This window comes from Bradyrhizobium sp. TM239 (genome assembly GCF_036247985.1).
Lineage (GTDB): Bacteria > Pseudomonadota > Alphaproteobacteria > Rhizobiales > Xanthobacteraceae > Bradyrhizobium > Bradyrhizobium ottawaense.
In genome coordinates this window covers 1-57671 of record NZ_BTIR01000026.1, presented here as the reverse complement: position 1 = coordinate 57671, position 57671 = coordinate 1, and the positions used below count along the sequence as shown (strand labels likewise).

Annotated in this window: 45 protein-coding genes (1 of these 45 running past the window's edge); 35 read left to right on the top strand and 10 right to left on the bottom strand. The window is 63.0% G+C overall.

Annotated elements, in window-relative coordinates; translation table 11 throughout:
* From AABA84_RS32610 to AABA84_RS32595, 4 genes are all read left to right on the top strand, one after another.
* On the top strand, positions 1 to 1024 hold the 3' portion of the coding sequence (locus tag AABA84_RS32610; protein ID WP_212246834.1) for an alkaline phosphatase D family protein. 506 nt of this gene lie to the left of the window's left edge; the window shows 1024 of its 1530 coding nt (coding positions 507-1530); the start codon falls outside the window, past its left edge; the stop codon is at positions 1022 to 1024.
* A gap of 97 nt (positions 1025 to 1121) precedes the next feature.
* Positions 1122 to 2069, top strand: coding sequence for a sugar-binding transcriptional regulator (locus AABA84_RS32605; RefSeq protein WP_338309367.1), 948 nt, complete (start codon positions 1122 to 1124; stop codon positions 2067 to 2069).
* Between the two features lie 148 nt (positions 2070 to 2217).
* Positions 2218 to 3237, top strand: a complete 1020-nt coding sequence (locus tag AABA84_RS32600) for a zinc-dependent alcohol dehydrogenase (protein ID WP_028145350.1) — start codon at positions 2218 to 2220, stop codon at positions 3235 to 3237.
* A gap of 41 nt (positions 3238 to 3278) precedes the next feature.
* Positions 3279 to 3656: an NUDIX hydrolase gene (locus AABA84_RS32595; RefSeq protein ID WP_038946233.1), complete on the top strand. Its 378-nt coding sequence runs from the start codon at positions 3279 to 3281 to the stop codon at positions 3654 to 3656.
* 7 nt (positions 3657 to 3663) lie between these two features.
* Here the strand turns inward: AABA84_RS32595 and AABA84_RS32590 are convergent, their stop codons facing one another.
* The 7 genes from AABA84_RS32590 to lipA form a co-directional block, all read right to left on the bottom strand.
* Positions 3664 to 5283 (bottom strand): inositol monophosphatase family protein, encoded by a 1620-nt coding sequence (locus AABA84_RS32590; protein WP_338314183.1) that lies wholly within the window; start codon positions 5281 to 5283, stop codon positions 3664 to 3666.
* 70 nt (positions 5284 to 5353) lie between these two features.
* Positions 5354 to 6658: an ABC transporter substrate-binding protein gene (locus AABA84_RS32585; protein WP_338314182.1), complete on the bottom strand. Its 1305-nt coding sequence runs from the start codon at positions 6656 to 6658 to the stop codon at positions 5354 to 5356.
* A gap of 28 nt (positions 6659 to 6686) precedes the next feature.
* Entirely contained in the window at positions 6687 to 7511 is an 825-nt protein-coding gene (locus tag AABA84_RS32580) for a carbohydrate ABC transporter permease (RefSeq protein WP_212246900.1), read from the bottom strand.
* 50 nt (positions 7512 to 7561) lie between these two features.
* Complete coding sequence (locus AABA84_RS32575; protein WP_338314181.1) at positions 7562 to 8491, bottom strand: carbohydrate ABC transporter permease; 930 nt, start codon at positions 8489 to 8491, stop codon at positions 7562 to 7564.
* Entirely contained in the window at positions 8488 to 9654 is a 1167-nt protein-coding gene (locus AABA84_RS32570; protein ID WP_338314180.1) for an ABC transporter ATP-binding protein, read from the bottom strand. Before AABA84_RS32570 ends, AABA84_RS32575 begins: the two co-directional genes overlap by 4 nt.
* Positions 9655 to 9660: 6 nt before the next feature.
* Positions 9661 to 10485, bottom strand: coding sequence for a metallophosphoesterase family protein (locus AABA84_RS32565; protein ID WP_338314179.1), 825 nt, complete (start codon positions 10483 to 10485; stop codon positions 9661 to 9663).
* Positions 10486 to 11358: 873 nt separating this feature from the next.
* A complete protein-coding gene (gene lipA, locus AABA84_RS32560) occupies positions 11359 to 12327 on the bottom strand; it encodes a lipoyl synthase (RefSeq protein WP_038946239.1) in 969 nt (322 codons plus the stop codon).
* Between the two features lie 632 nt (positions 12328 to 12959).
* Here lipA and aceE point away from each other — a divergent pair.
* The 15 genes from aceE to AABA84_RS32485 all read left to right on the top strand — a co-directional run bounded on the left by aceE (position 12960) and on the right by AABA84_RS32485 (position 35350).
* Positions 12960 to 15647: a pyruvate dehydrogenase (acetyl-transferring), homodimeric type gene (gene aceE, locus AABA84_RS32555; RefSeq protein WP_445083433.1), complete on the top strand. Its 2688-nt coding sequence runs from the start codon at positions 12960 to 12962 to the stop codon at positions 15645 to 15647.
* 23 nt (positions 15648 to 15670) lie between these two features.
* Positions 15671 to 17239: a dihydrolipoyllysine-residue acetyltransferase gene (locus AABA84_RS32550; protein WP_212246823.1), complete on the top strand. Its 1569-nt coding sequence runs from the start codon at positions 15671 to 15673 to the stop codon at positions 17237 to 17239.
* A gap of 18 nt (positions 17240 to 17257) precedes the next feature.
* On the top strand, positions 17258 to 18991 hold the full coding sequence (gene lpdA / locus AABA84_RS32545) for a dihydrolipoyl dehydrogenase (protein ID WP_338314178.1): 1734 nt from the start codon (positions 17258 to 17260) through the stop codon (positions 18989 to 18991).
* Between the two features lie 42 nt (positions 18992 to 19033).
* Entirely contained in the window at positions 19034 to 20377 is a 1344-nt protein-coding gene (locus AABA84_RS32540; protein ID WP_028145339.1) for a dicarboxylate/amino acid:cation symporter, read from the top strand.
* Positions 20378 to 20423: 46 nt separating this feature from the next.
* Complete coding sequence (locus tag AABA84_RS32535; RefSeq protein WP_212246821.1) at positions 20424 to 21596, top strand: acetyl-CoA C-acetyltransferase; 1173 nt, start codon at positions 20424 to 20426, stop codon at positions 21594 to 21596.
* A 122-nt stretch (positions 21597 to 21718) separates the two neighbouring features.
* Positions 21719 to 22444: an acetoacetyl-CoA reductase gene (phbB, locus tag AABA84_RS32530; protein WP_212246819.1), complete on the top strand. Its 726-nt coding sequence runs from the start codon at positions 21719 to 21721 to the stop codon at positions 22442 to 22444.
* A 47-nt stretch (positions 22445 to 22491) separates the two neighbouring features.
* A complete protein-coding gene (locus AABA84_RS32525; protein ID WP_338314177.1) occupies positions 22492 to 24768 on the top strand; it encodes an NADP-dependent malic enzyme in 2277 nt (758 codons plus the stop codon).
* A gap of 50 nt (positions 24769 to 24818) precedes the next feature.
* The gene (locus AABA84_RS32520; RefSeq protein WP_212246815.1) at positions 24819 to 26141 is read left to right on the top strand and encodes an NAD(P)/FAD-dependent oxidoreductase; all 1323 of its coding nucleotides are present in this window, start codon (positions 24819 to 24821) and stop codon (positions 26139 to 26141) included.
* Positions 26142 to 26217: 76 nt separating this feature from the next.
* The gene (locus AABA84_RS32515; protein WP_338314176.1) at positions 26218 to 27609 is read left to right on the top strand and encodes a cytochrome ubiquinol oxidase subunit I; all 1392 of its coding nucleotides are present in this window, start codon (positions 26218 to 26220) and stop codon (positions 27607 to 27609) included.
* Entirely contained in the window at positions 27609 to 28610 is a 1002-nt protein-coding gene (locus AABA84_RS32510) for a cytochrome d ubiquinol oxidase subunit II (protein WP_445083434.1), read from the top strand. Before AABA84_RS32515 ends, AABA84_RS32510 begins: the two co-directional genes overlap by 1 nt.
* On the top strand, positions 28603 to 30501 hold the full coding sequence (locus AABA84_RS32505; RefSeq protein ID WP_338314174.1) for a sensor histidine kinase: 1899 nt from the start codon (positions 28603 to 28605) through the stop codon (positions 30499 to 30501). Before AABA84_RS32510 ends, AABA84_RS32505 begins: the two co-directional genes overlap by 8 nt.
* Entirely contained in the window at positions 30491 to 31867 is a 1377-nt protein-coding gene (locus tag AABA84_RS32500) for a sigma-54-dependent transcriptional regulator (protein ID WP_038946247.1), read from the top strand. Before AABA84_RS32505 ends, AABA84_RS32500 begins: the two co-directional genes overlap by 11 nt.
* Positions 31868 to 31901: 34 nt before the next feature.
* Positions 31902 to 33701, top strand: a complete 1800-nt coding sequence (locus AABA84_RS32495; protein ID WP_338314173.1) for a PHA/PHB synthase family protein — start codon at positions 31902 to 31904, stop codon at positions 33699 to 33701.
* Positions 33702 to 34008: 307 nt separating this feature from the next.
* Complete coding sequence (locus tag AABA84_RS32490) at positions 34009 to 34587, top strand: hypothetical protein (protein WP_338314172.1); 579 nt, start codon at positions 34009 to 34011, stop codon at positions 34585 to 34587.
* A gap of 256 nt (positions 34588 to 34843) precedes the next feature.
* Positions 34844 to 35350 (top strand): helix-turn-helix domain-containing protein, encoded by a 507-nt coding sequence (locus AABA84_RS32485; protein WP_338314171.1) that lies wholly within the window; start codon positions 34844 to 34846, stop codon positions 35348 to 35350.
* On the opposite strand, the gene ribB is transcribed toward AABA84_RS32485, so the two are convergent.
* Together ribB and AABA84_RS32475 are read right to left on the bottom strand one after the other, a co-directional pair.
* Entirely contained in the window at positions 35309 to 36385 is a 1077-nt protein-coding gene (gene ribB / locus AABA84_RS32480) for a 3,4-dihydroxy-2-butanone-4-phosphate synthase (RefSeq protein WP_212246803.1), read from the bottom strand. The two genes, AABA84_RS32485 and ribB, sit on opposite strands and share 42 nt — an antisense overlap.
* Before the next feature lie 142 nt (positions 36386 to 36527).
* Entirely contained in the window at positions 36528 to 37085 is a 558-nt protein-coding gene (locus AABA84_RS32475) for an Lrp/AsnC family transcriptional regulator (RefSeq protein WP_240536499.1), read from the bottom strand.
* Between the two features lie 676 nt (positions 37086 to 37761).
* Here AABA84_RS32475 and AABA84_RS32470 point away from each other — a divergent pair.
* The 12 genes from AABA84_RS32470 to AABA84_RS32415 all read left to right on the top strand — a co-directional run bounded on the left by AABA84_RS32470 (position 37762) and on the right by AABA84_RS32415 (position 49094).
* Entirely contained in the window at positions 37762 to 38115 is a 354-nt protein-coding gene (locus AABA84_RS32470) for a VOC family protein (protein ID WP_183233617.1), read from the top strand.
* Positions 38116 to 38205: 90 nt separating this feature from the next.
* The gene (locus AABA84_RS32465) at positions 38206 to 38730 is read left to right on the top strand and encodes a flavin reductase family protein (protein WP_338314170.1); all 525 of its coding nucleotides are present in this window, start codon (positions 38206 to 38208) and stop codon (positions 38728 to 38730) included.
* Between the two features lie 114 nt (positions 38731 to 38844).
* Complete coding sequence (locus AABA84_RS32460; RefSeq protein ID WP_338314169.1) at positions 38845 to 39714, top strand: branched-chain amino acid ABC transporter permease; 870 nt, start codon at positions 38845 to 38847, stop codon at positions 39712 to 39714.
* A complete protein-coding gene (locus AABA84_RS32455) occupies positions 39698 to 40729 on the top strand; it encodes a branched-chain amino acid ABC transporter permease (RefSeq protein ID WP_240536500.1) in 1032 nt (343 codons plus the stop codon). Before AABA84_RS32460 ends, AABA84_RS32455 begins: the two co-directional genes overlap by 17 nt.
* The gene (locus AABA84_RS32450) at positions 40726 to 41451 is read left to right on the top strand and encodes an ABC transporter ATP-binding protein (protein ID WP_338314168.1); all 726 of its coding nucleotides are present in this window, start codon (positions 40726 to 40728) and stop codon (positions 41449 to 41451) included. The genes AABA84_RS32455 and AABA84_RS32450 overlap by 4 nt, the downstream gene beginning before the upstream one ends.
* Complete coding sequence (locus AABA84_RS32445) at positions 41444 to 42163, top strand: ABC transporter ATP-binding protein (protein ID WP_338309388.1); 720 nt, start codon at positions 41444 to 41446, stop codon at positions 42161 to 42163. The genes AABA84_RS32450 and AABA84_RS32445 overlap by 8 nt, the downstream gene beginning before the upstream one ends.
* A 105-nt stretch (positions 42164 to 42268) precedes the next feature.
* Positions 42269 to 43033, top strand: coding sequence for an enoyl-CoA hydratase/isomerase family protein (locus AABA84_RS32440; RefSeq protein WP_028140597.1), 765 nt, complete (start codon positions 42269 to 42271; stop codon positions 43031 to 43033).
* A gap of 4 nt (positions 43034 to 43037) precedes the next feature.
* On the top strand, positions 43038 to 43829 hold the full coding sequence (locus tag AABA84_RS32435; protein ID WP_007594454.1) for a creatininase family protein: 792 nt from the start codon (positions 43038 to 43040) through the stop codon (positions 43827 to 43829).
* 167 nt (positions 43830 to 43996) lie between these two features.
* Positions 43997 to 45130, top strand: a complete 1134-nt coding sequence (locus tag AABA84_RS32430) for an LLM class flavin-dependent oxidoreductase (protein WP_338309392.1) — start codon at positions 43997 to 43999, stop codon at positions 45128 to 45130.
* A gap of 16 nt (positions 45131 to 45146) precedes the next feature.
* On the top strand, positions 45147 to 45926 hold the full coding sequence (locus tag AABA84_RS32425) for an enoyl-CoA hydratase/isomerase family protein (protein ID WP_338314167.1): 780 nt from the start codon (positions 45147 to 45149) through the stop codon (positions 45924 to 45926).
* Between the two features lies 1 nt (position 45927).
* Complete coding sequence (locus AABA84_RS32420; protein ID WP_338314166.1) at positions 45928 to 47793, top strand: AMP-dependent synthetase/ligase; 1866 nt, start codon at positions 45928 to 45930, stop codon at positions 47791 to 47793.
* Between the two features lie 77 nt (positions 47794 to 47870).
* Positions 47871 to 49094, top strand: coding sequence for an ABC transporter substrate-binding protein (locus tag AABA84_RS32415; RefSeq protein ID WP_212246798.1), 1224 nt, complete (start codon positions 47871 to 47873; stop codon positions 49092 to 49094).
* 72 nt (positions 49095 to 49166) lie between these two features.
* Here the strand turns inward: AABA84_RS32415 and AABA84_RS32410 are convergent, their stop codons facing one another.
* Complete coding sequence (locus AABA84_RS32410) at positions 49167 to 50027, bottom strand: AraC family transcriptional regulator (protein ID WP_173015766.1); 861 nt, start codon at positions 50025 to 50027, stop codon at positions 49167 to 49169.
* A gap of 371 nt (positions 50028 to 50398) precedes the next feature.
* Here AABA84_RS32410 and mdeB point away from each other — a divergent pair, with 371 nt between their 5' ends.
* From mdeB to AABA84_RS32390, 4 genes are read left to right on the top strand one after another with little or no spacing between them, the layout of a single operon-like run.
* Complete coding sequence (gene mdeB, locus AABA84_RS32405) at positions 50399 to 53077, top strand: alpha-ketoglutarate dehydrogenase (RefSeq protein ID WP_338314165.1); 2679 nt, start codon at positions 50399 to 50401, stop codon at positions 53075 to 53077.
* Between the two features lie 17 nt (positions 53078 to 53094).
* Entirely contained in the window at positions 53095 to 54363 is a 1269-nt protein-coding gene (locus AABA84_RS32400; protein WP_338314164.1) for a 2-oxo acid dehydrogenase subunit E2, read from the top strand.
* Between the two features lie 8 nt (positions 54364 to 54371).
* Positions 54372 to 56084 carry a dihydrolipoyl dehydrogenase gene (lpdA, locus tag AABA84_RS32395; RefSeq protein WP_338314163.1) on the top strand — a complete coding sequence of 571 codons (1713 nt, stop codon included), beginning with the start codon at positions 54372 to 54374 and terminating at the stop codon, positions 56082 to 56084.
* A gap of 17 nt (positions 56085 to 56101) precedes the next feature.
* Positions 56102 to 57631, top strand: a complete 1530-nt coding sequence (locus AABA84_RS32390) for an acyl-CoA carboxylase subunit beta (RefSeq protein ID WP_212246791.1) — start codon at positions 56102 to 56104, stop codon at positions 57629 to 57631.
* Positions 57632 to 57671 lie beyond the last annotated feature (40 nt).

Sequence of the window (57671 nt, the reverse complement as noted above, 5' to 3'; positions counted from 1 at the left end):
CCTGGTCGTGCATCTCGGCGACTATATCTACGAGAAATCCTGGGGATCGCGCCACGTCCGCCAGCACGGCGTCGGAATTCCGACGACGCTCGAGGAATTCCGCAACCGCTACGCGCTCTACAAGAGCGATCCCGACCTGCGAGCGGCGCACGCTGCCTTTCCCTGGCTTTCGGTCTGGGACGACCACGAGGTAATGGACGATTATGCCAATGATCGCTCCTATACGGCGCGCGATGCCGCTCAGTTCCTCAAAATCCGTACGGCAGCCTATCAGGCCTATTACGAGCACATGCCGCTGCCACCCTCGGCGCGCCCCCGCGGCGCGGATGCCACGATCTATGAACACTATCGCTTCGGCGAGACGCTCGACGTGCTGCTGCTCGACGACCGGCAATATCGCTCGGCATCGGCCTGCGTCGGTAGCGGGCGTCCGACCTGGGCGGCTGACTGTGTGAGCAGGACGGATGAAGCGCGGACGATGCTCGGCGAACAACAGGAACAGTGGCTCGATGCCCGCCTGCGCGACTGTCGCGGCCGTTGGACGATCGTCGCGCAGCAGACATTGATGGCGCAGGACAAGCGGGAAGGGGACGATGGTGCTCACTTCTGGATGGACGGCTGGGACGGCTATCCCAACGCCCGCCGCCGTCTCCTCGATTCGCTCGTGGCGCAACGCCGACGCAATCCGATCGTGATCGGCGGCGACCGTCACGCCTTCTTTGCCGCTGATCTGAAGCATGATTTCGCCCGGCCGGATCGACCGACCGTTGCGACCGAGTTCGTCGGCACGTCGATCACCTCAGACGGTCCGAGCGAAGCCAGCGTGCGCAAGGCGCTGGCGGAGAATCCGCATCTGGTCTACGCGCGTGGCGACAAGCGCGGCTATGCGACCGTGGAGCTCGACGCCCGGCATTGCACCGTGGGATTCGAGGCGCTCGACGACGTCAAGGATGCCGCGAGCGCGGTGCGCCGGCTGACGAGCTTTGTGGTCGAGGATGGCGTGCCGGGCGCGAAGGCCGCATGACGAAATCCGCATCGCAGAGATTTGACGACCAACGAAAGATCGCCTCAAATGCTCCGACGTCTGACTGTGCCTTGGGGCCGCTGCGGGGGGCTGCGCCGTGACTGATCAAACCATCCTGCGGGTCGCTTGGCTCTACTACATGGAGAACCTGACCCAGGCCGAGATCGGCGAGCGGCTCGGGCTGACCCGCGCCCGCGTCAATCGCATGCTGTCGGATGCCCGGCAGACCGGTATCGTCAGCATCCGCCTCAACTCCGCCTTTGCGAGCTGCACGGAGCTGGAGCACCGCCTGCGCCGGGAATGCGGTCTGGAGGACGCGGTCGTCATCCCGAGCCCGGAGAATCCCGAGCAGGTCGGCAGCCTGATCGGGATGGCGGCGGGCGCGTATTTATCGAAATTCCTCGAACAGAAGCGGCCGCGCATCATCGGTATCGGATGGGGCGCGACCTTGCGTGAGACCATCCGTTACGTCACGCCGGCGGACTATCCCGAGCTCTCCATCGTCTCCATGATGGGGGGCCTGTCGCGTGGACTCGAGCTCAACACCTTCGAGATTGCGGGTGAGCTCGCGCACCGGCTGCACGCCCAGTGCAGCTATCTGGCCGCCCCGATCTTTGTCAGCAGCCGGCGCTCGCGCGACACCTTCCTGGCCCAGGAGGTCTATCAGGAGGTGCTGAACAGCGTTGAGAAGATCGATCTAGCGCTGTTGAGCATGGGAGATCTGACGCCGCGCTCGCTGCTGATGCGGCATGGGCTGCCGCCGGACGTTCGTGCCGAGCACCTGCGGGCGGCAGGCGCCGTCGGCGACGTCCTGGCGCAATTTCTCGACAAGACCGGCCGGCCCATAGATCACGGCATCAACAGCCGCGCCATTGCGCTGCCGCTCGAGAAGCTGGCGCGCGTGCCGACGTCGATGCTGATCGCCGGGGGGCTCAACAAGGCGCCGATCATCGCCGCGGTGCTGCGCGGGCGGATCGGCAAGGTGCTGGTGACGGACGAGAACACCGCCGTCGCCGCGCTGAAACTGATCGACAAGCAGAAATAGCCGTTTTCTCACAACGAAGAGGGATCCACGCCTTCGACACCGAGGGCGCGAGGCCCCGTGCGCGCCGAACGGCGCGCAAAAGCATTTGTCACTTAAGGATTACATATGTAATATGAGGGAGACAACTGCTCAGAAGGATGGCGTCGACATGCGCGCTGCGGTGCTCCAGGACATTCGTGACATCCGCGTCCTCGATATCCCCGAGCCGAAGCCGCTCGCGGAGGACGAACTCATCATCCGCGTCAAGGCTGTCGGCGTTTGCGGCAGCGATTTGCATTCCTATCTCGAGGGCGGAACAACTGGCCCGACCCAAGTCAGGCCGTTCGTCCTGGGCCATGAGTTCTCGGGTGTCCTCACGCCGGACTCGGCGCGAAAAGCGGGGTTCTCGGCCGACGCGTTGGTGGCGGTCGATCCTTCCATTCCCTGCGGCCGTTGCGAATGGTGTCACCGCGGTCACACCAATCTCTGCCCCAACGTGAAATTCCTTGGCTACGCGCCTCACAATGGCGCCATGGCCGAATTCGTCTGTGTGCCCCGATCCGCCGTGCATCTGGTGCCTGACAGCATCGACCCGGCCGGCGCGGCGATCCTGGAGACGCTTGGCGTCGCGATCCATGCGATGGATCTGGCGCGCCCGCGGCTTCTGGAAAGCGTGGCGGTGCTCGGCTGCGGGCCGGTGGGATTGCTGCTCGTGCAACTGGCGCGGCTTGCAGGTAGCGGAAAGATCATCGCGATCGACCCCGTCGAGCAGCGTACTGCACTGGCCTGTGATCTCGGGGCGGACGTGGCGTGCCGCAGCTACGCCGAGGTCGGGGACGCCACCGAAGGCCGCGGCGTCGATCTGGTGATCGAGGCAACCGACTCATCGCACGGCTTCGAGCATGCGGCGCGTTGCGCCCGCATCGGTGGCCGGGTCGTCCTCGTCGGCATCCCGGAGAATAATCAGTACGTCCTCAGCGGCGCGGAGTCGCGTCGAAAGGGCCTGTCGATCAAGTTTTCACGGCGCATGCCGGAAGTTTATCCGCGCGCCATCGCGCTTGCGCAAGGCGGGCAGGTCAAGCTGGCGCCGCTGGCCACGCATCGTTTCTCGCTCGACCAGACGCCTGCCGCGTTCGAGCAGCAGGTCGCGCGGCGCGACGGCATCATCAAGGCGATCATCTGCCCGTAGATTGAGCGCTCTCTCGCAGGTGCTCGGCAGGACTGGTGCCAATGGCGAAATCGTCGAAGCTGGTCGTCGCAAGAAAGGGACGCGTCCTGATGGTCAGGCGCAGGCGCGACGGGCTCTGGATGTTTCCCGGCGGCCGAAGGCGAGCAGGCGAGAGCGACAGGAGATGCCTTCGTCGCGAGATCAAGGAGGAGCTTCCCAAGCTGAAGCTCGGGCCGTTGAAACTATGGAAGGAAGTGAAGGCGAGAAAGAGCCGAACCGGCCGGCGGATGAGTGATGCGATCTTCCTGGCCAAGAAGGTGTCGGGGCGCCTGAAGGTCGGCGACAAGAAGGAGATCGATCGAGCGGTTTGGCGCAAGCCGCGCGGCGCCAGACTGACCCCGACGTCGCGCTACATCCGCGATAAGCTGTTTCCGAGATAAAACTCCGTCATCGCAGCGCCTGGCGCAGGAGAGTCAGCAGTTCCTCATGGATCAATCCGTTGGAGGCGATCTTGTCGAGATCGTCGTTGCTGCACGGACGCCCCGTCAGTGTCGTGACCTTCCCGCCGCCGGCCCACACCATCGGCAACGCGGCAGCGTGCGAAACGATGTCGGCTTTCAATGAGACAAAGCCGTCCAGGCGACCCGAGGCCACCATCGTCGTCTCGAAGGCGCCCGAGACGACGATACGCACGCCGCGCGCCACTTTGCCGAGCAGTTCGATTACACGCGTCGTCCGCTGGACTTCGTCGGGCGAGAAATGCGAGGTCAGAATCACCGAGACGACCGCATCTGACAGCGAACGCGTCGTGGAGACGCGGGCGGGCACGCCATCGATCGTTGCGCCTTCCCCCGCGAGATAGCGCGCAGTCAGTCCGATCTTGGGAGCGTTGATCAGGCCAAGTTTCGTCTCACCGTCGACCTCGTAGGCGACCGTCACGGAAAACCACGGCAGTCCCTGCGCGTAGTTGATCGTGCCGTCGAGCGGATCGATGATCCAGCGCGCCGCATTGTCCCCTTGGCTCGCGCCGCTCTCCTCGGCCAGGATGCCGGCATCCGGCGTCAGCGCCTTCAAGCCCGCGACGACGATCGCCTCGGAGGCAAGATCCGCCTCGGTGACGATATCGAGCCCGTCCTTGCGCTCTGTGCGTAGCGGCGTGGATTGCATCGCGACCAGCCTGGCTGCAGCCTCAGCAACGACGGCCTCTGCGCGCCATAGCAGCGTCGGAAGGCTCTTGCGCTCCTCGGTTCCCGGATCGTCCCGATCGGGCGCGATGTCGAACGGACGACCAAAGTCTCCGATCGGGACGAGATGGCTGCTGATGCCCATGTCCGGCCGCCAACAGTGCAAGGCAAATCCCGGCGGCTCCTTGATGAAGCGGTTACCACGACCTGGCCGCAGGTCGAGCGCGACCTGGTGCGCCGTGCTCGGCGCCACATAGCCCACGGTCCCTGCGTAGCGCACCGTGATCGAGCGGTGATAGTGACCGCACAGCACACGTTCGGTGTCCGGATGGTCCTTGATGATTGCGTTGAGCGCTGTAGCGTCACTGATACCCAGCTCGTCCATTCCGTCGGCTCCGACGAGGAACGGCGGATGATGAATGATAATGACCGTCGGCTTGCTGGGGCCTTCCGCGAGCACTTCGCGCAGCCATTGTTGCCGCGCCGCGCAGAAGGTCCCGTGGATCTGCCCGACCTCGACGCTGTCGAGGAAAATCAGCCGGACAGGGAACTCATCCACGACAAAGTTGATGAAGCCGTCGGACGGAAGATAGCGGTGGCGTGGTCGCAGCGACCGTATGAACTGCTCGCGCCGGTCGTGGTTGCCGGGGATGACGAATACCGGCATCGGCAGCCTTGCCAGGCCGGCGGCGACAATCTCGTATTCCTCCTCGAGCCCGCAGTCGGTCAGATCGCCGCTGACCACGACGCAGTCGGGTTGCGGACCGAGGTTCAGCACGGCGTCGATCGCGTCGTGAAACATCGCGTTGGTATCGATGTCTCCGTAAGCTCTCCTGCCATGCGGACGCACATGGAAATCGCTCAGCTGGGCAATGATGAACACGGGAGTCCTGTTCCGGGGAGAAGGGCCTTTAACAGCGCTTGGTCACCTGCTGTGGCCGGCTGTCCGTTGCTTACGAACTCTTCATCAAGGCGTTGCTTTCCTTGACCATGCGATCGAGCCCGGCCTCGGCGGTCGTCTCGCCGCGCATGACGGCATGGATGATCTCGCGCTGCGTGCGCCAGATCTTCACGGACTGTCCGCCCGGATAGCCCTGCCATGGCTTCGCGCGCTCGATCTGCTGCGACACGGTGCGGAAGTTCGGGTTCTTGTCGTAAAACGGAGCCAGGAAGTCGGGCCCCGAGGCGCGCAAATTGGTCGGCATGTAGCCCGTAGTCTCCACCACGATTTTCTGCGCTTCAGGTCCGCTCACGAATTTCAGGAACTCCCAGGCGGCCCGCTGCTTCGCCGGATCTTTCGCCGTGATGATTGCCGCGTTGCCGCCGGTGGGCAGCCCACCTTTCTGCTTGTCGTCGATCGGGAAGGTGCAGGTGCGCAAGGTGAACTTGTCGCCGATCAGATCCGTGACCTGGCGCAACCGGGCCGGCGTGTCGGCGAAGATGCCGATTTTCCCGGCGATGAACTGCTGGCGCGAGGAGTCCCAATCGATCAGCGGCATCTTGGCATCGGCCACGAACCGCCGGCAGTGGACCAGAGCCTTCAGCCCGGCATCCTTGCCGAAACCGGCAGTGGTTTCCGACGCGTCGAGCATCTGCCCGCCACCTTGCAGGATCAGGGAACGGAACAGCCAGTCGTCGGGCCAGTCATGGATGTTATAGGCTATGCCGGCGACATCGGATCCCTTGCTCTTGATGTTGACGGCGAGCGCGATCATGTCCGTCCAGTTGTCGGGCATCCTGTCCGGATCGCCGCCCGCCTCCTTCACGAGCTGCGTGTTGAAATAGATGACCGGCAGCGACACATTGAATGCGAGGCCGTAGATCTTGCCGTCGACCGCCCCGAGGGCCAGGATTCCGTCGGAATAGTTGGCCTTGCGCCAGGCGGCGTCCTCCTTCTGCAGCAGCGAGGCGACCTCGGTGATCTGGTTGCGTTTCACCAGCGTGCGCACGAGCTCGGCGAGGAGGTGATAACCCGAATAGTAGACGTCGGGCAGCTGGTTGGTGACGGCCTGCCGCAGCATAGTCTGATGACCTTCGTCATAGCTCGCCGCCGGCGCCCGGAACTGGATCTTGATGCCCGACTGCCGCTTCATGAACTCCTGGGCGATCGGCTCATGGAATTTCGCGAAGGCAGGAAAGGCATAAAGGACATCCAGCGTAACGTCCTGCGCGTGGGCAGATCGCGTCAGGAGCGGGCTTGAAAGCGCGGTCGTCCCAACGGCCGCGGCGCTTTTCAGGAGGTCTCGGCGATGCAGCATGACGGTGTCTCCCTAGCGGTTGTTGAAGTCATTTGATTCCGGTCATCGTGATGCCGGCAAGGAAATGCCGCCGCGCGATCAGGAACGCGAAGACCAGCGGCGCCGTGATGATGGTGGCGCCGGCGGCGAGCGCCCCGTAATTCGAGCCCAACTCGGAATCGGCGAAATACATCATGCCGAGCGGCGGCGTCGCGAGCTTGGTGTCGGAGACGACGATGAGCGGCCAATACAGGTCGTTCCAGTGCGCCACGACAGAGAAGATCGAAAACGCCGCGATCGCCGGCCATGCGCTCGGCACGACGATGCGCCACACGATTTCGAACTCACCGACGCCGTCGAGCCGCGCGGCCTGGATGATCTCATCCGGATAGGACTTGAAGAACTGGCGGAACAGGAAAATCGCGAACACCGACAGGAAGAAGGGCATCATCATCGAGAGGTAGGTGTTGAGGATGCCGAGTTCGGCGAACGCGATGTAGAGCGGGAGCGAGGGCGCCTGGACCGGAATGCAGAGTCCGAGCAGGACCAGCGAAAACAGGATCGGCCGTCCCGGAAACTTCAGCTTGGCGAGCGCATAGGCGCAGGGAATCGCGACCAGCAGCTGGACGACGAGGATTCCGCCGCAGACGATGAGTCCGTTGAGCAGAAAACGCAGCAGTGGCGCGGTGCTCAGGGCAGATTCGAAATTCTGCCATCCGTAGAACTGGCGCGGCCAGAGCCGGAACGTCGCCTCGAAGATCTCGCCCGGCGGCTTGATCGCGCTCGTCAGCATGAAAACGAACGGCAGCAGCATGAAGACGGCGCCGCCGATCAGCACCGCATGGACGAGCGCAAGCGACACGAGGCGCCGCATCCGGATCGCCACCGGCGTCGGCGGGCGAGTGATCGTGGCCGATGTGCGCTTCAATAGTGCACCCGTTGGTCGAGGATGAAGGTCTGCAGCACCGAGAACACGAGGGTGAACGCCAGGAAGACCAGCGTGAGCGTCGCCGCATAGCTCATGTGGAAGTACTGAAACCCCTCCAGATAGATGGCATACAGCAGCACCTCGGATGCGCCTCCGGGGCCTCCACGCGTCATCACCGCAACCGTGTCGAAGATCTTGAAGGCGGTGATGAAGGTCGTCACGGTCACGAACATCGTCGTCGGACCGAGCATCGGCCACGTCACTTTCAGGAAGCGGTCAATGGGGTGGCTCGCGCCATCGATATCGACGGCTTCGTAGAGATCGCGGGGAATAGCCGAGAGGCCGGCGAGAAACAGCACCATGTTGAAGCCGACGAGCTGCCAGATGCCGATCGCGGCGAGCGTCGGGATGACGAGGCGCGGCTCGCTCAGGAAAGCTGTCTCCGCGAACCCCAGTCCCTTGAGCGCCTGATTGATGAGCCCCAGGGTCTGGTGCAGCAGGAACTGCCACATCGTGGCCATTGCGATGAGCGTCGAGGTGACGGGGAGAAAATAGATAACCTCATAGAGGCTGCGCGTGCGCTTGCGCTGGTGGATCAGGAGTGCGACCAGCAGCGAGATCAGGACGCCGCCGGGCACGACAATCGCCACGTAGAGCAGGGTATTGGTCACCGAGCGACGAATCACGGGATCCTGCAGCGCCGCGCCGAAGTTTTTGAAGCCGACGAACGAGAAGTCGAGCGCACCCAGCTCGTAGTTGGTGAAACTCAGGAAGGCGAGAGCAGCCAGCGGCGCCAGATTCGTCAGGACCAGCAGGATGAAGGCCGGCGCGGCAAAGCCCAAGCCCGCGAACCGCTCGACCCATCGCTGGCGGCCGGCTGGCGGCGCCGCGTCGAGCGGAGTGATTTGAACCGCGACCGTGGTCATCGGACCTCGCTCGCGCGGCGCAGGTCTCGACCGGCTGCATTGCGGCTTTCCACCTCGATGCGTTGACCGTTGTGGTCGAACACGTGACAATCCCTTGGCTCGAAGGCTAGCGGGACTTCGCCCTCGGGGATCGGGATGCTGTTGTCGACCCGGCAGAGCACCGCCACTTCCGGGGAGCCCGCGAGATCGAAGTGAAGGATGCTTTCCGAGCCCAGATTCTCGCGGCGACGGAGCCTGCACGTGACGGCGCACGGTCCGCCTCCGATCCGCATCGCTTCCGGACGCACGCCGACCGTCAGTTCCGGCGCCGGCGCGTTGCGAACATCGATCGGCAGCGTCCGGCCGAGCAGCTCGACCTGACCGCTGGGCCCCACATGGGCCTGAAATAGATTGATCGCCGGACTGCCAATGAACTGCGCGACCGCGGTCGTGGCGGGCCGTTCATAGACATCGGCGGGGGTGCCAAGCTGGAGTATGTCGCCGTGATCCATCACGGCAAGGCGATCAGACATCGTCATCGCCTCGATCTGGTCGTGTGTCACGTAGATCATCGTGACGCCGAGACGCGCGTGCAGCTCGGTCAGCTCGCCGCGCATGTGCACGCGCAGCTTGGCGTCGAGGTTCGACAAGGGCTCGTCCATCAGGAAGGCCTGCGGATGACGCACCATTGCGCGGCCGAGCGCGACGCGCTGCCGTTGACCGCCCGAAAGCTGTCCGGGGCGGCGGTGAAAGAAGGTGTCGATTCGAAGCTGCTCCGCGACGGCCCGCACCTCGCGCGCGATCTCGTCCATGACGCGCCTGCGGCGGAGCGACAAATGACGCATCAAGGGCAGGCGCTCGAACAGGTTGAGGCGCGTCATGGTGAGCGGCAGCGCTATGTTGTCGAACACCGACATGTGGGGATAGAGCGCGTAATTCTGGAACACCATGGCGATTCTGCGCTCGTGAGGCCGCATATGGTCGACCGAAGTCCCGCCGATCGACACCGAACCGCGGTCCTGCGATTCGAGGCCGGCGATGATGCGCAGGAGCGTCGACTTGCCACAGCCGGAGGGGCCAACCAGCGTCAGAAATTCGCCGTCCGCAATATCGAGGTCGATGTCGTTGAGGACGGATGTGTCGCCGAAAGCCTTATGGATGCCGCGCAATGTGAGGCCGGCCATCGCAGATCACGCCTCAGCATCGCGCGGTGGATAGACTTCGTGCACGACGTCGTCGATCCAGTAATCGGTGAGGCCGGGCACCGGACGAATGCTCACGTCGATATTTTCGCCGTCGATGTCGTAGACCACCGCCCCAAGCCGTGCAGCGCCGCCCATCGGCGGCGCCAGTTTCTCACCGACCAGAAAGCCGGCCGCCGGCCCCCAAATGTAGTGCGTGCCGTTCAGCCGGATTTCGTGCCAGCGATGCAGATGTCCACTGGCCACGATCTCCACCTGGTAGCGTTGTAGCAGATCGAGAAGGGCGCGGCGCGGCTCCGGCTTGACCGACCAGTAACCGGTGTCGGCCTCGGTCGGTGACTCGATGAACAGCGGCCGGTGGGTGAACCAGGCAAGGCGACGCCCCGCTGCATCGGCCATCGCGGCCTCGAGCCATTCGGTCTGCCGCGCCTCTTCGTGGCCGCCGCCGAAGATCATTGAATTGAGGCCGATCAGGCGCCAACCGTCCACATCGCGTAGCCAGCGGTCGTCGCCGAAGTGGCGGCGAAAGCGATCGAGCCGCTCGCCATTTACCGGCTGATGCGGATTGCCGACCTCGCCGACGTCATGATTTCCCGGAACCGCCACGACAGGGACGCCGAGCGAGGCCAGTTGGGTCGCGCAATATGCTGCGTCGGTTTCCTGATCGGCTGCATCGACCGTCACGTCGCCGGTATGTATGACGAGATCTGGCTTATGCTGCGCGATCCAACGGGCAAGTGGCGCCCAGTTCGCGTCGAAGTGCTGCTTGCTCGGGCTGAGATGCGTATCGGAAATCTGAATAACTCGGACCATGGCGCCTCTGCTTTGGGTCGCGTGTCATGCCGTGCGTTGGGCGCGCAGCGGTCTGTCGCTCGAATCGAATGCGCTGCCCCGCGCCGCGCGGAGTGGTCATTGTAGTCGTGAGATCTGAAGCTTCCGGCGCCCTCCCTAGCTGACGATGCCGCTTAAGCCGCTTGTGTCATCTCAATCAACTATACATATGATCTGTCATTGTGACAAATGTAATTCACACAAGACAAGCGGATCATGCGCGGATGTGAGCAATCGGGTGCGTCGTCTGACCAGGGGACGGAAACTTCGGTCTGCGCGGTCGCGATTGAATGGCGCAGCGTCTGCGCAACCTGGATTCACCTGACCGACCGACATGATCGAAGCCGATATCTCCAAGCTGAGTGCTCGAGGGCCTTTGATGCGTGTCCTATGAGTGGCGTGTGCCCTCTCGCTGAGCGTTTGCGTGACGCGTTCACCGGGACTCCGAAGACGCGATTTCCACTTCCAATTCGTGCATATGTGGTTCTAGAACAGCCAGGTTGCGGAAGCTTCGTCACACCAGATTTCTTAATCGTTCCAATCACATCAAGGGTCGGGCAGAGGCGGAATATCTCAGTAAAATTAACGGGTTAGATCGGAAGTTTTCCATGGCCCCGATGATGATTGGAGCGAGAGTTCTAGTTTTTCAATCGGTTAGGAAGCGGCGTGCGCACTACGTGTGCACCGGGAGATCAAAGAAAATCTCGAGAGCGCCAACGGACTCCATCCGTTTGAGAGCACGACGAGCGTATATTGCCTGCCAATCCGCTCAGCCTGAGCTACGGCTGTGAATCTGAGCGTCGGTTTGCGCTAGGTGTTGGTTTGTGGAGAAGCGCGATCGAGCCGCATAGATAGCTAAATGCTTCGGCGCTCGCGCAGCTTGCGGAAGTCGTCACCGGCGTGGTGTGAGGATCGCGTCAGTGGCGTGGCCGAGACCATGAGAAATCCCTTGGCATAGGCGGTCTTCCGATAGGCCTCGAATTCATCAGGGGGCACGAAGCGCATCACGGCATGGTGCTTGCGCGTCGGCTGGAGATACTGGCCGATGGTCAGGAAATCGACGTCGGCGGAACGCAGATCGTCCATCAACTGCAGCACCTCGCTGCGGTCCTCGCCGAGGCCGACCATGATTCCCGATTTGGTGAAGATGCGCGGGTCGAGCTCCTTCACGCGTTGCAGGAGTCGGACCGAATGGAAATAGCGCGCACCTGGGCGCACCGCGAGATATTTTGACGGCACCGTTTCCAGATTGTGATTGAGCACGTCTGGCCTTGCGGCAACGACCGTCTCGAGTGCGCCGTGCTTGCGCAGGAAATCAGGCGTGAGGATTTCAATTGAGGTCGCCGGGCTCATTGCGCGGATCGCCGCAATTGTGGCTGCGAAATGGGCGGCCCCGCCGTCGGCGAGGTCGTCGCGATCGACCGAGGTCACGACCACATGCTCGAGCCCAAGCTTGGCGACGGCGTCGGCGACCTTGCCGGGCTCGTCGGCATCGAGTGGGTCGGGCAGGCCGGTGCGCACGTTGCAGAACGCGCAGGCGCGCGTGCAGGTGTCACCCATAATCATGAAGGTCGCGTGCTTCTTCGCCCAGCACTCGCCGATGTTGGGACAGCCGGCTTCCTCGCAGACGGTCACGAGCTTGTTTTCGCGCACGATACGTCGCGTCTCGGTCCATTGGGCGGAGCCGGGGGCTTTCACGCGGATCCATGCGGGCTTTTTTTGTAGCGGCGTGTCCGGGCGGTTGACCTTTTCGGGATGGCGCGGCCGATCGGTCCGCAGCTTCGTTCGCGGATCGTCGTTGAGGAAATCAAGTAGCACCGTCATGCGCCCACCCCTTGCGATGTGCGAGAGCCGAACATGGCGGCGGCTCCGCTCAGATTGGGCGACACGTTCCGTCTTGCGCGAGCCGTGGCGCGACAACAACGCCGTCCCGTGCGCGGTCGCCGACATTCATCTATCACGGTGAAGCACGTCAACATGATTTGTAGTCCCGCGTTGATTCACGCGGTGACCGGGCGCGCTGCCTTGCGCGGGCACTTTCGATCCCGACGTGCAAGGCCGGCTACCGGCATTGCGCGCGGCATTCGGAACCCTCCATCTGCTGATCCGAAATTTCGGGCGATGCTCTAGCCGGTTTTCCGGAGCTTCAGACGGATCGAGCCCGGATGCATAGGCGGGGGCTTCGACCCGCCCGGTAAAACCGAGCAAGTTGAACGACATCGAGGCGAATGCCGTTCTTTTCGCTGTCTGGCATGAATGCTGCTTAAGCATCTGCCAAAAGAAGCGACAGCTTCAGAACATGCAGCGCGAGGGGACGTTCAGATGCCAGCCAACGCACAACCCATCACCTGAAACGACCGGGACATCACCCGATCGGCATTGCGCGTGTCCGCATGAATGCGGACCGCAATGAACGTTGGCACGCGACTGCGGCTTGGCATGCAATGGAGAAGGTAATGACGATCGCGGACGCTCACGATCAGGACCCGCAGGAAACCCGGGAATGGCTCGATGCCCTGTCGGCGGTCCGGGGGCACCGCGGCAACGAACGCGCGGAGTTCGTCGTCAATACGATGCTCGACGCCGCGCGACGCGGTGGCCTTCAGATCGAGCAGTCGCTGACGACACCCTATTGCAACACGATCCCGCTGGAGCAGCAGCCGGCGCTGCCGGGCGACCGCGCGATCGAGCACAAGCTTCGCTCCATCATTCGCTGGAATGCGCTGGCGATAATTCTGCGCGCCAACAAGGAGAGCTCGGAGCTCGGTGGCCACATCGCCAGCTTCCAGTCTGCCGCCACGCTCTACGACATCGGTTTCGGCCATTTCTGGCACGCACCGACCGAGACCCATGGCGGCGACCTGATCTTCGTGCAGGGGCACTGTTCCCCCGGCATCTATGCGCGCGCCTTCCTTGAGGGGCGACTGAGCGAGGAGCAGCTCCTCAGCTTCAGGCAGGAGACCAGCGGCAAGGGTTTGTCGAGCTATCCGCATCCCTGGCTGATGCCGGACTTCTGGCAGTTCCCGACGGTGTCGATGGGGCTGGGGCCGTTGATGGCGATTTATCAGGCGCGGTTCTTGAAATATCTCGAGAACCGCAAGCTGGCCGAGACGTCCAACCGGAAGGTCTGGGCGTTCATGGGCGACGGCGAAACCGACGAGCCGGAATCGCTCGGCGCGATCTCGCTCGCCGGCCGCGAGAACCTCGACAATTTGATCTTCGTCATCAACTGCAATCTCCAGCGGCTAGACGGGCCCGTCCGCGGCAACGGCAAGATCGTGCAAGAGCTCGAAAGTGTTTTCCGCGGTGCGGGCTGGAACGTCATCAAGGTGCTATGGGGCTCGGGTTGGGACCGCCTGCTGGAGAAGGACAAGAGTGGGCTGCTGCTAAGGCTCATGGAAGAATGCGTCGACGGCGAATACCAGGACTTCAAGAGCAAGAGCGGCGCCTACATTCGCGAACACTTCTTTGGCAAGTACGAGGAAACCAAGCAACTCGTCTCTGACATGAGCGACGACGAGATCTGGCAGCTTGCGCGCGGCGGCCACGATCCCGAGAAGGTTTTTGCCGCCTACACCGCGGCCGTGAACCACAAGGGCCAGCCCACGGTCATTCTGCCGAAGACCGTCAAGGGCTACGGCATGGGCGAGTCCGGCGAGGGCCAGATGATCGCCCATCAGGCGAAGAAGATGACGCAAGACGCGCTGCGCGGCTTTCGTGACCGTTTCCAGGTGCCGGTCGCCGACGCGGACCTGGCCAAGGTGCCCTTCCTCCGGCTGCCGGAAGATGGTCCGGAGATGAAGTATTTCCGGGCGCAGCGCGAAAAGCTCGGCGGCTACCTACCGCAACGCCGGCGGAAATCCGCGTTCTTGCAAATTCCGCCGCTCTCGACGTTCCAGCGGCTGCTCGAAAACACCGGCGAGCGCGAGATCTCGACGACGATGGCCTTCGTGCAGTTGCTCGGTGCGCTCGTGCGCGACAAGGTGATCGGCAAGCACATCGTGCCGATCGTACCGGACGAATCCCGCACCTTCGGCATGGAGGGCATGTTCCGGCAACTCGGCATCTACTCGTCGGTCGGCCAGCTTTACAGGCCGCAGGACGCCGATCAGCTGATGTACTACCGCGAAGACAAGAGCGGACAGGTCTTCCAGGAGGGAATCAACGAGGGCGGCGCGATGTCGAGCTGGATCGTTGCGGCGACGTCCTACTCGACGAACAACGTGCCGATGATCCCGTTCTACATCTACTACTCGATGTTCGGCTTGCAGCGCGTCGGCGATCTCGCCTGGCTTGCGGGCGACATGCGGGCCCGCGGCTTCCTGCTCGGCGGCACCGCCGGCCGGACTACGCTGAACGGCGAGGGATTGCAGCACGAGGACGGCCACAGCCACGTGCTCGCCGCGACCATCCCGAACTGCATCTCCTACGATCCGACCTTCGCCTATGAGGTCGTGACGATCGTCCGCGAAGGCATGCGCCGGATGTACGAGGCGCAGGAGGACGTCTACTACTACCTCACCCTGATGAACGAGAACTATCCGCATCCCGCGCTTGCCGATGCAGGCGAAGGGGCGGAGGAGGGGATTCTCAAGGGGCTCTATCTCCTGAAGAACGGAGGCGAGACCGCGAAGAAGGGCCTCCGCGTCCAGCTTGTCGGGTCGGGCACGATCCTGCGCGAGGTGATCGCGGCCGCCGATTTGCTCAAGGCAGACTTCGGCGTGACCGCTGACGTCTGGAGCGCAACCAGCTTCAACGAGCTACGCCGCGATGGCATGGCGGCGGAGCGCTGGAACCTGCTGCATCCGACCGAGCCGCGTTGCGAGAGCTGGGTGGAATCGCAGCTCAAGGGACATCCAGGGCCGGTCGTGGCCTCCACCGACTACATGCGCAACTACCCCGACCAGATCCGGGAATATGTCCAGGCGGCCGGGCGTCGCTACGTCGTGCTCGGCACCGACGGGTTCGGCCGCAGCGACTACCGCGTGAAGCTTAGAAAGTTCTTCGAGGTCGACCGGCACTACGTCGCGGTCGCGGCGCTCAAGGCGCTCGCCGATGAGGGGACGATCAAGCCCGCAATCGTGGCCGAGGCCATCGCCAAATATCAAATCGATGCCGGGCGCGCTGCGCCTTGGACTGTTTGAGCCAGGGAGCCGAGGGCAGAGCGATGAGTGGTCTGATCGACATCAAAGTTCCGGATATCGGCGAGTTCAAGGACGTCCCGGTGATCGAAGTATTCGTCAAGCCGGGCGACAAGGTGAAGGCGGAGGACCCGCTGGTTGCGCTGGAATCCGACAAGGCAACCATGGAAGTGCCGTCGCCGCGCGATGGCGTGGTGAAGGCCGTGGTCGTCAAGGTTGGCGACGAGGTCAGCGAAGGCGTGGTGATCGTGCAGTTCGAGGGCGCGGGCGCCGAGCAGGTCGAGACTCGCCCCGTCGTCAGCGCACCGCCGTCGCCGGTTAGCGCGCCGGCCGGTGTCGCCGAGGTGCGCGTTCCGGATATCGGCGACTTCAAGGACGTTCCGGTCATTGAAATCTTCGTCAAGCCCGGCGACAGCGTCAAGGCTGAGGATCCGCTGATCGCGCTTGAATCCGACAAGGCGACGATGGAAGTGCCGGCGCCCCTCTCGGGGACCGTGCGCGAGATCAAGGTCAAGACCGGCGACAAGGTCAGCGAGGGCGCGATCATTCTCGTGCTCGCGACCAGCGATGCGTCCACGACGGCCGCCTCTGCGGCGCCTGCGCCTGCAGCAGTGTCGTCGGCGCCCGCAGCGGCTCCCGTGGCGCAAGTCGGCGGGGTCGACGAAAGGGCCTTCGCGCTCGCCTATGCCGGACCGGCGGTGCGCAAGCTGGCACGCGAGATGGGTGTCGATCTCGGCAAGGTCAAAGGCTCCGGTAATCACGGCCGTATCGTTCGCGAAGACGTCGAGGCCGTTGCCAAGGGCGGGGCGTCCGCCGCCAAGCCGCAGGCTGCGCCCGCAAGCGGGGGCGGTGTCGGCGGCATCGATCTGCTGCCCTGGCCCAAGATCGATTTCGCAAAATTTGGCCCGGTCGAGCGCAAGGAGCTCGGTCGCATCAAGAAGATTTCGGCAGCCAATCTGCATCGCAACTGGGTCGTCATCCCGCATGTCACGACCCATGACGAGGCCGACATCACCGAGCTCGAGCAGTTCCGGGTCAAGATGAACAAGGAGCTGGAGAAGAGCGGCGTGAAGCTCTCGCTGCTGCCGTTCATGGTGAAGGCAGCCGTCGCGGCGCTGAAGAAGTTTCCGGAATTCAATGCCAGCCTCGACGGCGACACGTTGGTCTACAAGAACTACTGGCACGTCGGCTTTGCCGCCGACACGCCGAACGGCCTGATGGTGCCCGTCATCCGCGATGCCGACAAGAAATCGGTGCCTGACATCGCCAATGAGATGAACGCGCTCGCCAAGCTTGCGCGCGAAGGCAAGATCAAGCCAGACCAGATGCAGGGCGGCACCTTCTCGATCTCCTCGCTCGGCGGCATCGGCGGCATCTACTTCACGCCGATCATCAACGCGCCGGAAGTCGCGATCATGGGCGTGTGCAAGGGATACTGGAAGCAGCATTCGCCTGACGGCAAGACCTGGACGTCACGCCTGACCTTGCCGCTGTCGCTGTCGTGGGACCACCGCGTCATCGACGGTGCGGCGGCCGCACGTTTCAACGTCTATTTCGCCAGCGTGCTCGCCGATTTGCGGCGCGTGCTGTTCTGAGATCGGGAGTAGGGCAGCATGGCTCAGCAGGTCGAAGTGAAGGTGCCTGATATCGGCGACTTCAAGGACGTCGCGGTGATAGAAGTCATGGTCAAGCCCGGTGAGACCGTCGCGGTCGACACCAGCCTGATCATGGTCGAGTCCGACAAGGCGTCGATGGAGATTCCGTCCTCGCATGCCGGCGTTGTCAGGGAGGTCAGGGTCAAGGTCGGCGACAAGGTCAGCGAAGGGGCCGTCATCCTCATGCTGGAAGCCGCGGGCGCTGCGGCCACGCCGCCGCCTGCCCCCGCCGCCGCGGCACCGGCAGCGACTCCTGTCGCGGCATTCCATTCCGGCAAGGCGGATATGGAATGCGACATGCTGGTGCTCGGCGCCGGTCCCGGCGGCTACTCCGCCGCCTTCCGAGCCGCCGATCTCGGCATGAAGACCGTGTTGGTCGAGCGTTACGACACGCTCGGCGGCGTCTGCCTCAATGTTGGGTGCATTCCGAGCAAGGCGCTGCTGCATACGGCGTCCGTCATCGACGAGGTCAAACACCTCCCGGACCACGGAATCTCCTTTGGCGCGCCGCAGATCGATCTCGGCAAGCTGCGTGCGTTCAAGGACGGCGTGATCAAGAAGCTGACCGGCGGCCTTGCCGGAATGGCAAAGGCCCGCAAGGTCGAGGTCGTGACCGGCGTCGGCGCCTTCCTCGACCCGCACCATCTCGAGGTTACCTCGGCAGGCGGCAAGAAGACGATCAAGTTCGCCAAGGCCATCATCGCCGCCGGCAGCCAGGCCGTGAAGCTGCCGTTCCTGCCCGAGGATCCGCGCATCGTCGACTCGACCGGCGCCCTGCTGCTGACATCGATCCCGAAGCGCATGCTGGTGATCGGCGGCGGCATCATCGGGCTGGAGATGGCGACGGTCTATTCGACACTCGGCGCACGCATCGACGTGGTCGAGATGCTCGACGGCCTGATGCAGGGCGCTGACCGCGACCTGGTCAAGGTCTGGGACAAGATGAACGCGCGTCGCTTCGACAAGGTGATGCTGAAGACCAGGACGGTCGGTGGGAAGGCCACCGAGGCCGGGATTGAGGTCTCCTTCGAGGGCGAGCAGGCGCCGTCGGCGCCCCAACTCTATGACCTGGTTCTGGTCGCGGTCGGCCGCAGCCCGAACGGCAAGAAGATCGGCGCCGAGAAGGCGGGTGTCGCGGTGACCGATCGCGGATTCATCGACGTCGACAGGCAGATGCGGACCAACGTGGCGCATATTCTCGCGATCGGCGACATCGTCGGGCAGCCGATGCTGGCCCATAAAGCCGTGCATGAAGGTCATGTGGCCGCGGAAGTCGCCCATGGCGAAAAATCCTATTTCGACGCGCGGCAGATTCCGTCCGTGGCCTACACTGATCCCGAAGTCGCCTGGGCCGGCAAGACGGAGGATCAGTGCAAGGCCGAAGGCATCAAGTTCGGCAAGGCGGTTTTCCACTGGGCAGCCTCCGGCCGCGCCATCGCCAACGGTCGCGACGAGGGTTTCACAAAGCTTCTGTTCGACACGGCGACGCAACGCGTTATCGGCGGCGGCATCGTCGGCACACATGCGGGCGATCTGATCAGCGAGGTCTGTCTCGCGATCGAGATGGGCTGCGAGCCCGCGGATATCGGCAAGACCATTCATCCGCATCCGACGCTCGGCGAGTCCATCGGCATGGCGGCGGAGGTCTTTGAGGGCCACTGCACCGATCTGCCGCCGCAGAAGAAAAAGTAGGACTGCCCGCGCGGAACGCAGCGAAATGAGGGAGGAGACATAATGTCTGGAGCGACCAGTGCGACGGTCGATAAGAAGGCCGTGACGCAGAAGAAGCCATTTTACCGGGTGCTCTACGTTCAGGTGCTCGCAGCTATCGTGCTCGGCATTATCGTCGGTTGGGTCTCGCCCGAACTCGGCAAGAACGAGTGGATCAAGGCGATGGGCGACGGCTTCGTCAAGCTCATCAAGATGGTGATTGCGCCCATCATCTTCTGTACCGTCGTCTCCGGCATCGCCCATATCTCCGAAGTCAAGAAGGTCGGTCGGGTCGCGATCAAGGCGCTGATCTATTTCGAGATCGTGTCGACGCTTGCACTGGCACTCGGCTTGATCGTCGGCAATGTGGTGCAGCCTGGAGCAGGCTTTCAGGGTCAATCCAACGCCGCTGCTGTCGCGGGTTACGCCAAGCAGGCGAGCGAAATGAGGTCGATCGATTTCGTCCTGCACGTCATCCCGGACACGGTCGTGGGAGCGTTTGCGCAGGGAGAAATCCTGCAGGTCCTGCTGTTTGCAATCCTGTTCGGCTTTGCGCTGATGGGGCTCGGCGAGCGCGCCCATACCGTGCGGGCGTTCATCGATGACGTGGCTCACGCGATGTTCGGCGTCATCTCGATCATTGTTAAGGCGGCCCCGATCGGTGCGTTCGGTGCGATGGCCTATACGATCGGGCGGTATGGTCCGCAGGCATTGGGCAATCTCGCTGGGCTTATCGCAACCTTCTATGTCACTGCGCTCCTGTTCGTCTTTGTGGTCCTTGGTCTGATCGCCCGCTTCGCCGGATTCTCGATCTTCAAGTTCCTCCGATATCTGAAGGATGAATTGCTGATCGTGCTTGGCACGTCGTCCTCGGAGAGCGCGCTTCCGCAGATGATGGAGAAGCTCGAGCGCCTCGGCTGCTCCAAGCCGGTCGTTGGCCTCGTCGTGCCGACCGGCTACTCCTTCAATCTGGACGGCACCAACATCTACATGACGCTGGCGACGCTGTTCATCGCCCAGGCGATGAACGTGCAGCTCAGTTTCGGCGAGCAGTTGACGATTCTCGTCGTTGCCATGCTCACCTCGAAGGGCGCATCGGGGATCACGGGTGCCGGCTTCATTACGCTGGCCGGCACGCTCGCCGCCGTCAGGCCGGAGCTGCTTCCCGGCATGGCGATCGTGCTCGGTATCGACAAGTTCATGAGCGAATGCCGCGCTCTGACCAATCTCTGCGGCAACGGTGTTGCCTGCGTGGTGGTGGCCTGGTGGGAGGGCGAGCTCGATCGCGAGAAGCTGCGTGTCGGTCTCGAGCGCGACATCGATCCGACAGACTTCGAGACCGCCGTGGCAGAGGGCAGGGGCATCTAGCGATTGGATTGCGAGAGATTTAACAGACAGACAAGAGGAAATGGTCATGACTGATGTGGTGATTGTGTCCGCCGCGCGAACGCCGGTCGGCTCCTTCAACGGTGCACTTGGATCGCTGACCGCGCACGAGCTCGGAGCCGTCGCGATCAAGGGTGCCCTCGAACGCGCGAAGGTCTCGCCTGAAGATGTCGACGAGGTCATCCTGGGCCAGGTGCTGTCCGGCGGTGAGGGGCAGAATCCGGCGCGGCAGGCCGCTATGGCGGCCGGCATTCCGCAGGAGAAGACAGCGTGGGGCATGAACCAGCTCTGCGGCTCGGGTCTGCGGTCGGTGGCGCTTGGGCTGCAGCAGATCGCCAATGGCGACGCAAAGGTCATCGTTGCCGGCGGCATGGAGTCGATGTCGATGGCGCCGCATCTGTCGCATATGCGTGGCGGCACCAAGATGGGTGACGTCAAATTCGTCGATTCCATGCTGAAGGACGGCCTGATGGACGCCTTCCACGGCTACCACATGGGCGTCACGGCGGAGAACATCGCCGCCAAATGGCAGATCACCCGCGAGGAGCAGGACGCTTTCGCCACCCGCTCGCAGAACAAGGCCGAGGACGCGCAAAAGGGCGGCCGGTTCAAGGACGAGATCGTTCCCGTCACCGTCAAGACCAGGAAGGGCGACGTTGTCGTCGACCAGGACGAGTATATCCGTGCCGGCACGACGCAGGATGCTCTCGCCAAACTTAAGCCCGCCTTCAACAAGGAAGGCTCGGTGACTGCGGGCAACGCCTCGGGCCTCAACGACGGCGCGGCCGCGCTGGTGTTGATGAGCGCGGAGGAAGCCAGCAAGCGCGGCCTGACGCCGCTCGCAAAAATCGTCTCTTGGGCGACCGCCGGCGTCGACCCGGCGGTAATGGGTTCGGGGCCAATCCCGGCCTCGCGCAAGGCACTGGAAAAGGCCGGCTGGAAGGTCGGGGATCTCGATCTCGTCGAAGCCAACGAGGCCTTCGCGGCCCAGGCCATCGCCGTCAACAAGGACATGGGTTGGGATCCCTCGATCGTGAACGTGAACGGCGGTGCCATCGCCATCGGTCATCCGATCGGTGCGTCTGGCGCCCGCGTGCTGACGACGCTGCTGTTCGAGATGCAGAAGCGGGGTGCGAAGAAGGGGCTTGCAACGTTGTGCATCGGGGGTGGCATGGGCGTCGCCCTGACGGTCGAACGGTAGCAGAGAACACCGGCCATAAGCGCCGGAGCAGAATGAACGCGGACGGCACCACACCATCCGCGAACGACAGCGGCTGGCCGTGCGCCGGCAGAAGAATAACCGATCAGGATCAGGAGGAAATCATGTCCAGAGTTGCGGTGGTGACCGGCGGAACGCGCGGCATCGGCGAGGCGATCTCGGTCGCACTCAAGGCGGCCGGCTACAAGGTGGCGGCGAGTTATGCCGGTAACGACGAGGCAGCTGCGAAGTTCAAGAGTCAGACCGGCATCAACGTCTACAAATGGGACGTCTCGAACTACGAGGCCTGCGTCGCCGGCTTGAAACAGGTCGAGGCCGACCTGGGGCCGGTCGATGTGCTGGTCAACAACGCCGGCATCACCAAGGACGGCATGTTCCACAAGATGACGCCGGAGCAATGGTACGCGGTCATCAACACCAATCTGAACTCGCTGTTCAACATGACGCGGCCGGTGTGGGAAGGCATGCGCGAGCGCAAGTTCGGTCGCGTGATCTGCATCTCCTCGATTAACGGCCAGAAGGGCCAGATGGGCCAGGTCAACTACTCCGCTGCCAAGGCCGGCGACATCGGCTTCGTGAAGGCGTTGGCCCAGGAGGGCGCCCGCGCCGGCATCACCGTCAACACGATCTGCCCCGGCTATATCGCCACCGAGATGGTCAAGGCGATCAGTCCGGAGATCGTGGCCAAGAACATTCTGCCCCAGATTCCGGTCGGCCGTCTGGGTGAACCGCAGGAGATCGCGCGCGCGGTGGTGTTTCTCGCCTCCGACGATGCCGGCTTCATCACGGGATCGACGATATCGGCGAATGGCGGCCAGCACATGATCTGAGGCCGCATGCCGGCCTCCCGAACCGAAGAATCAAGTCGAGGAACACGATGGACCAGGATCTCAGGGAAGCCGCACTCGAATATCATCGCCTGCCGACGCCGGGGAAGATCTCCGTGGTGCCGACCAAGGCGATGGCCACCCAGCGCGATCTGGCGCTGGCGTATTCACCTGGTGTGGCCGAGCCCTGCCTGGTCATCGCCGAGGATCCGTTGCAAGCGGACGTGTTGACGGCCCGCAGCAACCTCGTCGCCGTCGTCACCAACGGCACCGCCGTGCTCGGACTCGGCAATATCGGCGCGCTGGCCGGAAAACCGGTCATGGAGGGCAAGGCGTGTCTGTTCAAGAAGTTCGCAGGCATCGACGTGTTCGACATCGAACTCGCCGAGGAGAATCCCGATGCGCTGATCGAGACGATCGCGCGGATGGAGCCGACCTTCGGCGGCATCAACCTCGAGGACATCAAGGCGCCGGAATGCTTCTACATCGAGAAGAAGCTCCGCGAACGGATGAAGATACCCGTCTTCCACGATGATCAGCACGGCACCGCGATCATCGCTGCAGCCGCGATCCTCAACGGGCTGAAGCTGGTCAACAAGGACATCGCCGAGGTCAAGCTGGTCTGCTCCGGCGCGGGTGCTGCGGCGCTCGCCTGCCTCGATCTCATCGTGAGCCTTGGATTGCGCCGCGATCGCATCATCGTGACCGACGCCAAGGGTGTCGTGTATGCCGGCCGTACCGAAAGCATGGACGACAACAAGGCGCGCTATGCCGTGAAGACGGATGCGCGGAAGCTGGACGATATCATCCAGGATGCGGACATCTTCCTCGGACTGTCGGCCGGCAAGGTGCTGACATCAGACCTGGTCAAGAAGATGGCCCGCGATCCCCTGATCTTCGCGATGGCCAATCCGGTTCCGGAGATCATGCCGGAAGACGCGCTGGCGGTTCGTCCCGATGCGATCATCGGCACGGGGCGTTCGGACTATCCCAACCAGATCAACAACGTCCTGTGCTTCCCGTTCATCTTCCGTGGCGCGCTCGATTGCGGTGCGACCACCATCAACGAGGAGATGAAGCTTGCGACGGTCCGCGCACTCGCAGACCTCGCCATGGCCGAGGTTCCTGAGGTGGTCGCAACCGCCTACAAGGGCGAGGACCTTCGCTTCGGGCGCAACTATCTCATTCCAAAGCCGTTCGATCCACGTCTCATCGAGATGATTGCGCCGGCGGTGGCAAAGGCGGCCGCCGATACCGGTGTTGCAAGGCGTCCGATCGCCGATATGGACGCTTATCGGCAGAGGCTGAGCCGTTTTGTCTACCAGTCCGGCAATGCGATGCAGCCGGTGTTTTCGGTGGCGAAGGGGAGCGGAAAATCCCTCGTTCTGGCCGAAGGCGAGGATGAGCGCGTGCTGCGGGCAGCACAGGTGATCGCTGACGAGCGGATCGCGAAGCCGTTGTTGCTCGGCCGGCCAGCCACCATCGAACAGCAGATCAAGGCTTTCGGTCTCCGGCTCAGGCCCGGCCAGGACTGCGAGATCATCGATCCGCACGATGCGCAGGTCTATTCCAAATGCGCTGACGTGTATCATGCGCGCAGGAGGCGCGATGGCGTATCGGCGGCCCTCGCGCTGTCGGAGACGCGGAGCAATGCGACGGTGCTGGCGTCGATCCTGCTCGAGCGCGGGATCGGCGATGCGATGCTTTGCGGAGTGATCGGGCGAACCGCCGATCACCTGGCGGCGATCAAGAACGTGATCGGAACGCGGGACGACGTGCGGACGCTCGCCGTAATGCAAATGCTCATTCTCCCGCAGCATCAGCTGTTCATCTGCGACACGCATTGCAATCTCAATCCGACTGCCGAGCAGGTTGCCGACATCGCGCTGCTGGCGGCCGCCGAAGTCAGGCGATTTGGCATCACGCCTCGAGTGGCGCTGTTGTCGCATTCAAGCTTCGGCAGCTCGGCGGTGCCGGAGGCGCACAAGATGCGGGAGGCGCGCGCGATCATCCGCGCGCGCTCGCCCGATCTGACCGTGGAAGGCGAGATGCGCGGCGACGCGGCGCTGTCGCAGTCGGTGCGTGACCACGAGTTTCCCGATTCCGGTTTCGTCGGTCCGGCGAACGTGCTGGTGATGCCCAATCTGGACGCGGCCAACATCTCGTACAATCTTTTGCGGATGGCTGCGGGGCAGGGGCTGACGGTCGGCGGCATTTTGCTCGGCGCGGCCAAGCCCGCCCACATTCTCACGCCATCCTCGACCGTCCGCCGCATCGTGAACATGGCTGCCGTCGCAGCCGCGGATGCGGTGTCCGAGAGAGCCTGATCGGAAGGACACGATTGGGCGGACTATGAACGCGATCGGGCGAGGCCATCATGAGTGAGGCGCAATCGGGAAAGCTCCGGATCGTGATCGTCGGAGGCGGGGCGGGAGGATTGGAACTCGCGACCCGCCTCGGCGACAAATATGGCCGCAAGGGCAAGCTCGACGTCACGCTGATCGAGCGCAACCGCACGCATGTCTGGAAGCCGAAGCTGCACGAGATCGCGGCCGGCAGCATGGATATCGGTGCCCACGAGGTCGACTATCTCGCGCAATCCTACTGGCACGGGTTTCGTTACCGGATCGGCGAGATGATCGGGATCGACCGGGAGCGGCGTCAAGTGCTGGTGGCGCCCTATCTCGATGGCGAAGGGCGCGAGGTGACGCCGAAGCGGAGCTTCGACTACGATATCCTCGTCATGGCTATTGGCAGCCAGAACAACGATTTTGGCACGCCGGGCGTCGTGGACCACGCGATCAAGCTCGAATCGCAGGTCGATGCCAAGCGGTTCCACGAACGCATGGTCAATGCCTGCATCCGCGCCCATGCCCAATCGTCAGCGCTCGGTGAACATCAGTTGAAGGTCGCGATCATCGGCGCCGGTGCGACCGGTGTCGAGCTTGCGGCGGAATTGCACCGGACGACGCGCGAAGTGGTGGCATACGGCCTCGATCAGGTCGATCCGCAGAAGGACATCAGGATCACGCTGATTGAAGCGGCGGATCGGGTGCTTCCCGCATTGCCGGAACGCGTCTCGAAGGAGACGGAGAAACTGCTGCTCAGGCTGGGTGTCAATCTGCTGGTCGGCGCCAAGGTGTCCGTAGTCGGGTCCGACCGCGTCAGCCTGACGGACGGGCGAACCATTCCCGCCGAACTGATCGTCTGGGCCGCGGGCGTCAAGGCGCCCGATTTCCTGAAGGACATTGCCGGGCTCGAAACCAACCGCATCAACCAGCTGGTGGTGCGGCCCACGTTGCAGACCACGCGCGACGACAACATTTTTGCCATCGGCGACTGCTCGGCCTGCTCATGGGGCGAGCGGGGCAATGTGCCGCCGCGCGCACAGGCGGCCCATCAGCAGGCCTCGCATCTCTCTTCCCAGATCCCGCGGCATCTGCGAGGCGAAGCGCTGAAGGACTACCGCTACAGGGACTTCGGATCCCTGGTCTCGCTCGGCGAGTTCAGCACGGTCGGCTCGATGATGGGGGCGCTGGTGGGCGGCAGCCTGGTCTTCGAGGGGCTGTTCGCGCGGATGATGTACCTGTCGCTCTACAAGATGCACGAATACGCCCTGCATGGTCCGGCCAAGGTGGCGCTCGACACGCTGGCTCGCCTGATCACCCGGCGGACCGAGCCGCACGTCAAGCTTCATTGATTGCGGTCGCGAAGGAGATGGATGTCGTGTCGGCCGTTGCGCACCCGGCGCCGGCTCGAGCCCGGAGGGGATGCTGATGGACGCTGTGCTCCTTGCGCGTATCCAGTTCGCCGCGAACATCACGTTTCATATTCTATTTCCATCGATCTCGATCGCCCTGGGCTGGGTGCTGCTGCTCTTCCGCGTGAAGCATATGCGCGCAACCGACCCACAGCAGAAGCTGGACTGGCTTCGCGCCTATCGGCTGTGGACCAAGGTATTCGCCCTGACATTTGCGCTCGGGGTCGTCAGTGGCGTCACCATGAGCTTCCAGTTCGGCACCAACTGGCCGGGCTATATGGAGCGGGTCGGCAATATCGCAGGCCCGTTGCTGAGCTATGAGGTGCTGACCGCTTTTTTTCTCGAGGCGGGCTTTCTTGGCGTGATGCTGTTCGGCCACCGCCGCGTCGGCGAAGCAATTCACCTTGGGGCGACCTTTCTGGTGGCGCTGGGCACTCTGATGAGTGCGTTCTGGATCCTCGCCCTCAATTCCTGGATGCAGACACCGGCGGGATACGAAATTGTCGACGGCCAGTTCCATGCACGGAATTGGCTGGAGATCGTTTTCAATCCCTCCTTTCCCTATCGTTTCGTCCACATGGTGCTTGCGTCGTCACTGACGTGCGCGTTCCTGCTGATCGGGATCAGCGCCTGGCAGCTCCTCAAGGGCGTCGCGACGGCGAGCGCCTCGCGGGTGCTGCGAACCGGGCTCGTGTTCGCGGCCCTGGCCGCGCCGGCGCAGATGGTGGCGGGCGATTTTCACGGGCTCAATACGCTCAAGTATCAGCCGCAGAAGATCGCGGCGGTTGAAGGCATCTGGGAAACCACGCGCGGCGCGCCGCTGCTTCTGTTCGCGATTCCCGACGATGCGACCCGGTCGAACTATTTCGAACTGGCCGTGCCGAAACTCGCGAGCCTTATCCTCCGTCACGATCCTGACGGGGAGCTCAAGGGGTTGAACGAGTTTCCATCGGCCCATCCGCCGGTGCTGCCGCTGTTCTGGTCGTTCCGGATCATGGTGGGAACGGGCATCCTGATGTTACTCGTCAGCTGGGTCGGCCTCTGGAGGCATTGGCGCGACGGTTGGGAGTTTTCCCTGATGCCGCGGCCATTGCTCAAGTTGTTCGCGGGAATGACCTTTGCCGGATGGGTGGCAACCATCGCCGGATGGTACGTCACGGAGATTGGACGGCAACCGTTCATCGTGTCAGGCCTGATCCGAACGAGCGAGGTCGCCTCGCGCGTTCCATCGGCGAGCATCGCGCTGACCCTGGTCATCTACGTGACCCTCTATGTGGGCTTGCTGGTGGCCTATGTCGGCGTGCTGAAATATATGTCGGAGAAGCCGGAAAAGCGTCCGGCGGCGGTCACGTCGGAGGACCTTGCACAGGATCCGCTTCGCTATCAGAGCCGCGGAGAGTTCGCATGATGTCGATGTCCTTCGACGAGCTTCTGCCACTGATCTTCATCGGACTGATGGGCGTATCGCTGCTCGTCTATGTCGTGAGCGACGGCTACGATCTCGGGGTCGGCATGCTGATGCATCGGGCGACGCCGGACGAGCGGGATACCATGGTCGCCTCGATCGGCCCGTTCTGGGATGCGAATGAGACCTGGCTCGTCCTCGGCGTCGGCCTTCTCCTCGTCGCCTTCCCAAAGGCGCATGGACTGGTCCTGTCGGAATTGTACCTGCCGACCGCGCTCATGCTGGTCGGCCTGATCCTGCGCGGTGCAGCTTTCGATTTCCGGGTCAAGGCCAAGGCCGACCGGAAGGCGATGTGGGATCGCATGTTCATCGCCGGGTCGATGCTGGCGTCGGTATGCCAGGGCTGGATGCTCGGCCGCTACATCAGCGGGTTCGGCGAAGGCTGGAATTATCCGATCTTCGCCGGCGCAATCGCAATTGCGTTGCCGATGGCCTATGCACTGCTCGGCGCGACGTGGCTTGTGATGAAGACGCATGGCGAACTGCAGGAGAAGGCGATCGAGTGGAGCAAGATCGCCTTCGCACCCATGGTTCTCGGTCTGATCCTGATCTCGATGGCAACGCCGTGGATCAGCGAGACGGTCCGCATCAGGTGGTTCACCCTGCCGGCGATGATCGCGGTGGCCTCGATCCCGATCACGTCCAGCGTCGCGCTGCTGACGGTCCGCCTTCTGCTGGGTGCACCGGCCGTGCGCGGCGCGCTTTGCTGGCTGCCTTTCGCGCTATTGGTGCTCGTGTTCCTCCTGAGCTTCCTTGGTCTCAGCTATAGCATCTACCCCTATGTCGTGATCGACCGGCTCACGGTCTGGCAGGCCGCCAGCAGTCCGGAGTCGCTCCGAGTCATACTGATCGGGGTCTGCGTGACGCCGCCGGTCATCATCGCCTACACCGGATTTTCCTATCGCGTATTCCGGGGCAAGACCATAGAGTTAGACTATGCGTGAGTGGCCTGCCGCAATTGCCGGCGCTCCCGGGTTTGTGCTGGTTCACAAGATGGCGGAGCTCTCATCCCTGGTGAACGTCAAGGAGCCTGCCAAGGTTGGTTCGGTGGCGCCTGCTTCCACGCGTTGGTTCATTCGCGGTGCATTTGCCCTTGCGTTGGTCGCCGCCGCGGCGTGGCTCGGATATGCGGTCATGTTCCGCCGGGGACTGGACCATCTGCACACCGCGGCCCAGCAGCGGCTGGCCGTCGAGGCTGCCAGACTCGACGGCCATCTTTCGAGATTTGAGTATCTCCCGTCTCTCCTGGAGACGTCCCCCGGCGTGTTCCGGCTGCTGGAGGCGCCCGGCGATCCCGCGTTGCAGCAAGCCGTCAGCCTCTATCTGAAATCGATCAACCTGCTGGCGGGGGCCGACAACCTCTACGTCCTCGGTGTCACCGGCGCGACCCTGGCCGCGGCCGATTTCGACCAGCCCGGAACACCCTTCGGCGAAAACCTGTCGTATCGTCCCTATGTGAGCGAAGCGCTTGCGAACGGTCGCGGTGCATTCTTCGGTGTCGGTATCACCACCGCGCGCGCCGGTTATTATCTGTCCTATGCCCTGAAGGACAGCGGGACGACCAAGGGGATCGCGACCGTCAAGGTCAATCTGGATTCGTTCGAGAGGGCGTGGCGCAACATCGACAACGACATTCTACTGGTCGACGAGCGCAAGGTCACGATACTCGCCTCTCGCGACGAGTGGCGCTATCGCCCGATGGAGCCGCTGTCGGTTCAAACGCGCGATGACATCGCGCGATCCAAGCCCTACGGAAACCACGATCTTGCGCCGCTCGGATGGACCTTCGTCGCCCAGTCCGAGAACGGCACAGCACGGATCACCGCGGAGAACGGCACCGCCTATACCGTCAGCGAGCTTCCGATCAACCGCGGGCTTTGGAAACTCGTGCTTCTCGACGACGAGGCGCCCATACGGCAGACTGCGCTCGTCATCGGGGTCATATCGGGATTAGCCGCCCTCGTCGCGCTGCTGGCGCTTGGACTTGTGGAGCAACGCCGCAGAGAGATCAAGCAGCGGTTGGCGAGCCAGGCCGCATTGCAGGCGGCGAACGACATGCTCGAAACCAGGGTGCAGGAGCGCACAGCCGAATTGCGCGCTACGCAGGATGAACTCGTTCATGCCGGCAAGCTGGCCGCGCTCGGCCAGATGTCGGCGGGCATCGTTCATGAACTGAACCAGCCGTTGGCGGCCTTGCAGACCGCCGCCGACAATGCAGTCTTGCTGGTCGACCGCGGATCAATCGGAGATGCCCGTGGAAATCTCACCCGCATTGGCGAGCTGGTGCGGCGGCTCGGACGCCTGACCGGCCAGTTGCGGGTGTTCGCATATAAGTCGAGCAGCCCGCTTGGCGCGGTTTCCGTTGAGCAGGCCGTGGCTGAATCGCTCAAAATATTGTCCGGGCGAGTCAAGGAGGGCGGGGTTGCCGTCGCGACGGACATTGACGCAAAACTCTGCGTCATCGCCGATCAGACGCGGCTCGAGCAGCTGTTGTGCAACATCGTGGCGAATGCGCTGGATGCGGTGGAGAATGTCGAGCCGAAGTCGATCCTGGTCCGGGCGGGCAGGGAGGAGGCGCAGAGCGCGCGCTGCCGCATTGCGATCAGCAACAGCGGGCCCGCGATCGCCCCCGACGTCCTGCAGCGCATGTTCGAGCCGTTCGTGACGACCAAGCCCGCGGGCAAGGGGCTTGGGCTGGGCCTGATGCTGTCCAACCACATTGCACGCTCGTTCGGTGGCGAACTGCATGCGCGAAACCTGACGCCGAGCGGCGCCGAATTTGTTGTGACCCTTCCATTGGCTGAGATTACAGAGGCGGCTCCGCATGGGCGATGACCAATCGATCGGCGTGATCTATGTCGAGGATGATGACGACGTCCGGATCGGCGGGGTCCAGGCGCTCGAACTTGCGGGATTTTCCGTTTCGGGCTTTGCCTCGGTCGAGACCGCCCACAGCTCCGTGCGCGCCGACATGCCCTTTGTCGTGGTCTGCGACGTGCGCCTGCGCGGGCGCAGCGGCCTCGATTGGCTGTCTGATCTGCGTCGGCTGGATCAGGATCTGCCGGTGATCCTGATCACTGGTCACGGCGATATTTCTATGGCCGTGCAGGCAATGCGGACCGGCGCCTATGACTTCATCGAGAAACCCTGCTCCTCGGAGCAGCTGATCTCGGTGGTGCGCCGGGCGGCGGAGAAGCGGCGGCTGACGCTCGAGGTGCGATCGTTGCGATCCGCCTTGGCGGACCGCCAGGGAATCGAGGCCAGCCTGCTCGGTCGGTCGCCGCAGATCCAGGAGGTGCGCCGGTTGGTCTCCACCTTGGCTGCGACCAATGTCGACGTCACGATCTATGGTGAGACCGGGACGGGCAAGGATGTGGTGGCGCGCTGCCTGCACAATCATAGCGGCCGCCGCGGCGGCAACTACGTTGCGGTGAACTGCGGCGGCCTGCCGGAATCGCTGGTCGAGAGCGAGCTGTTCGGCCACGAGGTCGGCGCGTTCACCGGCGCCACGCGTCAGCGGATCGGAAAGATCGAATACGCCAGCGGCGGAACGCTGTTCCTCGACGAGATCGAAAGCATGCCGCTCAGCGTGCAGGTCAAGTTGCTGAGGTCGCTGCAGGATCGCTCGATCGAGCGCGTCGGCACCAACAAGCCGATCGCTGTAGATTGCCGTGTCGTGGCCGCGAGCAAGGTGAATCTGCTAGAGCTCAGCGAAAAGCGGCTGTTTCGTGCCGATCTTTACTATCGCCTCGGCGTCGCTTTCATCGAGCTGCCGCCGCTGCGCGAACGGCGGGAGGACATCCCGCTGCTGTTCGAGCACTTCACTCTGGATGCCGCCAGGCGTTTCGAGCGCGACGCCCCGATCCTGGACGACCCGACCATGTCTCACCTCCTGGCCTATTCGTGGCCGGGCAACGTGCGCGAGCTCCGTAACGTCGCCGACCGTTTCGTGCTCGGTGTCCTCGACGGCAAGTCGATCAACAAGTCGGGCTTCGGCGCGTCCGATATGTCATTGCCGCGGCAACTGGAGAACATCGAGCGATCGATCATCGAGGATGCGCTGCGGCGCAGGCAAGGCGACGTCCAGGCAACGGCTGCCCTTCTGAGCATTCCGAAGCAGACACTGTACGACAAGATCAAGCGCCTCTGCGTCAATGTCGACGGAATCAGGGAGGGCGCGACCGTCCGCTCCGGATCCTGAGGCCGCGGCGGATGAGACGGCAAGCTCTCGGTGCATGCGGGGGCAAAGGGCGCCAGACAGAAGCGGCCCAAAAACCGGACGTCAACGAACCGATCAATCTTGCCAAGCGAGGAACGCCATGAATCGGCCATTCAACATGCCTGACGAATTTGTCGAGGGCTTCATGAAGGCGGGTGAAAGCCTGTGGCGCTCGCTCGGATGGGCGCCGAAGGGCGATCGTAACGGGGCCGATCCCGGCCCGGCTCTGAATTCGTCAGGCCTCGCTCAATTGCAGGCGGACCACATGATGCGGCTGTACAAGCTCACCGAGCATGTCCTCAAATCGGCCGCCGGCGTCCAGAGCGAAGCAGGAATCGAGCCCGCGCGCGGCGATCGCAGGTTCAACGCGACGGAATGGCGGGACAATGCCACCTATAGCCTGCTCAAGCAATGCTATCTACTCAATGCGCGCTATTGCGTCGACTTCGTCGAAGCACTCGATCTCGACGAGAAGGAAAAGCATCGGCTGCGCTTCTTCACGCGCCAGCTGGTCGAGGCGATGAGCCCGACTAATTTTCTCGCCACCAATCCTGACGTCATAAAGCTTGCGACGGACAGCGAGGGGCAGAGCCTCAAGGCGGGCTTGGACAATCTCATGGCCGATCTCGGCCGAGGCAGCCTGACGATCACGGACGAGGAGGCGTTCGAGGTCGGAAAAGACGTCGCCGCATCCAGGGGCGCGGTCGTGTTCGAGAACGAGCTGTTTCAGCTCATTCAGTATGAACCCGCGACCGAGCAGGTGACGGCCCGGCCGCTGCTGATCGTGCCGCCATGCATCAACAAGTTTTACATCCTCGACCTGCAACCGGCCAACTCCTTCGTCCGCTTTGCGGTCGAGCACGGCTTGACCGTCTTTATGGTCTCCTGGCGCAATCCGGATGCCTCGTGCGGGCACTTTGGCTGGGACGATTACGTCGGGCAGGGCGCCATGCGCGCCATCGAGGTGACCCGCTCGATCTCGGGTGCCGACAAGGTCAACGTGGTCGGCTGGTGCGTCGGAGGAACCATTCTGTCATCTGCGCTGGCGATCCTGCGGACGCGCGGCGACGAGTCGGTCGCCAGTGTGACGTTGCTGACCACGATGCTCGACTTCCGCGAACCGGGGGACCTCGGCGTGTTCGTAGACGAGGAGGGTGTGCGGCAGCGCGAGCAGACCATCGGCAACGGCGGCATTTACCGCGGCTCGGAGCTCGGGTTCGTCTTCCAAACCCTGCGTTCCAAGGAGCTGATTTGGCCGAACGTGATCAACAACTATCTGAAGGGAAAATCGCCTGAGCGTTTCGATCTTCTGTTCTGGAACGCCGACGTGACCAACCTGCCGGGGCCGATGTATTGCTGGTACATCAGGAACATGTATCTGGAGAACAGACTTCGGGAGCCGAACCGGTTGACGATGTGCGGCACGTCCGTCGATCTGGGGCGAGTCGACCTGCCTGCCTATGTCTTGGCGACCGTTGAAGATCACATCGTGCCGTGGCGATCGGCCTATCGCACCACAGGCCTGTTCAGTGGCAACACCCGCTTCGTGCTCGGAGCGAGTGGGCACATTGCCGGCGTGATCAACCCTGCGTCGAAGAACAAGCGAAGCTATTGGCTGTCGGACAAGCGATGCGAAGACCCGGCGGCGTGGCTTGCGAGCGCTGACGAAAAGCCAGGCAGTTGGTGGAACGATTGGATCGCGTGGCTCAAGCCGTGGGCTGAAGATCAGGTGCCCGCCCGGACGCAACTCGGCAGCAACCTCTATCCTCCGGGGGAAGTGGCACCAGGCCGATATGTGAAAGCGAAGGCAAACTGACTTCGCTGAACGGTCATGGAGCGATTGGAAGATCTCGGAAGAGCTGGCAGTTCGAGCAATCGCTGAGCGAGGCGACCTCATCATTAGATGATGGATTGCTCTTCGTACCGTTTGGCGACATCGATAAGCTGTTGAGGGTTGCCCCAGAAAAGTGCGAGCGAAGCGCTTTGACTGCACATGCACACCTCGGCCTCCGTCTGACGTGTGCATTGAGAATCCGAAGAAGCGATTTCTGCTTCCAATTCATGCAAATATCGTCCTCCGAGCCTTGCCATCACCAGCGCGCCGGTGCCGAGCAACACCGGGGGTGCAGACCGTTTCCGGCACCGTTGCGACGGGCGGTGCGGCGGCGGTGGTCGGACAGATCGTGACCTTGACCGACAATGGCAACGCCATTGGAACGGCGGTCGTGCAGTCCAACGGCGCCTTCTCGACCTCGGTGAAGCTGCCGGGTCAGGCCAACAATGCAATCCTTGCGAGCGTGACCGACAGCTACGGCAATACCAACAACACCTATCTCGCGACCACGGGCAGCGGTCAGATCACGATCGCGGCCCAGGCCGGCAAGACCAACGATCTCGATTTCGCCGGAGGCATTACCGACCACAACCTGTGGTTCCTGCAGTCGGGCAACGACCTGAAAATCGACATCCTGGGAACCAACACCAGCGTGACCGCCACGGGCTGGTTCTCGGGCAGCGCCAACCAATTCCAGGAGATCTCGGCTGGAGGCCTCAACCTTGACAGCCAGGTCTCGCAACTGGTGCAGGCGATGGCGATCTATTCGGCAAGCAACCCGGGCTTTGATCCGACCTCACCGGGTAATACCGTCGCTCCAAACGACGCTGGCCTGCAAAACGCAATCGGGGCGGCTTGGCATGCTTGAGAAGCGGGATGACGATCATCCGATGTCGCAATTCCAGACATTGGAGGTCTCGAGCCTTCGCGTGCTGAAATCTGGCGACCGCCCGGAATCCTTCAGAATGCCATTCCCGGCGGTCTCGCTCTCGCCCTGGTCACGGTTGGCCATAGGATGCCGGGTAAGCCTCCGGTGAAGGCCGTCTTCCCCGATGGTGTTTGAGGGTGAGATGATTTGCTCATTAATTGGCAAGCAAATGAGCAAGGCCCGCCCGCGCAGATCGATGGCCATGCCGACCGAACGGCTGCATCTTCCGATCACGCGGAGTTCGAAACTGCGTATGATCGCCGATGCCTTGATGGACAATCCGGCCGACCGTAGGACCGTGGCGGAGTGGGCGCAAGCCGTCGCGCTCGGCGAGCGGACGCTGATGCGCATTGTGCTCGCCGAGACCGGCATGACCTTCAGTCGCTGGCGTCAGCAGCTTCAGATCATCGTCGCCATCCAGAAGTTGTCTGCTGGCAACACGGTTCAGTCCGTGTCCGAGGCGCTCGGCTACGAGTCGGTGAGCGCGTTCATCACCATGTTCAAGAAGGCGCTTGGCAAATCGCCGGCGCGCTACTTCTCCGAGCGCGAGGCCGGCCAGACTGGCCCGGGGGAGACCTGCCGCGAGACGAACTGCAAGCTTCGCCGGATGCCTGAGGTGCGGGACGCGCTCAATGGACTTTCGAAACGCCGATGGCTGGAGTTAGAGCGCTTCGTTTCGGACGATCTCGATGCCGAAGCCTGACAGTCCCTTGAAGTGATGCGTCGACGAGGTGAGGTGACGGATGGAGCTGATCTTGAGATCCCGCAGGATCTGGGCGCCGACGCCGATCTCGCGCCATTGCCGATTACGGTCGTCTTCGCGCGAACTGATCGGGCCTAGCGGCGCAGGCGGAACGCCCGCCGCGCCGTCGCGCAGATAGACGAGCACGCCGCTGCCATTATCCTTGAAGCGTTGCAGAATGACGTTCATCTTGGCCTGTTCCTGACCCGAGAACAAATCGCGCAGGATGTTGGGTTTGTAGAAGCGCGTGAGGACGTTGGTGCCGTCGCCCAGTTCTCCGTAGATATAGGCGACGTGATGAATGGGGTCGAACGGCGAGCGATACGAATAGCCCTGGAGCGGGCCGATCGAGCTCTCCGCCGTGACGCTCGAGACGCGCTCGATCAGCGTCTCGCGGGCCTGCCGGAAGCTGATGAGGTCTGCGATGGTGACCTGTTTCAGCTTGTGCTTGTCGGCGAACGCCGCGACTTGCGGACCCTTCATCACCGAGCCATCGTCGTTCATCAGTTCGCTGATGACACCGACCGGCTCGAGACCTGCCAGTCTGCACAGGTCGACGGCGGCCTCGGTGTGACCCGAGCGCATGAGTACGCCCCCTTCTTTTGCGATCAGCGGGAAAACGTGTCCCGGCCGGCAAAAATCGCCGGCGCCGGCGTTGGGGTTGGCGAGTGCACGGCAGCACGAGGCCCGCTCTTCGGCCGAGATGCCCGTACCGTTATCCGGCCGGTAGTCCACTGACACGGTGAAAGCCGTGGTGTGAGCCGAGTCGTTGTTGACAACCATCGGGTCAAGCCGCAGGCGTCTCGCGTCTTCGAGGGTAATCGGAGCGCAGACGATTCCCGATGTATGGCGAATGATGAAGGCCATCTTCTCAGCCGTACACCGCGAGGCGGCAACGACGAGGTCCCCTTCGCCCTCGCGATCGTCGTCGTCGGTGACCACGACGATTTCGCCGTCGGCGAGCGCCTGCAGGGCCGCTTCGATCGATCCCGTCATCTCGGTCGCTCTGCTCGCTGGAACCGACGGGTGCTCGCGTTGGGTCGTGTGCGGATTGTCAGGCTCGCAGCGCCGATCGAGCACTCTGCCGATCTTAACTTCACCATTATTGCCAACTGGCCGGAGCCCATGGCGGGGCGCCTCATAGCCTTTCCACGCTGTAGCTGGGACGATTGGTGTCGAGCCCGATCGGCGCATCGGACAGCAAAGGACCGGTTGGGTCGTATCGGGGTCTTGGTGAGCGCTCCAGAGGGCGCGAGGGGGTGGCGCAAGCCTTGACGGTGACCGGCCGATTGGCGTCGATCGGCAGCACGGTCTTGTGCGAAATGCGCTTGAGGGCCAGATTTGATCGAATGCTGCTGACGCCGGGAATGCGGGATAGTTTGTTGACAATCAGGTCTTCGAGATCTTCGATGTCGGCCGCCATGACGCGGAGCATGTAGTCGCTCTCACCGGTCATGAGATAGCATTCCATTACCTGGGCCAGCCGGTCGATGGATCGGGTGAAATTCTCGAGGGACGTCTGGACCTGCTTTTCCAGCTTGATCTGGATGAAAGCCGTTACACCAATGCCGAGCACGGCGGGATCGAGAAGGGCGATCCGTCGATCGATCACGCCGAGTTTTTCGAGTGTTCTGACGCGTGCCAGACACGGCGACGGCGAGAGATTGACGCGTGATGCGAGCTCGACATTGGTCAAGCTCGCATTCTGCTGGAGCTCGTTGAGAATCTTGATATCTATTCTGTCGAGAGAGGTTGTCGACATCGCGTATCTCCCAAGTATGGCAGTCTTCTGCGGCGCGTATCACCGTCGTTTGCGCGGTGATGACAATCGCGTGGTAAAAGCTAACCGCAATTGCGCTTGTGGGATTTCGACAAATCGTCGATTTGTATCGAAAAACCGTCAACCTTCGCATTGTGCATTGCGATCAGGAGGTTAGTTGCCTACTTCCGAAACATTTTTTGCCTATGCGATATGCAGGCCGACGTTGATCCACGGATTCGGTCAAGATGTAATGCCCGCCGCTCCATCGATTGGCTCCCCATGTCACTTGACGGGACGTGCAGCAGAGATCGATGTCGAGAGCTGCCCTGTTTCGTACAACCGCCTGTCGTCGCGTGTGGCCCCGGTCCCACGTCGCTGACCACGCCGCGGGCGTTGCGCGAGACAAAAGGTTCGGCAGCAACGACGCCCACCCTCGTCAACCAGAAAATGGCAAAGATCGGCCGGATGCAGAGTTGGATCTAGCGACTCGACAAGTCGTTACAGCATAAAATGCTGATGAAGCTTCTGTGACAGGCGTTGTTCAAGCAGTAATGCTGAGAGGCTCGGGCGACTATCCACCCACGATCGCACTTGGGTAGCGACGGTTTGGATGTCGAGCGTGAAACTGAAGCAAGTCTATTTGACAGCGAACGATCCTGGACGCCTGGCCGAGTTCTACGAAGGCCTGGGTCTGAAGGTGCGCTTCGCTGATCCCGGCAAGTGGATCCAGTTCGTGAGCGATGCGGCTGCGTTCTGCGTCGCCGGACCGACGGAGTCGGTCTCGGACCAGCTGCAAGATGCCGTTCTTGTCTTCGATGTCGATGACCTCGATGCCGCCATGGAGCGTGCCGCAGCCATGGGGGCGCAAGTCGGCGCGGTCCGGGACATGGAAAGTCACGGCCGTGCGGTGAAGGTGCGGGATCCGGGCGGCAACGTCATCCAGTTCTATCAGGCAGCCGGATAGCTCAGACGTTCACCGGGGCAGCGCTGCATGCCCGGACTCACAACCAGACAAAGAGGGCGCATCCATCCCATGAATCCAAGGGTCGTAGCCATGCCGTCCGCAACACCGCCGCTGTCCGAAACGAGCCCACTCGATGCCGCAGCATTCCGCGCTGCGATGCGCAACGTGCCGGGCACCGTGTCGATCGTCACGACAGGCCGGGCGCCGAACCGTCATGGTCTGACACTGACGGCGGGCTGCTCGCTGTCGGCGGCTCCGCCCAGCGTGCTGGTTTGCGTCAATCGATCTGCCGGTGCGCACGACACCATTCTCAGCAGTGGGTCGTTCTGCTGGAATATTCTGGGGGCCGAGCATCGCGATCTGGCGCTCAAGTTTTCCGGGCAGGACGGCAGCAAGGGCGATATCCGCTTCGGCGACGGTTTGTGGTGCGATCTCAAAACCGGAGCACCAAGTCTGGTCGGCGCGGTCTGCAGCTTCGATTGCCGCGTGTTGAATGCTTACAGCGACAGTAGTCACACCATCTTCACCGGAGAGGTGGTGGCTCAGACGACGAGAGCCGGCTGTGAGTCGCTCGTCTACATCGACGGATGTTTCGCCGCGCCAAAGGCGGTCTGAAACACAGGACGACGTCCGACGCCGCTAAGTTTCCGTTACAGCCAAGATGGATCCGATCAGCATGCAAGGAAGACGAAGACTTTCCATCGCGCATCCATCAGCGGTCGGTCGCTGATGCTGTCGCTCTGGCTCAATGTAATCGCCGGCGGGGTGCTCATCGGGCTGGTTTACGGGCTCGTCGCGCTCGGTCTCACGATCATCTTCGGCGTCATGCGCGTGGTCAATTTCGCTCATGGCGAGATGGTCGTGTTCGGGATCTACATCGGATACTGGACTGTTCGAATCTGGGACGTCCCGATCGTTGTAGCCGCCGCGATCGCCGCGGTCGTCATGTTCGTGTTCGGCTATCTGCTGGAGACGCTCGTCGTGAAGCGGTTCGTCAATCGGCCGCATCACTATCAGTTCATCGTCTTCATCGGCCTCTCACTGCTTTTCAGCGGCGTATTGCTGATGTCGTTCGGTCCGGATCCGCGGCCGACGGCGTCTCAGCTGTCCTTCCAGACCGTGAGCGTGGGACCGCTCACCTTGGATTGGGCCCGCATCCAGGCGGCCGCTACGGCCGGACTGCTGATCGCCGCACTGGGAGCCTATCTGAAGTATTCCGCATTCGGCCGATCGCTGCGGGGCGCCGCCAATAATCGACTGGGCGGACTGGTGGTCGGGCTGAATATCCCTCGGGTCTATGCGGTGACCTTCGGCATCGGAGCCGCCTGCGCTGGCGTCGCCGGCGCATTGATCTCGCCGCTGTTCGATGCGCAGCCCTATCTCGCCGTCGACTTCACGCTGCTGGCCTTCGTGACGGTGATCGTCGGCGGTCTCGGCAGCTTCGGCGGCGCTCTTCTGGGCGGCCTGACGATCGGGGTCGCCGAAGCGATCGCGGCCTTGATGTTCACGCCGTCGATGAAAACAGCACTCCCTTACGCGCTCCTGATCATCATCCTGATTTTCCGTCCGAGGGGGTTTTTCGGTGCAAAGGACATCTGATCAAGCCAGCGACACCAAGCGTTGGGGTGCCGGCGCTCTGGTCTTCGCCGCCCTGGCCGTGGTGGGTGGCATGTCCAACGCCTACGTCATCTCACTTCTGACGATCGTCCTGTTGTTCACCTTCATGGGACAATCGTGGAACCTGATGCTCGGGATCGGCGGGCAGCTATCCATCGGTCACGCGCTGTTCGTTGGAATCGGTGCGTATGCGGTGGCGATCCTGAACATCAAATACGGCGTCACCCCGTGGATCGGTCTGCTGCTGGGCGCGGTGATTGCGGGCTTCGTCGGCGCGGTGCTGGCGTGGCTGAGCTTCCGCTTCGAGGTCCGTGGCATCTATTTCGCGCTGCTCACGATCGCAGCCGCCGAATTCGCCCGGATCATGTTCGGCGGGTGGGACTATGTCGGCGGCATGCAGGGCCTGTTCTATCAGGCGCCGAGCGGCACGATGGACCTCGGGATGCTGCGCGGTGACGCGCGGTTCTACTACTTCGTCGCGCTCGCGCTTGCGGCCATCGGCGTCGCGGGAACGGAGCTGATCTCGCGGTCCTATTGGGGCTATGTCTGGCGGGCGATGCGGGACGACGAGGAGGCCGCCCGCGCACTGGGGGTGCGGACGTTTCGCCACAAGGTGCTGGTGGTCTCGATATCGGCCGCGACGGCCGCGGTCGGCGGCGGCGTGCTGGGCTTGGTGCAGGGTGCGATCTTTCCGGATTCGATCATGGGCATGGCGATCTCGGTCGACGTACTGATCGGCCCTGTGGTCGGCGGATTGGGCACTGCGTTCGGCCCGCTGGTCGGCTCGATGGCCGCGATCCCGCTGCATCACGCCATGGGGGCGCTCGGCGACAGCCTGGGGCTCCCCGGACTGAACAGCGTCGCCTACGGGGCGGTGCTGATCCTGGTCGTGTGGTTTCTGCCCGACGGCATCTGGCCGGCGATCGTCCGGCTCTACGAGGCGATCCAGCTGCCGGCGCGCGGCCGGATCTCACAATTGCGGAAGGTCGAGGAATGACCGCGCTGCTCGAAGTGAAGAACCTGACCAAAGCGTTCGTTGGATTGGTCGCGGTCAATGACGTCAGCTTCTCACTGCAGGCAGGCCGCATCACCGCCCTTATCGGGCCGAACGGCGCCGGCAAGACCACCTGCTTCAATCTCGTCGCCGGGGCGCTGAGACCGACCGCCGGGCGGGTGCTATTCGAGAGGCGTTCGCTCGAGCGCGAGCCGCCCGAAGCGGTGTGCCGCATGGGCATTGCGCGCACCTTCCAGATCGTCCGACCGATGAAAGATATGTCGGTGCTCGAGAATGCCATGGTGGGCGCCTTCAGCTGGACGACGAACGTCAAGGAGGCGCGGGACAAGGCGTATGAGTCGCTCGAAAATGTCGGGCTCGCCGGCAAGGCGAATGCCCGGACGGATCAGTTGACGTTGCCCGATCGCAAGATGCTCGAGATGGCGAAGGCGCTCTCGACTCGCCCCAAGTTGCTGCTGCTCGACGAAGTGATGGCGGGGCTGCGTCCGACCGAAGCGGCAGGCGTCGTCGGCGTGCTGCACCGGCTCGCCGAGGGTGGACTGACGATCCTACTGGTCGAGCACGTGATGCGGATCGTGATGGAAGTGGCGTCGACCGTGGTGGTGCTACACCACGGCGCCAAGATCGCCGAGGGCAAGCCGTCAGAGGTGGTAGCGGATCCTGCGGTGCTGGAAGGTTATCTGGGAGCCGGTTTCCATGCCTGACGACGCGCTTCTCGAAGTCGACGACCTGTGCGTGGCCTATGACGGCTCCAATGCGCTGAACGGCGTGTCGCTCCGCATCGGCAAGGGTGAACTGATCTGCGTGGTCGGCGCCAACGGCGCCGGCAAGACCTCTCTGATCCGATCAATCGCGGGGATCGTGCCGTCGTCGCGCGGTTCCGTCAGGATCAACGGAGTCGAAATCTCGCGGCTACCGCCGTGGGACATCTGCGAAATGGGCATCGCTCAGGTCGCCGAGGGCCGCCAGATTTTCAGTGCGCTCTCCGTCGAGGACAATCTGCTGATCGGCGGCTCGCTGAAGCGGGCCAGGCACGACCTGGCAAATACGCTTGATTCCGTCTATCAGCTGTTCGGGCGACTTCGCGAGCGCCGCGACCAACTCGCCGGCACGCTGTCCGGCGGCGAGCAACAGATGCTGGCGATCGGTCGGGCGATCATGTCGAAGCCAGAAATCGTGATGTTCGACGAGCCGTCGATCGGACTGTCGCCGGCGCTGACCGATGTGATGTTCGGCGTCGTCAAATCCCTCAACGAGCAGGGCATCACGGTCCTTCTCGTCGAGCAGAATGTCGCCAAGTCGCTCGCTCTGAGCAGCCGCGGCTATGTGCTCGAGAACGGCTCCGTGGTGTTGCATGGATCTAGCCGCGATCTGCTCGAGAACCCCGATGTCCAGCGCGCCTATCTGGGATTGTGAGGCGCGCCGTCTCGGCGAGGCGTCGGGCGTTGCGGCTCTCGTCTCGCCGCCGTTCGGTCCACCGCTCCCCGGCTGTTGCAGCCGCCTCTCGCTTGGGTCTCATTGATGAATACTGCCACTTCTCTCCTGATCGAGCGTGATCAAGACCTGGTCACGATCACGATGAACCGGCCGCCGGCCAATGCGCTGAATGCGCAACTCATCGTCGAGTTGCTGGAGGCGATCCGGCGCCTTGCCGACGACGAGAATCCGCCCGGCATCGTGCTCACCGGAAGCGGCGACCGCTTCTTCAGCGCAGGCGGCGACATCAAGGAAGTCGTCGGGATCGACGTCGCGAGGCCGCGCATCCGGTTCTTCCACGAACTCCTCGTGGCGATGGAGAACTATCCGGGCCCGATCGTCTGCGCCGTCCGCGGCTATGCGGTCGGAGGCGCCCTGGAGTTTCTGCTGCATGCGGACTATGTTGTGGCCGATGCGGCGTGCAAGATTGGATTTCCGGAAATCAACCATGGCCTGCTGCCGGTGACCAAAGGCATGCGCCGGGCCGTCGAGAAGCTCGGCGTGCGGGCGGCGCAAGAGCTGCTGTACTGGGGCGAGCTCGTCGGCGCGGAGCGCGCCGTGGCGATCGGCGCCGTGAACGAGATCGTCCCGACCGAGGAGGTCGCATCCCGTGCGCGAGACGTGTGCGGCGTGTTGCGGCAGAAAGACCGCAAGCTGTTCCATGCCATCAAGCGATCGCTCAACCTCACCGCGCAAATGAGCGATCAGGCGCTCGAAAAAATGACCGTGGCCGACCTCGACGCCTATGTCACAGCCGAGAGCTCAACCAAAGCGCGTGCGAGATTTTTGTCAAAGAACAGTAAGGGTTGAGCCGATGACGCGCGGATATCCCGATCAGATCTATCTGGAGCAGATGAGCCACGAGGAAGTCGCCGCGGCGCTGGCCGATGGGTGCACGACGGTCGTGATCCCGCTGGGGGCCGTCGAGCAGCATGGGCCGCATTTGTCTTTGGGCATGGATGCGGATCATGCCGATGCTCTGGCCGAGCGGATCGCGCGCAGCCGCGGCAACACGCTGGTGGCGCCGACCATCACGGTCGGCTGCTCGTCTCACCATCTGCCATTCGCGGGTACGATCTCGCTACGGCCGGAGACGCTGGAAGCGATTTGTGTCGATTATTGCACAAGCCTGGCGCGGCACGGCTTCAAGCGTATCCTGATTCACTCGGGTCACATCGGCAATTTTCCGGTCCTGAAGGACATGCTCGGTCGCTTGCGCGAGGCCGTCCCCTCGGATGTCGAGATCCTGGCGTTCTTCGACTCGACGAAATGGATCGACACGTGGCGCGATGCGGTGCGCGAAGCCGGAGGAGACGTGTCGGCCGTCGGCGGCCACGCCGACATCGCCGAGACGTCGCTGATGATGGTCATTAGGCCCGACAGCGTCAGACCGGACCGCTTCGAGGTGGGCCATCTTGGCGGCTTGTCGGAGGCTGATCTCGAACTGATGTGGAAGAACGGCATCCGATCGGTTTCGCAGAACGGCGTGATCGGAAGTCCGATCGGCTCGAGCTACGCCATCGGCGAAGCGTGCCTCGCGGCGGTCGCCGAGTTGCTGATCAAGACCTTCGATAGCGAGGCCGGAGCCGCCAGCGCCCGCCGTTGACGGTCAGCCAGTCCGCTGCGTGGCGAAGCTTCCCGGGGCGTCTGCCATGTTGCGAATGCTGACAGCATAAAATTCGGAAAGCGTTACTACGCAACGCGGCTTTCGGGCGAAAATATCGCCACGCCTATGAAACCCTGTGCCATCTCGCAAGCTAAAAGGATTGAGACATGGCACTTACGTTTGGGTTCTGGTCTGAACAGGAAACCCAGGTCGGCCACAGTTACTCGCGCAGGCTTCACGAACTGGTCGACGAAGTCCGTCTGGCCGAGAAGGTCGGCTTCGACTGCGTCGCGCTCTCCGAGCAGCACGTGGCACTGGGCGGGATCTCGAGCTCGGCGCCCGAAGTGGTGTTCGGCTATCTGGCCGCGGTGACGTCGCGCGTCAAGCTGCGCGCGGCGGTGACGCTGATGCCGCAGCGCATCAACCACGCCTTGCGTTCGGCCGAGCGGCTTGCCGTGACCGACATCCTGTCCAACGGCCGCATGGAATTCTACGGCGGCCGCGCCAACACCACCATCGCGATGCGGGCGTTCAACGTCGATCCGAACGAAACGCTGGCGCAGATGGAAGAAGGGCTGGCGCTGCTGAAAACGGCGATGCGCCAGGACATTTTCACGTTTGACGGCAAGTACTACCAGATCCCTCCGCGCCAGCTGGTTCCGAAGCCGCTGCAGAAGCCGCATCCGGTGATCGGGATCGCGGCGACCAGCGAGCGCAGTCATCTCTGGGCGGCCTCGCAGGGCTTCGCCGTGATGAGCAGCAACATCTATCAGGGCTGGGAAGCTCAGCAGAAGCTGATCGACTCCTATCAAAAAAACTGGAAGTGCGACGCGGAGGGACCGCTGCAGCGTCCGCGTATCGGCATTCCGCTGTTCATCGGCATCGGGAAAACGGACGAGCAGGCCAAGGCGGATTATGCCGGCCCGCTAATGCACTATGCCAAGATCTCGACCGATGCCTATCCGCGTCTCGCGGCGATTGCCGACGACTACAAATACATGGGGGAGAGCGTGCCGTCGATGGAGCGCGCCGCCAACGACTGGGACTATCTGGTCAACGAGTCGGCCACGACGGTGTGCGGCAGCCCCGATACGGTCATTCGTCAGATCGAGAAGTTCGAGGCCATGGGTATCGACGAGGTGCTGCTGCACATGGACTCCGTCCCGCACGAAAAGATCATGGAGGCGATCGACATGGTCGGTCGCTACGTCATCCCGCATTTCAACGACGGAAACAACGTCGTGCGGCCGACCGAGGAGATTCTCGGGCAGATCCGGCTGATGCGGACCCAGAAGCAGTAATCGAACGGTGAAATCAATGTCGCAATACGGCTACAAGTACCTGATCGTCGAGCAGCGCGCCACTGGCGTCGCGATCGTCACGATGAACCGCCCGGAGATCCTCAACGCGATCAACTGGGAGATGCACGAGGAGCTCGAAGACGTCTTCGTCAAGCTGGATCACGACAGTTCTGTCAACGCGATCGTTGTCACCGGTGCGGGCCGCGGATTTTGCTCTGGTGGCGATCAGAAGTCGCTGGATAAGGGAACGCTGCCGTCCCCGACGCGCAGCGGTCGCCACCTCATCCGCAACATGCTGGAAGTCGAAGTGCCGATCGTCGCGGCCGTCAACGGTGTCGCGGTCGGCCTGGGTGCCACGCTCGCGCTGTTCTGCGACGTGATCTATGCGAGCTCGACAGCCCGTTTCGCCGACACGCATGTCAATGCCGGCGTCGTCGCGGGCGATGGCGGCGCGGTGATCTGGCCGCTGCTGATGGGGCCGGTACGCGCGAAGCACTATCTGATGACCGGCGAATTCATCTCCGCCGAGAAAGCGGCTGCTATCGGTATGATCAACGAGGTGGTCGCAGACGGCAACGTTCTCGATGCCGCGATCGAATACGCCGAACTGCTGGCAAGCGGGCCGAAGGAATCGATCGTGTGGACCAAGTACAGCGTCAACAAGATCATCAAGCAGTACGCCCACCTGCTGCTCGACACCTCTGCGGCGCTGGAGATGTTGACGTTCAAGTCGCCCGAGCGGGCCGAGGCGGTTGCCGCATTCGCGGCCAAGCGCAAGCGTTTCGCGGAGCGCTGAGATGAACGTCGCTGAGATGACATCCGGCGCCCAGTTGGCGGATACGACCGTCGTGCAGCTTTTGGCCGCGCGACTCGCGGAGCGGCCCGACAAGATCGCCTTGCAACAAAAGCGTCACGGCGCCTGGACCGCCATGACGTGGGGCGCCTATGCGCAGCGTGTCGTGAACCTGGCCAGCGCGCTGCGGCGTGCTGGTCTCGAGCGCGGCGATCGGGTCGCGATCATGGGCGATTCGTCCGAGGAATGGCTGATCGCCGACATGGCCACGATGTGCGCCGGCGGCGTCATGGTGGGCGTTTACTTCACCTCGTCACCCGAAGAAGTGGCTTACTGCTTCACGGATTCAGGCGCGAAGTTTGCGTTGGTCGGCGGGGAGCCGCAGCTTCGCATCGTGCTCGCCTCCGGTCGGGCCGAGCAGCTCCGCGGCATCATCGTGCTCGACCCGGATTGGACCGGCGAGGCCTCGGCGTCGATCAAGTCGCTGGCCGACTTTGTTGGAGCACACGATGTCGATGCGCATGACTATCTGCAGAAGGAGAGCGCGACAGCAAAGGCGTCCGATGTCGTCAGCATCGGCTATACGTCCGGGACGACCGGAAACCCCAAAGGCGCCATGCTGACGCACCTTTCCATTCTCGCCGGCGTTCATTGCATCACCCTGTTCGGCCCCAGCATGCGCGAAGAGGAACACCGGGTGGTCGTGCATTTGCCGATGTCGCACACTGTGGCGCGCGGGCAGGCGACCACGTTGCCGCTGATCGCTGACGCAGTTCCATATTTCGGCGAGACGACCGCGGACTTCGCCCAGACGATCAAAGAGGTGAAGCCGACCTACTATATGGCGCCGCCGCGGTTCTACCAGCGCTTTGCGACACAGATCCTCAGCAAGGTGCATCCCGCCGGGGAAGCGGGAGATCAGAACTACACGCTTGCCGTGACGATCGCGCGCAGGGCGCTCGAAGACCGTCAGCGCGGCCACGAGGATGCCTTCGTCTCGAAACTGTTCGCGGCCTGCCGCGAGCAAGTGTTCCTGCCGCTGCTCGCGGAGGTCGGTTTCGACGAACTGAAGGTCGCGTTCACCTCGTCGGCGGCGATGCCGTCCGAGCTGATGTCGCTGTGGCAGTTGTGGGGCTTGCAGCTCAAGGAGTGCTACGGCCAGACCGAACTGGTCGGTGCCAATCTGGTGCAGATGGCGGAGTGGCCGAAGGCCGGCAACGTCGGGGTCCCGCTGCCGGATCCGGCCTGGGAAACCGCCGTGCTCCAGGACGGCGAGATGATCGTCCGTGGACCGGGATTGTTCGCGGGCTATTGGAACAAGCCGGACGAGACGAAAGCGGCGCTTCGCGACGGCTGGCTCTACACCGGCGACATCGTCGAAGTGTCGCCGGAAGGAACCTTCAAGCTTGTCGACCGGAAGAAGGAGATCATCAACACGTCGAACGGCAAATCGATCAGCCCGACTCAGATCGAAAACGAGCTGAGGCACAGCCCGTTCATCTCCGAGGCGGCTGTGATCGGCGAGGGGCGAAAATATCTCACCGCCCTGATCGAAGTGGATGCCACCGCCACAATGGACTGGGCGAAGTCGCGCGACGACAAGATCGCGAGTTACGCGGACCTGGCAGGCTCCGAGATCGTCAACCGGCTGATCGAGGCGGAGATCGGCAAGGCCAACGGAAGGCTGGCGCGAGCCGAGCAGATCAAGGCGTTCCGCATTCTGCCGGAGGAGCTGTCGCTCGAGAACGGCGTGATGACGCCGACGCGGAAGAAGCGTCGCAAGCAGATCAACGAGCGCTATCAGTCGCTGATCGCGTCGCTCTACGACGAAGCCGAGGAAGAATTGATCAAGGCCGAGATGGGCCTTTGAGGTCGGCGGTCGGTCCCAAAACGTACGAAGCTACCAGTCGAGATAAGATTTCACTCCTTCAGCAACAGGACATCGAGATGACCAAGCGAAGCGGAATCACGCGGCGGACGATTGTCGGAAGCGGATTGGGAATTGCGGCAGGCCTGGTATCAAGGCCATCGTTTGCGGCGAACACGAAAGTGAAAGTCGGAGCGATCATGCCCAGCAGCGGCGTGCTGGCGTTTCCCGGTCAGGCCTGCGTGCGCGGCATCGATCTCGGCGCCAAATTCGCGCGTGAGAAGTTCGGCCTCGACATCGAGATCGTTCACGCCGATACGCAAAGCCGTCCGGAGAACGGCCGGATTGCCGCCGAGAGCCTGATCCGGCAGGGCTGCACCGTGCTGATCGGCGCGTGGGATTCCGGTGCCACCATTTCGGCGCTGCAGGCCTGCGAGGCCGCCAAGGTGCCGATGGTGGTCCACATCGCGAGCGCCACCCAGGTAACTTCACAGGGCTTCACCCAGGTGTTCCGCTATTACCCCACGTCGCTGACCATCGTGCGGCAATCGTTGACCGAGCTGAAGTCCGTGCTCGGCACGCTGAAGGATCCGCCGAGCAGCGCCGTCGTTCTCCATCTCAACAACACGATGGGGCAGTCGACGGCGGCCAGCATCGATCAGGCGTGGAAGGAAGTGGATGTTCCGCTCAAGATCGCGCAGTACGTTGCCTATGACGAGAAGGCCAAGGATCTGTCGGTGGAAGTTGCCAAGGCGAAAGCGTCGGGTGCCGATGCTTTGATCTCGGTCACGCGCGTCAACGACGCGATCATGATCGCGCGCGAATGCATCAAGCAGGGCTGGGATCCGAAGATGGTGTTTTCGCCCAACTCCAACGGCGTGTCCGACAAGGCGTATCACGACGCGCTCGGAAAGTATGGTGACGGTCCGGTTCTGTCGGCGTTGTGGCTCAATCCCAAGGGCGCCGAGACCGACAAGATCATGAAGATGTTCGCGGCCGACTACCCGAACGACTGGTTCGATGCCAATGCGGGCTGCGCGTTCGAGGCGGTGCAGATCGTCGCAGACGCCGTGACGCGGGCGGCTTCGCCGGAGTCGGCGGCGATTCACGGCGCGCTCAAGAAGACCGACATGAAGCCGATCCTGATGTACGGCGACAACACCAAGTTCGACGAGACCGGCCAGAACATCCACTGTTCGATGGTGATGCTGCAGGGTTTGAAAGGCAGGCCTCGGGTGGTGGCTCCAAAGGCCATTGCGGAAGCGTCGCTCGAGTATCCGCTTGCGCCTTACAGCAAACGCTGACGTCGTTACGGGCGGCCCCGCGAAAGCGTCGCGGGGTCGCGGTCGTCAAGTGCCCAGGCAGGGACGTGCGAGCTAGGGCAAACTGTCCGAATTAATCAGGCGCGACCGCTCGGCAAGGAAGCGGCGGGGGCTCTTTCCCATCGTCTTCTTGAACATCGTGATGAACGCGCTGGGGGTTTCGTACCCCAGTTCCAGCGACACCGCCTGGACCGAAGTGCCCGCCGTGAGGCGTTGCATGGCGATCAGAATGTGGAGACGCTGGCGCCAGCGCCCGAAGGTCATCCCCGTTTCCTTGGCTATGAAGCGTGCGAAGGTACTCTCGCTCATCGCGTAGCGCGAGGCGACTTCGTCCATCGTGCTGCGGTCGCCCGGATTATTCAACAAGGAGGTCGCGAGGTGTTGAAGACGGGCGTCGGGGGAGATCGGCAAATACATTTCATCCGTCGTCGACATCTGCACGAGTTCGTCGAGCAAAACCCGGCCGAGACGGCTGGTCGGTCCTTCCAGCGGATAGAGCGGTGGGAACACCGAGAGGCGGTGGATCAATTCCCGCACCAGCGACGTGATCATCAGCGTGCAGCAGGTCCGCGGCAGCATGCTGACCTGCGGATCGATGAACACTGTGTAGAGTTTGCCGAAATCGGCCACGCAATTGCTGTGCTGCACGCCGGCCGGGATCCATACCGCGCCTTGCGGAGGCACGATCCACAAGCCGCCAGGCGCCCGGCACATCACCGAGCCATGAGATGCGACGACCAATTGGCCTTTGCGATGTGAGTGCAGCGGCAGGTCGTCGTTGTCTTTGCTGGTTTCGAGACAGAATGAAGTGACGGGACGATCGAACTGATCCGGATCGACGGGATCATAGTTGATCCGAAGATCGGGCAGATCCATTCGCGCAAAATCGCGATCGAACTCGGTCTCGGGCGGCATTTCAATCCTGCCAATTCGTCAAGTCAGTCAAGCCTTGATGCAGATCCTGCTGCTAGCCGAGGTTAGCTGTTTTGAAAGGTCAGGTCACTAGTCGCGGCGAGCCGTCGAGTTCGCTGATCTGCGACAAGATGCCCGCTACTGCGGCGTGAGCGCTGAGCGATGCGGCATGCTGCGCCGTGACCAAGCGGGAGCACCTGTCAGGCGGCCGACGGCTCGACCACTCGCCCGATTAAACCAACAGCAGAGAATGCTGCGATACGAGCCTCCGCGTCCCGCCGGAGCCGGGCAATCCGTCGGAACGCGGCCGAATTCAGCAGCACGTGCCATAGCACCCGATGCTACCAAGTGCGGGCTTTCTCGGAGCCCGACGCATGACTGCACACATCGATCCGCCACGCAAGGTCGTCAACGCCGATCAGGATGCGGTCGAAACCGCCGATTGGCTCGCCTCGCTTGGATCGCTCCACCACAGCGCCGGTGCCGAGCGCGTGCGTTACATCCTGGCTGCGCTCGATCGGCGCGCGAAGGAGCTCGGCGTTCTGCCGGACTCTCCGCCGTTTTCGCCCTATCGCAATTCTATTCCGCTCGAGCAGCAGAAGCCCTACCCCGGCGACATCGCGATCGAGACCCGCCTGACGGCGATCATTCGCTGGAACGCGCTCGCGATGGTGGTCCGTGCCAACAAGGCCTATGGGGAACTCGGCGGGCACGTCGCCAGCTACGCCTCGGCCGCGGAGATTTTCGAAGTCGGTTTCAATCATTTCTTTCGCGCGTCAAGCTCCGAGTCGGAGGGCGACTTGGTGTATTTCCAGCCGCATTCGTCCCCCGGAGTCTATGCACGAGCGTATCTCGAAGGCCGACTGTCGGACGAAAATCTGAAGCTGTATCGCCAGGAACTGAGCGGCCCCGGTCTGTCGTCCTATCCGCATCCCTGGCTGATGCCGGAGTTCTGGCAGGTGCCGTCGGCGTCGATGGGCCTTGGGCCGATCAGCGCGATCTACCAGGCGCGGTTCATGAAGTATCTGCGGCATCGCGGCCTGGTGCAGACGGCTGGTCGCCACGTCTGGGGTGTGTTCGGCGACGGCGAGATGGACGAGCCGGAATCGATCGCCGGGCTCGCCCTGGCGGCGCGGGAAAATCTCGACAACCTCACCTTCGTCGTCAATTGCAACCTGCAGCGCCTGGATGGGCCGGTCCGCGGCAACGGGCAGGTGATTCAGGAACTCGAATCACTTTTCCAGGGCGCCGGCTGGAACGTCATCAAGGTGCTGTGGGGATCGGACTGGGACGATATCTTCGCGCGCGATAGCACGCATGCGCTGCTGCGCAAATTCGCCGACACCGTCGATGGCAAATATCAGACGCTCGGCGCCAAGGATGGGGCCTACAACCTCGCCCACTTCTTCAGCGAGGATCCCGAGGTCCGGGCGCTAGTTGCGCACATGTCGGACGCGGATATCGACGGCCTGAAGCGCGGTGGCCACGACTTCAAGAAGCTGTTCGCGGCCTTTGCCGCCGCGAAAGACATTAAGGGGCGGCCGACCGTCATTCTGGCGAAGACCAAGAAGGGCTACGGCATGGGCGGCGCAGGCGAGTCGCGCATGACGTCGCACCAGGCCAAGAAGCTCGATGTCGACGCGCTGTATGCGTTCCGCGACCGGTTCGCCCTGCCGCTCAGCAACGAGCAAGTCGAGGAGCTGGAATTCTTCAGGCCTGCGGAAGACAGCGCGGAAATTCAGTACCTGCGCGCCCGTCGCGCGGCACTCGGTGGCTACATGCCGGCGCGGCGACGCGCTTCGGCGGCGCTGCCGGTGCCGCCGCTGCAATCCTACGCGGAGTTCGCGCTGCGCGGCGACGGCAAGGAGACGTCGACCACGATGGCGGTCGTGCGGCTATTCACCAATTTGCTCAAGGACAAGACGCTCGGACCGCGTATCGTTCCGATCGTCGCCGACGAAGCCCGCACCTTCGGAATGGCGAACCTGTTCAGGCAGGTCGGCATCTACTCGCCGGCGGGGCAGCTCTACGAGCCGGAAGATGCCGGCTCGATGCTGTACTACAGGGAGGCGATCGACGGTCAATTGCTGGAGGAAGGGATCACCGAGGCGGGAGCGATTTCGTCCTGGACCGCGGCGGCGACCTCCTACAGCATCCATAACTTCCCGTTGCTGCCGTTCTATATCTACTATTCGATGTTCGGCTTTCAGCGGGTCGGCGATCTGATCTGGGCGGCGGCGGACCAGCGCGCGCGTGGCTTTCTGATCGGGGCGACGGCCGGCCGGACGACGCTCGGCGGCGAAGGCTTGCAGCATCAGGACGGGTCCAGCCATCTGATGGCGGCGACCGTTCCGAACTGCCGGGCCTACGATCCGGCATTCTCCTACGAGATGGCCGTCATCGTCGATCACGGCATGCGGTCGATGCTCGAGCAGGGCAACGACGAGTTCTACTATCTTACCGCGATGAACGAGAACTATGCGCAGCCCTCGATACCCGACGATGCGCGCGACGGCATCATCAAGGGTCTCTATCGAGTTCTGCCGAGCGCTGACGGGCCGGCGCAGATCAGGCTGGTCGGCTCGGGCGCTATTCTTCCGGAGGCGCTCGCCGCCGCGGCGATGCTGAAGAGCGAATGGAAAGTGCCCAGTGAAGTCTGGTCGGCAACGAGCTTTTCCGAGCTGGCGCGGGAGGCGCGCGATGTGGAGCGAACTAATCGGCTCTCGCCACTGTCGACCCCGGTCGAGAGCCACGTCGTACAATGCCTCGGCGGCAAGGTGCCGATCGTCGCGGCATCGGATTATGTCCGGGCGTATCCGCAACTGATCGGTTCTTACATCGAGGCGCCCTATACGGTGCTGGGCACCGACGGCTTCGGGCGCAGCGATACACGCGCCGCGCTGAGATCGTTCTTCGAGGTCGATCGCAAGCAGATCGTCGTTGCGGCGCTGTCGGCGCTGGCAAAATTGGGTCAAGTGGCGCGTGAGCAGGTCGCCGAAGCCATCGCCAGCTACGAGTTGCCGACCGGCGTTACATCGCCTTGGTCTCGCTGACAGAGGGCGGAGCGCGCATGTCTCATTCAATTGAAGTCGTTCTGCCGGATATCGGGGACTACAAGGATGTTCCGGTAGTCGAAATCAATGTGTCGGTCGGCGACGAGGTCACGATCGACTTGCCGTTGCTATTGATCGAGTCCGACAAGGCGACGATGGAGGTGCCGTCCCCGGCCGCAGGCACGGTGGCCAAACTGATGATCGACGTCGGGACGCGGGTTTCTCAAGGTTCGGTCCTGATGATCCTCGAAGGGCGCGGTGAATCCATCGCGCCTGCGTCGGTGCCGCGGGTGGAGCAACAGTTCCCGCAGCAGGAGGTGCTGTCACAGCCGGCGCCCGCCGCTCCAGTCGATGGTTCGCGGGCACGTGCACAGCAGCCGCAGCCCAGCGGGGCTGCGCATGCGTCGCCGTCGGTCCGCGCTTTGGCGCGTGAGCTCGGCGTGGCGCTGGACTCTGTCGTGCCCACTGGCCCCAAGGGCCGGATTCTGCGCGAGGATGTGGCGGCCTTCGTCAACGGACTGGTGCGATCGGGACCGGCGATGGCGCCTGCGCCCGGCGCGCCGGTCGATTGGCCCAAGGTGGATTTCGAGAGGTACGGCGCGGTCGAGCGCCTGCCGATGACGCGGATCCAGAAGCTGACCGGCGTGAACCTCTCGCGCAACTGGAACGTCATACCCCATGTGACGAATTTCGACAGAGCGGATGTGACCGACGCCGAAGCCTTTCGTCAGCTCGCCAATGCCGAGGCTGCGAAGGGCACGGCGAAGCTCACCATGGTGTCGCTGCTGATCAAGGCCGCGGCCTTGGCGCTGCAGAAATACCCGCGCTTCAATTCCTCGCTCGATGGTGATGAGCTGATCTTCAAGCACTACGTCCACATCGGATTCGCCGTCGACACACCGAAAGGTCTGGTCGTGCCGGTGATCCGGGACTGCGATAAGAAGGGCCTTCGGCAGATCGCCGCGGAGATGCGCTCGCTCGCCGACAAGGCGCTCGCAGGGCAGCTCGCGTCGGGCGACATGCAGGGGGGCTGTTTCTCGGTGTCGTCTCTGGGAGGCGTCGGCGGTCAGGGATTTACGCCCATCATCAACGCGCCCGAGGTTGCAATCCTCGGAGCCGGGCGTGCCGCCACCGAGGCAGTCTGGAATGGGCGCGAATTCGAACCGCGGCTCGTCCTTTTCCTGAGTCTGTCGTGGGATCACCGGGTCGTCGACGGCGTGGCCGGGGCCCGGTTCCTGGGCTTCGTCGCGTCGGTGCTCTCCGATCTGCGGCGCTTCGCATTGTGAGGACGCAGATGCGGACAGAGGAAATCCGGGTCCCCGACATCGGGGATTTCCGAGACGTCGAGGTCGTCGAGGTCCACGTCAGGGCGGGCGACGTCGTCGTGCGAGAGCAGGCGTTGATCACAGTGGAATCCGACAAGGCCACGCTGGAGATTCCGTCGCGGATCGCAGGGGTGATCACGAGCATGTCGCTGCGTGTTGGAGACAAGGTGTCTCAAGGCTCCATGATTGGCACGGCGTCGGCGTCGGACGAAGCGGGCGCGCAAGGCGAGACGATCTCAGCGGATCAGGATGTTGGCCAGCGCGCAACAGATTATACGCGCTACGATCTTGTCGTGATCGGAGGCGGGCCGGGCGGCTATTCAGCAGCGTTTCGGGCCGCAGACCTTGGACTGAACACCGCGATCGTCGAACGCTACGGCACCTTGGGCGGAGTTTGCCTGAACGTTGGATGTATCCCGTCGAAGGCGCTGCTTCATGTTGCGGCCGTCAAGGAGGAAGCCGAACGGATCGCGGACAAGGGCATTCGTTTCGCCGCGCCGCAGATCGATCTGCAGGAGCTGCGCGCCTTCAAGCACGGCACTGTCAAGAAGCTGACGGATGGGCTGAGCCAGATGGCAGCAGCGCGCCGCGTCACGGTGATCCGCGGCATCGCGAAATTCGCCTCCGCCACGCGGCTCGAGATTGTCGGTGAGGGGGCAGGCTCGCAGCAAATTGAATTTGGTCAATGCATCATCGCCACGGGCTCGCGCGCGGTGCAGCTAGCGGTGCTTCCCAAGGATGAGCGGGTCGTGACCTCGACCGGCGCGCTCGCGCTGCGAAGCATTCCGGGCCGCATGCTCGTGATCGGAGCGGGGATCATCGGGCTGGAGATGGCGACCGTCTACAACTCGCTCGGCACCAAGATCGGTCTTGTCGAAAGGCTTCCCGATATCCTGGCGGGCGTGGATGCCGACGCGGTGAAGATCTGGCGTTCGCGCAACGCGCATCGCTTCGAGCATATCGACGTCGCAAGCAGCGTATCAACCGCCGAAATCACGCCGGACGGCGTGAGGGTCGGTACCACAGGCGCATCGGTACGGACACGATCGTACGATTTGGTGTTGCAATCGGCCGGCCGTGTTCCCAACAGTAGCGAGCTCGGCCTCGAACGGATCGACGTTGCCATCGATTCGAACGGCTTCATTCAGGTCGACGAGCAGATGAGAACGACGGCGCGCAACGTCTTCGCCATCGGCGACGTCGTCGGCGGTTCGATGCTGGCGCACAAGGCCGTTCACGAGGGGCACGTCGCCGCGGAAGTAGCTGCCGGGAAGCCGGCGGCCTTTACCGCGAAGATCGTCCCCAATGTCGCCTACACCGATCCTGAGATCGCCTGGGTCGGCAAGTCCGAGCGTGATGTCGCCGAATCCGGACGGAAGATCCGTTCGGCAAAATTCCCATGGGCCGCGTCCGGCCGGGCCATCGCGTCGGGCGCATCCTATGGCATGACGAAGCTGCTGTTCGACGCCGAAACCGGTCGCATCGTCGGGGGCGTGATCGTCGGACCGCATGCCGGCGATATGATCGGGGAAATCTGTCTCGCTATCGAAATGGGGGCTGACGCGATCGATATCGGAAAGACCATTCACCCGCATCCGACCCTCGGCGAGACGATCGGCATGGCTGCCGAAGTCCATGAGGGCATTTGCACCGACCTGCCTCCAATCGCCAGAAAGCGGTAGATCAGTTGGCCCAATCGATGTCCGTTATCGAAGCCCTTGAACAACGTCGCGCCGGTGCCAAACTCGGCGGCGGCGAGAAGCGCATCGACGCGCAGCATGCGCGCGGCCGCCTCACCGCGCGGGAGCGGATCGACCTGCTGCTCGACAAGCATTCGTTCGAGGAGATGGACATGTTCGTCCAGCACCGCTCCACCGAGTTCGGCATGGAGAAGAACAAGGTGCCGGGCGACGGCGTCGTCACCGGCTGGGGCACCGTCAACGGCCGCAAGACCTTCGTCTTTGCCAAGGATTTCACCGTGTTCGGTGGCTCGCTGTCCGAGACCCACGCGCTGAAGATCACCAAGCTGCAGGACTTGGCGATGAAGGCGCGGGCGCCCATCATCGGCCTCTATGATGCCGGCGGCGCGCGCATCCAGGAGGGCGTCGCGGCGCTGGCCGGCTATTCCTACGTGTTCCGCCGCAACGTGCTCGCCTCGGGCGTGATCCCGCAGATCTCGGTCATCATGGGCCCCTGCGCCGGTGGCGACGTCTACTCGCCGGCCATGACCGACTTCATCTTCATGGTGAAGAACACCAGCTACATGTTCGTCACCGGCCCCGACGTCGTGAAGACGGTCACCAACGAGGTCGTCACCGCCGAAGAGCTCGGCGGCGCCTCGGTGCACGCCACGCGCTCCTCGATTGCGGACGGCGCCTTCGAGAACGATGTCGAGACGATTTTGCAGATGCGCCGTCTCATCGACTTCCTGCCGGCGAACAACACCGACGGCGTGCCGGAATGGCCGAGCTTCGATTCCATCGAGCGGGTCGACATGTCGCTGGACACGCTGATCCCCGATAATCCGAACAAGCCCTACGACATGAAGGAACTGATCCTGAAAGTCGTGGACGAGGGCGACTTCTTCGAGATCGCCGAGGGTTTTGCCAAGAACATCGTCACCGGCTTCGGCCGTATCGCGGGCCGTACTGTCGGTTTCGTCGCCAACCAGCCGATGGTGCTGGCGGGCGTGCTCGACAGCGACGCCTCGCGCAAGGCCGCGCGCTTCGTCCGCTTCTGCGACGCCTTCAACATCCCGATCGTCACCTTTGTGGACGTTCCCGGCTTCCTGCCCGGCACCGCGCAGGAATATGGCGGCCTGATCAAGCACGGCGCGAAGCTCCTGTTCGCGTACTCGCAGTGCACCGTGCCGCTGGTGACCATCATCACCCGAAAAGCCTATGGCGGCGCCTTCGACGTCATGGCGTCCAAGGAGATCGGCGCCGACATGAACTATGCGTGGCCGACCGCGCAGATCGCGGTGATGGGCGCCAAGGGGGCGGTCGAGATCATCTTCCGCAGCGACATCGGCGACCCCGACAAGATCGCCGCGCGCACCAAGGAGTACGAAGACCGCTTCCTGTCGCCCTTCATCGCCGCCGAGCGTGGCTACATCGACGACGTCATCATGCCGCACTCGACCCGCAAGCGCATCGCGCGGGCGCTGGCCATGCTGGGTGACAAGAAGATGGAAATTCCGGCCAAGAAGCACGACAACTTGCCGTTGTAGGAAGAGCTGTGTTCAAGAAGATTCTGATCGCCAATCGCGG

Coding starts and splice junctions, on each gene's coding strand:
- AABA84_RS32600 (WP_028145350.1), top strand. CDS start 2,218: ATGCGCGCTGCGGTGCTCCAGGACATTCGTGACATCCGCGTCCTCGAT.
- AABA84_RS32445 (WP_338309388.1), top strand. CDS start 41,444: ATGCCTGACGACGCGCTTCTCGAAGTCGACGACCTGTGCGTGGCCTAT.
- AABA84_RS32485 (WP_338314171.1), top strand. CDS start 34,844: ATGGCCATGCCGACCGAACGGCTGCATCTTCCGATCACGCGGAGTTCG.
- AABA84_RS32595 (WP_038946233.1), top strand. CDS start 3,279: ATGGCGAAATCGTCGAAGCTGGTCGTCGCAAGAAAGGGACGCGTCCTG.
- AABA84_RS32580 (WP_212246900.1), bottom strand. CDS start 7,511: ATGCGGCGCCTCGTGTCGCTTGCGCTCGTCCATGCGGTGCTGATCGGC.
- AABA84_RS32570 (WP_338314180.1), bottom strand. CDS start 9,654: ATGGCCGGCCTCACATTGCGCGGCATCCATAAGGCTTTCGGCGACACA.
- phbB (WP_212246819.1), top strand. CDS start 21,719: ATGTCCAGAGTTGCGGTGGTGACCGGCGGAACGCGCGGCATCGGCGAG.
- AABA84_RS32525 (WP_338314177.1), top strand. CDS start 22,492: ATGGACCAGGATCTCAGGGAAGCCGCACTCGAATATCATCGCCTGCCG.
- AABA84_RS32440 (WP_028140597.1), top strand. CDS start 42,269: ATGAATACTGCCACTTCTCTCCTGATCGAGCGTGATCAAGACCTGGTC.
- lpdA (WP_338314163.1), top strand. CDS start 54,372: ATGCGGACAGAGGAAATCCGGGTCCCCGACATCGGGGATTTCCGAGAC.
- AABA84_RS32430 (WP_338309392.1), top strand. CDS start 43,997: ATGGCACTTACGTTTGGGTTCTGGTCTGAACAGGAAACCCAGGTCGGC.
- AABA84_RS32585 (WP_338314182.1), bottom strand. CDS start 6,658: ATGCTGCATCGCCGAGACCTCCTGAAAAGCGCCGCGGCCGTTGGGACG.
- AABA84_RS32410 (WP_173015766.1), bottom strand. CDS start 50,027: ATGCCGCCCGAGACCGAGTTCGATCGCGATTTTGCGCGAATGGATCTG.
- AABA84_RS32520 (WP_212246815.1), top strand. CDS start 24,819: ATGAGTGAGGCGCAATCGGGAAAGCTCCGGATCGTGATCGTCGGAGGC.
- AABA84_RS32565 (WP_338314179.1), bottom strand. CDS start 10,485: ATGGTCCGAGTTATTCAGATTTCCGATACGCATCTCAGCCCGAGCAAG.
- AABA84_RS32465 (WP_338314170.1), top strand. CDS start 38,206: ATGCCGTCCGCAACACCGCCGCTGTCCGAAACGAGCCCACTCGATGCC.
- AABA84_RS32500 (WP_038946247.1), top strand. CDS start 30,491: ATGGGCGATGACCAATCGATCGGCGTGATCTATGTCGAGGATGATGAC.
- AABA84_RS32450 (WP_338314168.1), top strand. CDS start 40,726: ATGACCGCGCTGCTCGAAGTGAAGAACCTGACCAAAGCGTTCGTTGGA.
- AABA84_RS32435 (WP_007594454.1), top strand. CDS start 43,038: ATGACGCGCGGATATCCCGATCAGATCTATCTGGAGCAGATGAGCCAC.
- AABA84_RS32540 (WP_028145339.1), top strand. CDS start 19,034: ATGTCTGGAGCGACCAGTGCGACGGTCGATAAGAAGGCCGTGACGCAG.
- AABA84_RS32515 (WP_338314176.1), top strand. CDS start 26,218: ATGGACGCTGTGCTCCTTGCGCGTATCCAGTTCGCCGCGAACATCACG.
- AABA84_RS32470 (WP_183233617.1), top strand. CDS start 37,762: ATGTCGAGCGTGAAACTGAAGCAAGTCTATTTGACAGCGAACGATCCT.
- AABA84_RS32425 (WP_338314167.1), top strand. CDS start 45,147: ATGTCGCAATACGGCTACAAGTACCTGATCGTCGAGCAGCGCGCCACT.
- AABA84_RS32535 (WP_212246821.1), top strand. CDS start 20,424: ATGACTGATGTGGTGATTGTGTCCGCCGCGCGAACGCCGGTCGGCTCC.
- aceE (WP_445083433.1), top strand. CDS start 12,960: ATGACGATCGCGGACGCTCACGATCAGGACCCGCAGGAAACCCGGGAA.
- AABA84_RS32460 (WP_338314169.1), top strand. CDS start 38,845: ATGCTGTCGCTCTGGCTCAATGTAATCGCCGGCGGGGTGCTCATCGGG.
- AABA84_RS32510 (WP_445083434.1), top strand. CDS start 27,609: ATGTCGATGTCCTTCGACGAGCTTCTGCCACTGATCTTCATCGGACTG.
- AABA84_RS32505 (WP_338314174.1), top strand. CDS start 28,603: ATGCGTGAGTGGCCTGCCGCAATTGCCGGCGCTCCCGGGTTTGTGCTG.
- lipA (WP_038946239.1), bottom strand. CDS start 12,327: ATGACGGTGCTACTTGATTTCCTCAACGACGATCCGCGAACGAAGCTG.
- AABA84_RS32390 (WP_212246791.1), top strand. CDS start 56,102: ATGTCCGTTATCGAAGCCCTTGAACAACGTCGCGCCGGTGCCAAACTC.
- AABA84_RS32495 (WP_338314173.1), top strand. CDS start 31,902: ATGCGGGGGCAAAGGGCGCCAGACAGAAGCGGCCCAAAAACCGGACGT.
- AABA84_RS32575 (WP_338314181.1), bottom strand. CDS start 8,491: ATGACCACGGTCGCGGTTCAAATCACTCCGCTCGACGCGGCGCCGCCA.
- AABA84_RS32420 (WP_338314166.1), top strand. CDS start 45,928: ATGAACGTCGCTGAGATGACATCCGGCGCCCAGTTGGCGGATACGACC.
- AABA84_RS32415 (WP_212246798.1), top strand. CDS start 47,871: ATGACCAAGCGAAGCGGAATCACGCGGCGGACGATTGTCGGAAGCGGA.
- lpdA (WP_338314178.1), top strand. CDS start 17,258: ATGGCTCAGCAGGTCGAAGTGAAGGTGCCTGATATCGGCGACTTCAAG.
- AABA84_RS32550 (WP_212246823.1), top strand. CDS start 15,671: ATGAGTGGTCTGATCGACATCAAAGTTCCGGATATCGGCGAGTTCAAG.
- ribB (WP_212246803.1), bottom strand. CDS start 36,385: ATGACGGGATCGATCGAAGCGGCCCTGCAGGCGCTCGCCGACGGCGAA.
- AABA84_RS32400 (WP_338314164.1), top strand. CDS start 53,095: ATGTCTCATTCAATTGAAGTCGTTCTGCCGGATATCGGGGACTACAAG.
- mdeB (WP_338314165.1), top strand. CDS start 50,399: ATGACTGCACACATCGATCCGCCACGCAAGGTCGTCAACGCCGATCAG.